The 46,413-nt window shown below is 67.5% G+C and carries 31 protein-coding genes and 1 pseudogene; 14 read left to right on the top strand and 18 right to left on the bottom strand.

The window, feature by feature from the left end; all coding sequences use genetic code 11:
• Nucleotides 1-120: pseudogene (locus TSO5_RS33535) on the top strand (electron transfer flavoprotein subunit alpha/FixB family protein); the annotation flags it as partial.
• A 74-nt stretch (nucleotides 121-194) separates the two neighbouring features.
• On the opposite strand, the gene pcaF reads toward TSO5_RS33535, so the two are convergent.
• Both pcaF and gcvA read right to left on the bottom strand, forming a co-directional pair.
• Nucleotides 195-1,400: a 3-oxoadipyl-CoA thiolase gene (gene pcaF / locus TSO5_RS28845; protein ID WP_109154832.1), complete on the bottom strand. Its 1,206-nt coding sequence runs from the start codon at nucleotides 1,398-1,400 to the stop codon at nucleotides 195-197.
• Between the two features lie 190 nt (nucleotides 1,401-1,590).
• Nucleotides 1,591-2,478 (bottom strand): transcriptional regulator GcvA, encoded by an 888-nt coding sequence (gcvA, locus tag TSO5_RS28840; RefSeq protein WP_158282504.1) that lies wholly within the window; start codon nucleotides 2,476-2,478, stop codon nucleotides 1,591-1,593.
• Between the two features lie 111 nt (nucleotides 2,479-2,589).
• Here gcvA and TSO5_RS28835 point away from each other — a divergent pair, with 111 nt between their 5' ends.
• The 7 genes from TSO5_RS28835 (at nucleotide 2,590) to TSO5_RS28805 (ending at nucleotide 12,057) form a co-directional block, all read left to right on the top strand.
• A complete protein-coding gene (locus TSO5_RS28835) occupies nucleotides 2,590-3,753 on the top strand; it encodes an acyl-CoA dehydrogenase family protein (protein WP_109154830.1) in 1,164 nt (387 codons plus the stop codon).
• A complete protein-coding gene (locus TSO5_RS28830; RefSeq protein ID WP_109154829.1) occupies nucleotides 3,750-5,924 on the top strand; it encodes an acetate--CoA ligase family protein in 2,175 nt (724 codons plus the stop codon). The genes TSO5_RS28835 and TSO5_RS28830 overlap by 4 nt, the downstream gene beginning before the upstream one ends.
• Nucleotides 5,924-6,304, top strand: a complete 381-nt coding sequence (locus TSO5_RS28825) for a hypothetical protein (RefSeq protein WP_109154828.1) — start codon at nucleotides 5,924-5,926, stop codon at nucleotides 6,302-6,304. The genes TSO5_RS28830 and TSO5_RS28825 overlap by 1 nt, the downstream gene beginning before the upstream one ends.
• Nucleotides 6,304-7,152, top strand: a complete 849-nt coding sequence (locus tag TSO5_RS28820; protein WP_109154827.1) for an alpha/beta hydrolase — start codon at nucleotides 6,304-6,306, stop codon at nucleotides 7,150-7,152. The genes TSO5_RS28825 and TSO5_RS28820 overlap by 1 nt, the downstream gene beginning before the upstream one ends.
• 105 nt (nucleotides 7,153-7,257) lie before the next feature.
• Nucleotides 7,258-8,499 carry an ABC transporter substrate-binding protein gene (locus TSO5_RS28815; RefSeq protein ID WP_109154826.1) on the top strand — a complete coding sequence of 414 codons (1,242 nt, stop codon included), beginning with the start codon at nucleotides 7,258-7,260 and terminating at the stop codon, nucleotides 8,497-8,499.
• The gene (locus TSO5_RS28810; RefSeq protein ID WP_109154825.1) at nucleotides 8,496-10,580 is read left to right on the top strand and encodes a 3-hydroxyacyl-CoA dehydrogenase NAD-binding domain-containing protein; all 2,085 of its coding nucleotides are present in this window, start codon (nucleotides 8,496-8,498) and stop codon (nucleotides 10,578-10,580) included. The genes TSO5_RS28815 and TSO5_RS28810 overlap by 4 nt, the downstream gene beginning before the upstream one ends.
• 28 nt (nucleotides 10,581-10,608) lie before the next feature.
• Entirely contained in the window at nucleotides 10,609-12,057 is a 1,449-nt protein-coding gene (locus tag TSO5_RS28805; RefSeq protein WP_109154824.1) for an NAD-dependent succinate-semialdehyde dehydrogenase, read from the top strand.
• Nucleotides 12,058-12,078: 21 nt separating this feature from the next.
• Here the strand turns inward: TSO5_RS28805 and argE are convergent, their stop codons facing one another.
• The 9 genes from argE to TSO5_RS28760 all read right to left on the bottom strand — a co-directional run bounded on the left by argE (nucleotide 12,079) and on the right by TSO5_RS28760 (nucleotide 23,457).
• The gene (gene argE / locus TSO5_RS28800) at nucleotides 12,079-13,242 is read right to left on the bottom strand and encodes an acetylornithine deacetylase (RefSeq protein ID WP_109154823.1); all 1,164 of its coding nucleotides are present in this window, start codon (nucleotides 13,240-13,242) and stop codon (nucleotides 12,079-12,081) included.
• A 31-nt stretch (nucleotides 13,243-13,273) separates the two neighbouring features.
• Entirely contained in the window at nucleotides 13,274-14,671 is a 1,398-nt protein-coding gene (locus TSO5_RS28795; protein WP_109154822.1) for a formimidoylglutamate deiminase, read from the bottom strand.
• Between the two features lie 22 nt (nucleotides 14,672-14,693).
• Nucleotides 14,694-15,653, bottom strand: a complete 960-nt coding sequence (locus tag TSO5_RS28790) for an agmatinase (RefSeq protein WP_109154821.1) — start codon at nucleotides 15,651-15,653, stop codon at nucleotides 14,694-14,696.
• Nucleotides 15,654-15,706: 53 nt separating this feature from the next.
• Entirely contained in the window at nucleotides 15,707-16,126 is a 420-nt protein-coding gene (locus TSO5_RS28785; RefSeq protein ID WP_109154820.1) for a RidA family protein, read from the bottom strand.
• Between the two features lie 106 nt (nucleotides 16,127-16,232).
• Nucleotides 16,233-18,368, bottom strand: coding sequence for an ABC transporter ATP-binding protein (locus TSO5_RS28780; protein WP_109154819.1), 2,136 nt, complete (start codon nucleotides 18,366-18,368; stop codon nucleotides 16,233-16,235).
• Between the two features lies 1 nt (nucleotide 18,369).
• On the bottom strand, nucleotides 18,370-19,230 hold the full coding sequence (locus tag TSO5_RS28775; RefSeq protein ID WP_109154818.1) for an ABC transporter permease: 861 nt from the start codon (nucleotides 19,228-19,230) through the stop codon (nucleotides 18,370-18,372).
• Between the two features lies 1 nt (nucleotide 19,231).
• Nucleotides 19,232-20,188 (bottom strand): ABC transporter permease, encoded by a 957-nt coding sequence (locus tag TSO5_RS28770; RefSeq protein ID WP_109154817.1) that lies wholly within the window; start codon nucleotides 20,186-20,188, stop codon nucleotides 19,232-19,234.
• Nucleotides 20,189-20,254: 66 nt separating this feature from the next.
• On the bottom strand, nucleotides 20,255-21,757 hold the full coding sequence (locus tag TSO5_RS28765) for an ABC transporter substrate-binding protein (RefSeq protein ID WP_247871010.1): 1,503 nt from the start codon (nucleotides 21,755-21,757) through the stop codon (nucleotides 20,255-20,257).
• Nucleotides 21,758-22,047: 290 nt separating this feature from the next.
• The gene (locus TSO5_RS28760; RefSeq protein WP_109154816.1) at nucleotides 22,048-23,457 is read right to left on the bottom strand and encodes an MmgE/PrpD family protein; all 1,410 of its coding nucleotides are present in this window, start codon (nucleotides 23,455-23,457) and stop codon (nucleotides 22,048-22,050) included.
• 174 nt (nucleotides 23,458-23,631) lie between these two features.
• On the opposite strand from TSO5_RS28760, the gene TSO5_RS28755 reads away from it, so the two are divergent.
• Entirely contained in the window at nucleotides 23,632-24,588 is a 957-nt protein-coding gene (locus TSO5_RS28755) for a LysR family transcriptional regulator (RefSeq protein ID WP_244560961.1), read from the top strand.
• A 43-nt stretch (nucleotides 24,589-24,631) separates the two neighbouring features.
• On the opposite strand, the gene TSO5_RS28750 is transcribed toward TSO5_RS28755, so the two are convergent.
• The 6 genes from TSO5_RS28750 to TSO5_RS28725 form a co-directional block, all read right to left on the bottom strand.
• Nucleotides 24,632-25,432: an enoyl-CoA hydratase/isomerase family protein gene (locus TSO5_RS28750; RefSeq protein ID WP_109154814.1), complete on the bottom strand. Its 801-nt coding sequence runs from the start codon at nucleotides 25,430-25,432 to the stop codon at nucleotides 24,632-24,634.
• The gene (locus TSO5_RS28745) at nucleotides 25,429-26,646 is read right to left on the bottom strand and encodes a CaiB/BaiF CoA-transferase family protein (protein ID WP_109154813.1); all 1,218 of its coding nucleotides are present in this window, start codon (nucleotides 26,644-26,646) and stop codon (nucleotides 25,429-25,431) included. The genes TSO5_RS28750 and TSO5_RS28745 overlap by 4 nt, the downstream gene beginning before the upstream one ends.
• Before the next feature lie 29 nt (nucleotides 26,647-26,675).
• Nucleotides 26,676-27,956 (bottom strand): TRAP transporter large permease, encoded by a 1,281-nt coding sequence (locus TSO5_RS28740; protein WP_199231050.1) that lies wholly within the window; start codon nucleotides 27,954-27,956, stop codon nucleotides 26,676-26,678.
• Entirely contained in the window at nucleotides 27,953-28,558 is a 606-nt protein-coding gene (locus TSO5_RS28735; protein ID WP_109154812.1) for a TRAP transporter small permease, read from the bottom strand. The genes TSO5_RS28740 and TSO5_RS28735 overlap by 4 nt, the downstream gene beginning before the upstream one ends.
• A 90-nt stretch (nucleotides 28,559-28,648) precedes the next feature.
• On the bottom strand, nucleotides 28,649-29,635 hold the full coding sequence (locus TSO5_RS28730) for a TRAP transporter substrate-binding protein (RefSeq protein ID WP_109154811.1): 987 nt from the start codon (nucleotides 29,633-29,635) through the stop codon (nucleotides 28,649-28,651).
• A gap of 39 nt (nucleotides 29,636-29,674) precedes the next feature.
• Nucleotides 29,675-30,880 (bottom strand): aminotransferase class V-fold PLP-dependent enzyme, encoded by a 1,206-nt coding sequence (locus tag TSO5_RS28725; RefSeq protein WP_109154810.1) that lies wholly within the window; start codon nucleotides 30,878-30,880, stop codon nucleotides 29,675-29,677.
• Nucleotides 30,881-31,328: 448 nt separating this feature from the next.
• Here TSO5_RS28725 and TSO5_RS28720 point away from each other — a divergent pair, with 448 nt between their 5' ends.
• From TSO5_RS28720 to TSO5_RS28710, 3 genes are read left to right on the top strand one after another with little or no spacing between them, the layout of a single operon-like run.
• Nucleotides 31,329-34,283 carry an FAD-binding and (Fe-S)-binding domain-containing protein gene (locus TSO5_RS28720; protein ID WP_109154809.1) on the top strand — a complete coding sequence of 985 codons (2,955 nt, stop codon included), beginning with the start codon at nucleotides 31,329-31,331 and terminating at the stop codon, nucleotides 34,281-34,283.
• The gene (locus TSO5_RS28715; protein ID WP_109154808.1) at nucleotides 34,280-34,972 is read left to right on the top strand and encodes a GntR family transcriptional regulator; all 693 of its coding nucleotides are present in this window, start codon (nucleotides 34,280-34,282) and stop codon (nucleotides 34,970-34,972) included. Before TSO5_RS28720 ends, TSO5_RS28715 begins: the two co-directional genes overlap by 4 nt.
• A gap of 51 nt (nucleotides 34,973-35,023) precedes the next feature.
• Entirely contained in the window at nucleotides 35,024-35,377 is a 354-nt protein-coding gene (locus tag TSO5_RS28710; protein WP_282183542.1) for a LysR substrate-binding domain-containing protein, read from the top strand.
• Here the strand turns inward: TSO5_RS28710 and TSO5_RS28705 are convergent.
• Nucleotides 35,331-37,121, bottom strand: a complete 1,791-nt coding sequence (locus TSO5_RS28705; protein WP_158282503.1) for a glycosyltransferase family 9 protein — start codon at nucleotides 37,119-37,121, stop codon at nucleotides 35,331-35,333. The two genes, TSO5_RS28710 and TSO5_RS28705, sit on opposite strands and share 47 nt — an antisense overlap.
• A 321-nt stretch (nucleotides 37,122-37,442) precedes the next feature.
• Here TSO5_RS28705 and TSO5_RS28700 point away from each other — a divergent pair, with 321 nt between their 5' ends.
• On the top strand, nucleotides 37,443-38,510 hold the full coding sequence (locus TSO5_RS28700) for a TIGR03032 family protein (RefSeq protein ID WP_199231049.1): 1,068 nt from the start codon (nucleotides 37,443-37,445) through the stop codon (nucleotides 38,508-38,510).
• A 68-nt stretch (nucleotides 38,511-38,578) separates the two neighbouring features.
• The coding region (locus TSO5_RS28695; RefSeq protein WP_109154805.1) for a calcium-binding protein at nucleotides 38,579-46,413 on the top strand (7,835 nt) is incomplete at its 3' end.

The raw sequence follows: 46,413 nt of genomic DNA, 5'->3' as shown, positions 1-46,413 counted from the left end.
GACAGCAAGGTGATCGTCGCCATCAACAAGGACGAGGAGGCGCCGATCTTCCAGGTCGCCGACTACGGCCTTGTCGCCGACCTGTTCAAGGCCGTGCCGGAGTTGCAGCAGGCGCTGTGATCGGGCGTCAATCGCTCACAGGAAAAGGGCGCCTCCCGACGGAGGCGCCCTTTGTTCTGAAGAAACAATCCCTGCTACACCCGTTCAAGCAGCAGTGCGATGCCCTGACCGACACCAATGCACATGGTGCACAGGGCGTATCGGCCACCGCGCAGCTCCAGTTCGATCAACGCGGTGGTGGCCAGCCGCGCACCGGACATCCCCAGCGGATGGCCGAGCGCGATGGCGCCGCCATTGGGATTGACCCGCGGATCGTCATCCGCCAGTCCAAGTTCCCGAAGGCAGGCAAGGCCCTGTGCGGCGAACGCTTCGTTCAACTCGACCACGTCGATGCGGTCGAGCGGCACACCGGTGCGGTCGAGCAGGAGCCGCACCGCCGGGACCGGTCCGATGCCCATCACGCGCGGCTCGACGCCGGTCACCGCAGCGCCGACGATTCGGGCACGCGGCGTGAGGCCATAACGCTTGGCTGCCGTCTCTCCGGCGACGATCAGCGCCGCCGCGCCGTCGTTGATGCCGGACGCATTGCCGGCAGTCACGGTGCCGCCGGGACGCACCACCGGCTTCAGCGCCGCAAGCTGGTCAAGCGTGGTGTCCGGCCGCGGATGCTCGTCGGCCATCACCTCGGTGATCGCCCCCTTGCGACCGGCGACCGGCACGGCGACGATTTCCCGTGTGAGGCGTCCGCTGCGCTGAGCGGCGGCGGCTCGCTGCTGCGAGCGCAGGGCGAAAGCATCCTGATCGTCGCGGGCGATGCCATACCGTTCGGCCACCGTCTCGGCGGTTTCCGGCATGGTGTCAACGCCGTGCGATGCCTTCAGACGCGGGTTGACGAAGCGCCAGCCCATCGTGGTGTCTTCCAGCCGCATCGCACGGGAGAAGGCGCCGTCGGCCTTGCCCATGACGAAGGGGGCGCGCGACATGCTCTCCACGCCGCCGGCCAGGAGCAGGGATTGTTCACCCGCGCGCACGCCGCGCGCCGCGAGCGCGATGGCGTCGAGCCCAGATCCGCAAAGGCGGTTCACCGTGGTGCCGGGAACCGTTTCGGGCAGGCCGGCCAGCAGGACCGCCATGCGTGCGATGTTGCGGTTGTCCTCCCCCGACTGGTTGGCGCAGCCCAGGATCACGTCGTCGATCGCCGACGGGTCCAGGGACGGGTTGCGGTCGAGCAATGCCCGCAAGGGTATGGCGGCGAGATCATCGGCGCGCACCGGCGCCAGCGCGCCGGCATAACGCCCGATCGGCGTGCGCACGGCGTCGCACAGAAATGCTTCAGTCATGGGCTGGATCTTCCGGTGCCCGCAACCTTCGGGGGTGGGGCGGGCGCGTTGTTGAGCGGGGAGACGGCGGCGGCTTGCGCCAGCGGTAACGCGGCTGGCCGCCGCCTCAACTATCGGAAGCCGGGATGGGCCAGGCAACTGACATAAACTTGGCGGTGCATAACCTGCGGTAATGGTACACCGCCAGGCCTCAGCCAATCGCCACCTGCTCCAGAAGCCAGTTGCGCACTTTTGCGATGCGGGCGCGGTCCTGGTGGTTGGGCGGCACCACGAAATAATAGCCGAGATCGCGGCGCAAGGGCCGGTCGATCGGACAGACCAGACTGCCACTGCGCAGTTCCGTCTCCAGCATGGCGGGCTGGCCCATGGCGATGCCAAGACCGTCCAGGGCGGCCTGATAGGTCAGGAGCGAACTCGGGAACATCAGCGGTTCCTTGGTCTCCACCATCGTCACGCCGGCCGCCTCCAGCCAGTCGGGCCAGTCCCGTCGCCGATAATGGGAATGCAGCAACGGGTAGCGCAGCAGATCGGCCGGAGTCTTCACCGGCGGACCGTCGGCCAGCAGGGTTGGACTGCACACCGGTAGGATCTCGTCGGCGAAAAGGAAAACCGACTCCATGCCCTGCCAATCGCCGGTGCCCAACTGGATCGCCGCATCGACATTGTCGCGGGCGAAATCGACGGGCGTCACCGCGGTTCGGGTGCGCAGCCGCAGATCGGGATGGTTGGTTTGCAAGTGCGGCAGGCGACGCATCAGCCATTTCGCCATGAAGGTCGCATAGACCTGCAGTTTCAAAGGCGCGGCGGCGCGGGCCGACACCAGTTCGTCGGTAGCCTCGGCGATGCAGCGGAAGGCCGGGGCGATCTGTGCGGCGTATCGCTTGCCCTCGGCGGTCAAGGTCAGGCCGCGGGCCTCGCGGTGGAACAGCCGCACCCCCAGGTAATCCTCCAGCAGGGCGACCTGCCGGCTGACCGCCGGCTGGGTGACGCTCAACTCCTCCGCCGCCTTGGTGAAGCTGCCGTGCCGTGCCGCGCATTCGAAGACATGGAGCGGGTTGAGCGGGGGGATCGGGCGCACCGTCTCGGCTCCATTACAAAAGGTTATATATGCCCAACAACTAGGAATTTGCCGCTTGTTCGTCAATGCGATTGATTGTCTGCAACGCAAATCGATAGCCCCGTCGGAGCCATGGACTTTCAACTCAACCAGGAACAGCGCGCCTTCGCCGACTCCGTGCGCCGCTTTGCCCGCGCCGAGCTGGCTGCCGACGCGCTGAAGCGCGCCCACTCCCCGGCCTTTCCCTGGGACGTGGCCGCGAAACTGTCGGAGATGGGGCTGCTGGGCATCACCATCCGCGAGGAGGACGGCGGAATCGGCGGCACGCTGATGGACGCGGTGATCGCCATCCAGGAACTGGCGCTGGTCTGCCCCAAGAGCGCCGACGTCGTCCAGGCGGGCAATTTCGGGCCGATCCGCACTTTTGCCGAATATGCCAGCCCCGAGCAGAAGGAGCGCTGGCTGGGCGACCTGCTCGGCGGACGCAAGCTGCTGGCGCTGGGCATGAGCGAACCGGACGCCGGATCGGCCGTCACCGACCTGAAGACCAGCGCCCGCGAGGATGGCGACCATTATGTCATCAACGGGTCGAAGGTCTTCTCCACCCACAGCCCGGAAGCGACGCTGTTCCTGATCTATGTCCGTTTTGGCCCCGGGGTCGGCGGCATCGGTTCGGTGCTGATCGAACGCGGCACCCCGGGCTTCACCGTCGGTCAGCCCTCCGCCTTCATGAGCGGCGAGGAATGGTGTCAGCTCTATTTCGAGGACTGCCGGATTCCCAAGGCCAACGTCCTGTTGGGGCCGGGCGGCTTTAAGAAGCAGATCGCCGGCTTCAACGTGGAGCGCATCGGCAACGCCTCGCGGGCGCTGGCGCTGGGCCGCCATGCCTTCAACCTCGCCAAGGACCATGCGGAGACGCGGACCCAGTTCGGCCGCCCGCTGTGCGAATTTCAGGGCCTGCAGTGGAAATTCGCCGACATGGCGCTGAAGCTGGAAGGCGCGCAGCTGCTGCTCTACCGCGCCGCCACCAATGCGGACAACGGCCTGCCGTCGGCCTATGAAACCTCCATCGCCAAGCTGGCCTGCAACCTCGCCGGCTTCGAGGTCGCCAATGAAGCCCTGCAGATCATGGGCGGCACCGGGTACAGCCAGGAGGCGCTGGTCGAATATTGCGTGAAGCGGACGCGCGGCTGGATGATCGCCGGCGGTTCCATCGAGATCCTGAAGAACCGCATCGCCGAAGAGCTGTTCGAGCGTCGCTTCGATCAGCGCCCACCGCGGGAGAGCCGGTCGTGAGCGGCACCGCCCTTAAGGGCTGCAGCGGCTCAGCTCTTGCCGAGGCCTTGCTGCGGCCACGCTCCGTGGCTCTGGTCGGGGTGTCGGACGACATCGCGAAGACCGCCGCCCGTCCGCTGCGTTTCCTGCGCCGTGCCGGTTATGGCGGCGAGGTCTACAGCGTCAATCCAACCCGCGCCACCGTGCAGGGCGAGCCGGCCTTCGCCTCGCTGTCGGCCCTGCCGCAACGGCCGGACCATGCCTTCATCCTGACCGGCACCGACGCGGCAATCGCCGCGCTGGAGGACTGCGGGCGTCTGGGCATCCCGGTCGCGACCATCCTGGCCGGCGGCTTTTCCGAGGCGGGCGACACCGGCATCGAACGCGAACGGCGGCTGGCCGAGATCGGGCGGTCCTACGGCGTGCGTGTGCTTGGCCCGTCCAGCATCGGCGTGGTCAATCTGCATGAGCGGCTGGTGCTGACCGCCAACGCCGCCTTCGCCGAACCAGACCTGCCGGAAGGCGGGGTGTTCGTCGCCTCCCACAGCGGAAGCCTGATCGGTGCCATGCTGTCGCGCGGCAAGGCGCGCGGCGTCGGCTTCGCCGGGCTGGTGTCGGTCGGCGGCGAGGTGGATTTGTCGGTCGGTGAAATCTGCGAAGCGACGCTCGACGATCCGAAGATCGGCGGCTATCTGCTGTTCCTGGAATCGATGCGCAACGCCGACGCACTGCGCCGCTTCGCGCTGGCGGCGGCGGAGCGCGGCAAGCCGGTGGCGGCCTACAAGCTCGGCCGCTCGGCGGAGGCGGCGGAACTGGCGGTCTCCCACACCGGCGCCCTGGCCGGAGAGGACGACGTCGCCGACACCTTCCTGCTCGATTGCGGGATCGCCCGGGTGGAATCCTTCGACGGACTGCTGGAGATCATGCCGCTGCTCAACCGGATGCCGGCGAAGCCCGTGCGGCAACCCGCCGTCGGCGTCGTCACCACCACCGGTGGCGGCGCGGCCATGGCCATCGACCAGCTTGCCATCCGCGGCGTGCGGGTCGCCGCCCCCAGCCCGGACACCGTGCGTCGTCTCGCCGAGGTGGGGATCACGGCTGGAGAGGGGCGTTTGGTCGATCTGACGCTGGCCGGCACCCGCTACGACGTGATGAAAGCCGCGCTGGGGGTGATGCAGACGGCACCGGAATTCGATCTGGTGCTGGCGACCGTCGGCTCCTCCGCCAGATTCCAGCCCGATCTGGCGGTGGCGCCGGTGATCGACAGCGCGCGGGAGCATGAAAAGCCCTTGGCCGCCTTCATCGTGCCGGAAGCGCCGGAAGCACTGTTGCGTCTGAATGCCGCCGGGATCCCCTGCTTCCGCGCGCCGGAATCCGCCGCCGACGTGATCGCCGCCGCATTCAACCGCCGGGTTCCCCGCCCCGAATTGGCGACCCCGCCGCTGCCGGTTCCACCGGATGCCGGATCGGGTGCCGGACGGACCATCGACGAGGCCGAGGCCTACCGTCTGTTCGCCCGCGTCGGCATTCCCCATGCGCCGATCGCGGTGCTGACGGTCGGCGAGCCGGTGCCGGAGCTTCCCTTCGCCTATCCGGTGGTCGCCAAGGTCCTGCACCCGGACATCGCCCACAAGACCGACGTCGGCGGCGTGGCGCTGAACATCGCCGATGCCGATGCGCTGTCCGCCGCCATGGCCGCGATCCGTGACCGGGTCGAAGCCGCACGGCCGGGCGTCAGCGTGCGGGAAATCCTGGTCCAGCCGATGACCCGCGGTGTGGGTGAGGTTCTGGTCGGTCTGCGCCGCGATCCCCAGGTCGGGCCGGTGGTGATGCTGGCCGCCGGCGGCGTGCTGACCGAGATCTACCGCGACCGCGCCCTGCGGCTGGCGCCGGTGGACCGGGCCACCGCGCTGGAGATGATCGGCGAGGTGAAGGCGCTCCAGGCCCTGGCCGGCTATCGCGGCCGGCCGGCCGGCGATCTCGGCGCCGTCGCCGATGCGCTGGTCGCGGTCTCCCGCCTTGCTCTGCTGGACGACGTGACCGTGTTGGAGGCGGAGATCAATCCGCTGATGGTGATGGCCGACGGACAGGGGGCGGTGGCGGTCGATGCGCTGGTCCGGCTGCCAACGGCGGATGCGGACAGTCAAGCCCAAGAAGACGACACTGAAAACCGTTCCGGGAGGAACCGATAATGCCCAGGCCGGATGTGCTATCACTGCCGGAGCTTGTGAACGCCAATGAACGGCTCGTCCATCGCGGCCGTTTCCTGACCGCGGTGATGCGGCTGGACATCGGCGCCGACGCCTATCTGATCTCCATCGACCGCGGGCGGATCGCTGAGGTTCGCAAGGGGCCGTTCGTCATGCCGTCCTGGACCTTCGGCCTGTCCTGCCGGGCCGATGCGCTGGAGCGCTTCTGGCAGCCGCTGCCGCCGCCGGGCTTCCACGACCTGTTCGCCCTGCTGCGGCGGGGAGATCTGACGCTGTCCGGCAACCTGCAGCCCTTCATGGCCAACCTCCTCTACATCAAGGACGTGATGGCCAGCCTGCGCAGCCCGAAGGAAACCGCCTGATGCGTGCGACGATCGAATCCATCACCGGACGTTACATGCGGCTGGACTACAAGGGCCGCGATCATCGAATCTATTTCGAGGAGGCGGGACAGGGCATCCCGCTGGTCTGCCTGCACACCGCCGGGTCGGACGGACGCCAGTTCCGCGGGATCCTGAACGACCCGCGCATCACCCGCGACTTCCGCGTCATCGCCTTCGATCTGCCCTGGCACGGCAAATCCTCGCCGCCCGCCGGGTGGCAGGAGGGCGACTACCAGCTGACCAGCGCCGACTACACCGACATCATCCTGACGGTCTGCCGGGCGCTGGAACTGGACCGGCCGGTGGCGATGGGCTGCTCCATCGGCGGGCGCATCGCGCTGCATTTGGCGATGGAGCATGCCGAGGAGTTCCGCGCCATCATCGGGCTGCAATCCTCGGCCCACGTCCATCCCTATTACGACACGACCTGGCTGCATCATCCGGACGTGAACGGCGGGGAGGTCTGCGCCGCCATCGCCGCCGGGCTGGTCGGGCCGAATGCGCCGGACGCCCACCGCTGGGAAACGGTCTGGCACTACATGCAGGGCGGCCCGGGCATCTTCAAGGGCGACCTCTATTTCTACAAGGTGGACGGCGACATCCGCCATCGGCTGAGCGAGATCGACACCAGCCGCTGTCCGCTCTATCTGCTGACCGGCGAATACGACTATTCCTGCTCTCCGGCCGACACGCTGGAGACCGCCGCCTGCATTCCCGGTGCCACCGTATCGATCATGCCGGGGCTGGGTCATTTCCCGATGAGCGAGGATCCGGACGGCTTCATCGCCCACTTGCTGCCGGTTCTGAGCGAGATCGCTCACCGCTGAGTGCCGTTCCGGCGGCAAGCGTTCCGGCCACCATCGCTTCGACAATAACCACCCGCCGCCCCCAATAAGGGCGGCGGCCATCAATACCCCGGGGAGGGACCATTCATGCGTGCCATCACTGTTCGAGTGCCCGGTCTGCGGGCGCTGACCGCCACGGCTGTCGTTGCGCTGACCATCGGTCTGGCCGGCGGTGCGGCCGCCGAGATTTCAGGCAAGACGGTGAAGATCGGCGTGCTGACCGACATGTCCGGTCCCTATTCCGACAATGTCGGCGCCGGAGCCGTGCTGGCCGCCCAGATGGCGGCGGAGGATTTCGGCGGCAAGGTCAATGGTGCCGCGATCGAGATCGTCTCGGCCGACCATCAGAACAAGGCGGACGTTGGATCCGGCATCGCGCGACGCTGGTATGACGTCGAAGGCGTCGATGCGATCACTGAAGTGGTGTCGTCCGCCGTGGCGCTCTCCGTCCAGGGCATTTCGCGTGACAAGAACCGCATGTTCCTGGCGACCGGCCCCGGTACGCCGGAGTTGACCGGCAAGGCCTGTTCGCCCGTCGGCGTGCATTGGGCCTACGACAACTATGCCTTGCCGACCGTCGCCACCACCGCCCTGGTCAAGCGTGGCTTGAAGGACTGGTATTTCCTGACCGCCGACTACAGTTTCGGCCACGCGCTGGAAGGCGAGGCGACCCGTGTGGTCAAGGCCAACGGCGGCACTGTCGTCGGGGCGGTACGGGCACCGCTCAACACTGCGGACTTCTCCTCCTATCTGCTGCAGGCGCAGGCGTCATCGGCCACCGTGGTCGGGCTGGCGAATGCAGGAGCCGACATGATCAACGCGGTCAAGCAGGCGAACGAGTTCGGCATCACCGCCAGCGGCAAGACGATGGCGGCACTGCTGGTCAACCTGCCCGACATCCATGCCCTGGGGCTGGAGAGCGCGCAGGGCCTGACCTTCGCCGAAAGCTTCTATTGGGACATGAATGATGAGACGCGGGCCTGGAGCAAGCGCTTCATGGACCGCTTCAACGGCCGGGCGCCCGGCGGCCTGCAGGCGGCGGTGTATGGCGCCGTCACCCATTATCTGAAGGCGATCCAGGCGATCGACAGCGATGACGCCACCAAGGTGGCCGAACAGATGCGCAAGATGCCGATCAACGACTTCTACACCAAGAACGGCTCCATCCGCCCCGACGGCCGGGTGATCCGCGACATGTATCTGATGCAGGTGAAGAAGCCGTCGGAATCGAAAGGCCCGTGGGATTATTACAAGGTCTTGGAGACGGTGCCCGGCGACAAGGCCTTCCGCCCGATGGATCAGGGCGGCTGCCCGCTGGTGGCAAAGTGAGCGGCACGCCGCCAGCACAGTCCGGCGGAACGGTTCGGCTGGAGCGGGACGGCGGGGTCGCTGTGATCGTCATCGACAACCCGCCGGTCAATGCCGGCTCCACTGCCGTGCGCCGCGGGTTGCTGGATGCCATCGCGACGGTCGCGGCGGACCCCGGTGTTGAAGCGGCGGTTCTGATCGGCGCCGGCAAGACTTTCATCGCCGGGTCCGATCTGCGCGAGTTCGGCCAACCCCTGGAGGAGCCGCAGCTTCCGGCCGTCATCGCTGCCATCGAGGCTTGCGCGAAACCGGTGGTCGCCGCCCTGCACGGTGCGGCGCTGGGCGGTGGGTTCGAGTTGGCGCTGGGCTGCGACGCTCGCGTCGCTGCGCCCGGCACTCGGGTCGGCCTGCCGGAAGTGACGCTGGGCATGCTTCCCGGTGCCGGCGGCACCCAGCGCCTGCCGCGTCTGGTCGGCATCTCCACCGCCATCGGTCTGATCTGCGAAGGCCGGCGCGTGGCCGCCGCTGACGCGCTGGCGCTCGGGCTGGTCGACGCGCTGACAGAAGGCGAGGGGGCGGAGGCGCTACGCACTGCTGCCATCGCGCATGCGCGGAAGCTGGTGGGCGGCAAATGCCGGGTGGCCGATCGCCTTGTCTCGGCCGAGCCGGCCGAACGCATCGAGGCGGCCGCCAGCGTCGCCCTGCGCGCAGGCAGGAACCGCCCGCCGGTGGTGGAGGCGATCCGAGCCGTCCGTGCCGCGGCCGAGCGTCCGCTGGACGAGGCGCTGGCGGAGGAGCGTGCGGTTTTCCAACGGCTGCGCCTGGAGACGGAAGCCTTCGCCCGTCGCCATCTGTTCTTCGCCGAACGGGACGCGGTCCGCCTTGCGGAACTGGAGGGCGTGGCGCCGCGGCGGCTGGAACGGATCGGCGTGGTCGGCGCCGGCACCATGGGGACCGGCATCGTCATCGCTGCGCTGGACGCCGGCCTGCCGGTGACGCTGCTGGAACGCGACGCGCAAGCGCTGGACGCCGGATCGGCCCGGCTGCGCGACCACTACGCTCGCCGGGTGGATGGCGGGAAGATGAGCGCCGGGGAGGCCGGGAAGCGGCTCGCGGCACTCGATCCTACCACCGACATGGTGGGCCTCGGCACTGCCGATCTGGTGATTGAAGCCGTGTTCGAGGATCTGGAGGTCAAGCAGGACCTGTTCCGCCGGCTGGACTCCGTGGTGGCGCCGGGCGTCGTGATGGCGTCGAACACCTCCTACCTGGACCTCGACGCCATCGCGGCGGCGACCAGCCGGCCGCGGGATGTGGTCGGGCTGCATTTCTTCAGCCCAGCCAACGTCATGCGCCTGCTGGAGGTGGTCCGCGGGGCGAAGACCTCGCCCGACGTTCTGGCGACCGCCCTTGCGCTGGCGAAGCGGCTGGGCAAGCTGCCAGTGGTCGCAGGCAACGCCTTCGGCTTCATCGGCAACCGGATCTATGCCGCCTACCGTCGCCAATGCGAATTCCTGATCGAAGAAGGCGCCCTGCCCGCGGGGGTCGATGCAGCCCTGGAACGCTTCGGCTTCGCCATGGGGCCGTTCGCGGTGGCCGATCTGTCGGGGTTGGACATCGCCTGGCGGATGCGCCGGCAACAGTCGGCGACGCGGGACCCGGCAGCCCGCTATGTCGAGATTCCGGATCGGCTGTGCGAGTCCGGACGGCTCGGCCGCAAGACCGGCGCCGGCTATTACCGCTATCCACCCGGTGCCAAGCGTGGCGAACCGGATCCGGTGGTGACCGGGCTGATCGAAGCGGCGTCGAGCGCCAAGGGCATCCTCCGTCGCGCCATCCCGGACGAGGAGATCGTCGGCCGGGTGCTGCTGACCATGGTCAACGAGGCTGCCTGTCTGCTGTCCGAAGGCGTGGCCGCCCGCGCGTCGGACATCGATCTCGTGCTGGTCAACGGCTACGGCTTCCCAGCCTGGGAGGGCGGGCCGCTGTTCTGGGCCACCCGCCAGGATCAGTCGTGGCTCAGGGCCGAGCTGGCGCGGTTGGCAGACCTCAGCGGGCCGGGTTTCCGGCGTTGCGATCCGGGCGTGATTACCGCCGTCTGAGTCCATCTAACTTGGCTGAATAGAGGCGATGATGACGAACACCACCTATCCTGACCTTCGCCTGTGGATCGGTGGGCGCTGGATCGGGGCCGGGCATCGGTCCTGCGAACCGGTGATCAACCCGGCGACCGGTGCGACGCTTGGGCTGTTGCCCAGCGCTGGCGCCGACAATGTGGATGCGGCCGTCGCCGCTGCGGCCGACGGCTTCCGGGTCTGGCGGCGGACCAGTGCCGTCGAGCGTTCGGCGCTGCTGCGCCGCACGGCCGATCTGATCCGGGCGGATGCGGGTGGACTCGCTGCGCTGATCGCGCTGGAACTGGGCAAGCCGATCCTCGAGGCCGGGCGCGAGGTCGAGACGGCGGCCGGTATGTTCGACTGGGCGGCCGAGGAATGCCGCCGGTCCTATGGCCGCATCATCCCGCCCCGCACGCCGGGCCACCGGCTGATGGCGCTGCGCGAGCCTGTGGGGCCGGTGGCGGCCTTCAGCGGCTGGAACGCCCCGGCGATCACCCCGGCGCGCAAGATCGCCGGCGCGCTGGGGGCGGGCTGCTCCATTGTCATCAAGCCGTCGGAAGGAACGCCGGCGGCCGCCCTGTTCATCGCCCGCGCGCTGGCCGAGGCCGGTTTGCCGGACGGGGTCGCCAACATGCTGTTCGGTAACCCCGGCGCAGTCGCCGAGCGGCTGTTGGAAGCCGAGGCGATCCGTATGGTGTCCTTCACCGGTTCGATCCCCGTCGGCAAGCATCTGGCAGCCCTGGCGACGCGGACCATGAAGCGCGGCGTGTTCGAACTGGGCGGCCACGCCCCGGTGCTGGTTTTTCCCGACGTGGATGTCGAGGCGGTGGCCCGCAGCGCCGCCGCCGCCAAGTTCCGGAGTTCCGGGCAGATCTGCACGTCGCCGACCCGCTTCTATGTGCATGAAGCCATCCATGACCGCTTCGCCGCCGCTTTCGCCGAGGCCGCCTCTGCGATCCGCGTAGGCGATCCTTTCGATCCCGCAACGCAGATGGGGCCGGTGCAGAATGCCCGCCGGCTGGCGGCGATCGAGGCGCTGGTGGAGGATGCCCGGCGCAACGGCGCGACGGTGGCGGCCGGCGGTGCCCGCATCGACGGTCCCGGCTTCTTCTATCAGCCGACGGTGCTGACCGGTGTCACCGCCGCCTGCCGGGCCGCCGGCGAAGAGCCGTTCGGGCCGCTGGCGCTGATTGCCTCCTTCCGCGATGCGGACGAGGCGGTGGCGCTGGCGAACCGTCTGTCGCTCGGGCTGGCCTCCTACGTCTTCACCCGCGATCTGGCGCTCGCCGACCGGCTGGTGGCAGAGATCGAATGCGGCAATGTCGTGGTGAATCATTGGGTGGTCTCTCACCCGGAAACTCCCTTCGGCGGTATCAAGGACAGCGGCATCGGACTGGAGGGCGGCACCGAAGGCTTCCAGGCCTTCGAACAGGTGAAGTTCGTCAGCCAGGCGCCCCATTGATCGGGACGCTGCGGAGCGCCGTCACGCCATCTGGGCGAGCAGAGCGTCCAGCATCCGGTCGCAGGCGGCCAACTGGTCCTCGGCGATGAACTCGTCGGGCTTGTGGGCTTCGCCGATGCTGCCGGGGCCGCACACCACGGTGGGCATCGACAGACGTTGCTGGAACAGCCCGCCTTCCGTGCCGAAGGAGATCTTGCCGGTGCTGTTGCCGCCGGTCAGCGATTTGACGAAGGCGACAACCTCGGCGGTGCCGTCGGTGTCGAGCGCCGGATAGCTGGACAGCTCGGCGATGGTCAGACCGGCGGTCGGGAAATCGGGCCGCAGGCGCCGGACAATGGCGTCGGCCTCCGCCCGAATGCCGTCCAGCAGCGGTTCCACCGGATCCTGCGGCAGATGGCGGATTTCGAAGTCGAGACGGCAGTGGTTCGGCACGATGTTCAGTGCCTCACCCCCCTGGATCACGCCAGCGTGAATCGTTGTCCAGGGCACGTCGTAAGCGCCGTCGTGGGCGCCTTCGTCACTCAGTCGTTTCTGAATGCGACGAAGCCCGCTCAACAGGTCGCTCGCCAAATGGATCGCGTTCAATCCCTGCGGCGCTAGGCTCGAATGGCATTCGACGCCGTGGCATTCGGCACGCAGAGCGGTCTTGCCCTTATGGGCGGTAACCACCTGCATGCTGGTCGGCTCGCCGACGATGCAGAAGCGCGGGCGGACGGGCAGGGCGGCCATCATCTCGATGAGCCGCCGGACGCCGAGACAGCCGACCTCCTCGTCATAGGACAGCGCCAGATGCAGCGGCTGGGACAGGGGCCGTCCGGTGGCATGCTGACCGGCGGCGCGGTCGAACAGGGCGAGGGCCGCGGCGATGAAGCCCTTCATGTCGGCGGTGCCCCGGCCGAACAGCTTGCCGTCCCGGCGGGTCAGCCGGAAGGGGTCGCTGGTCCAGGCCTGCCCTTCGACCGGCACCACGTCGCTGTGTCCGGACAGCAGGACGCCGGGACGGTCCGCCGGCCCCAGCGTCGCGAACAGGTTGGCCTTGCGTCCATCCTCGCTCGGCACCAGCCATGTCGCGGCACCGGCGGCCTCCAGCCTCTCCTGCACCCAGCGGATCAGGTCGAGGTTGCTGTCGCGGCTGACGGTGTTGAAGGCCACCAGCCGGTCGAGGATGTCGATGGTCGCCGTCATCTGGATCGTCCCTGTTCGTTCGGAATATCAATCAGGCCGCGTGCAGCCGGTCGACGGCGCGGCGCCAGCCGTTGCGGATCGCGTCGGCATCGACATGCCGGCCGTCGCGCACCACCAGCCGCCCGCCCGCCACCACGTCGTGCACGGGATTGCGGGCGCCGGCGAAGACATAGGTGTCGAGGAGTGTGTTGTCGCTGCGGCCGTAGAGCCGCGGATCGTCCGGGTCCAGTACGACCAGATCGCCGCGCTGTCCGGCCTTGAGCCCGCCCGCCGGTTCCGGCAGGCCCAGCGCCTGCGCCCCTCCGGCGACCGCCGTCCGGTAGAGCGCCGCCCCGGTCGATGTGCCCGGATGCGGTGCCAGCAGGTTGCGTCGTCGCGCGGCGAGGCGCTGTCCGAATTCCAGCAGGCGCAGCTCCTCCGCCACATCGATGACGATCTGGCTGTCGGATCCGATGCCGAAGCGCCCGCCCTGCGCCAGGAACTCGCGCGCCGGGAACAGCCCGTCGCCCAAATCGGCCTCCGTCGTCGGACAGAGCCCCACGACGGCGCCTGAGGCGGCGATTCCCGCCACCTCCGCCGGTGTGACGTGGGTGGCGTGGACGAGGCACCAGGACGGCCCCGGCCAACCACGGTCGAGCAGCCAGTCCACCGGCCGCCGCCCGGACCAGGCGAGGCTGGCGTCGACCTCCGCTGTCTGCTCGGCGACATGGATGTGGATCGGGGCCGTGGGGTCGAGCGCCGACAGTCCGTCCAGCACCGCCTCGGCAGCCTCCGGCGATACGGCGCGCAGGGAATGCAGAGCCAGACCGATGCGATGGTCGCCGGGTGCCGCGCGGCAGGCGGCGGCGATGTTCAGCAGCCGGTCGGGGATGTTGAGGAAACGCCGCTGCCCTTCACCGGCCGGCTGTCCGCCGAAACCGCCCTGAGCGTAGAGCACCGGCAGATGGGTCAGCCCGATGCCGGTGGTGTCCGCCGCAGCCAGGATGCGCATCGACATCTCGGCCGGATCGGCATAGGGCCGGCCGTCGGGGGCGTGGTGGAGGTAATGGAATTCCGCCACCGAGGTATAGCCCCGCTCCAGCATCTCGGCATAGGCCATCGCCGCCACCGCCTGGAGGCCGTCGGGATCGATGCGGCGGACGAAGCCGTACATCACCTCCCGCCATGTCCAGAAGCTGTCCTCCGCCGGTCCGGCCTGCTCGGTCAGGCCAGCCATCGCCCGTTGGAAGGCATGGCTGTGCAGGTTGGGCATGCCGGGGATGACCGGCCCGGCGGCCCGCTCCACCCCAGCAGGCGGCTTGTCCAACCCTGTTTCGATGGCAGCGATCAGCCCCTGCGCGTCGAAGCGCAGCAGCACCCCCGACGCCCAGCCGCAGGCCAGCAGCGCCCGGTCGCAGAAAAGCCGGTCGAGCCGGCGTGCGGCGGTCATCGCTCCATGCTCCCCGTCCCCATCACTTGGCGTCGAAGTAACCGGCCTGGATGGTCTTGCCGATCAGGTTGCAGATGATGCGGCCGGCGGTGATGGCGGTGATGCCGTTGAGATCCTTCTTCGGTGTGATCTCCACGATGTCCATGCCGACGACGCGGCCCTTGGCCACCAGCCCGTGGATCAGGGTGCGGATCTGCGGATAGGTGACGCCGCCCGGTGCCGGACCGTTGACTGCCGGCATGATGGTCGGATCCATGCCGTCGGCGTCGATGGTCAGGTAATAGCGGCCGCCGTCGGGAATGCGGTCGAGCACCGCCTTCATGCCGATGTCCTGCAACTCGACGTCGGGGACCAGCACCGCGCCGTAGGACAGCGCCGCTTCGACCTCTTCTGGCCGGGCGCTGCCGGCGGAGCGCAGGCCGATCTGGAAGATCTGGCCGATATGATCCATTTCGGCGGCGCGGCGGATCGGGCTGGAATAGCCGTTGCGGGCGCCGTTCACATCGTCGCGCCAGTCCAGATGGGCGTCGATGTGGACCAGGGTGATCGGCCCCTGGTCGTCATAGGCGCGCAGCACCGGGATCGGGATGCCGTGGTCGCCGCCGATGACGATGGGCAGCATGCCCTTGGCCAGCATCCGGCGCACCACCGCCTCGGCATTCTGGTAATGCAGGTCGAGATTGCGGGGATCGGCCTTCACGTCGCCGCAATCCACCACCTTGATGTCCTTGCCGCCCAGCAGCGGACCGCCGATGTCGAAGTCCCAGCGCTCCAGCTTGCGCAGCGCCCGCTCGGTGTAGCGGCGCACCCAGGTCGGGGCGTTGGTCTGGTCGTTGGTCACCTCGTCGATCGAATAGGGATCGCCGTAGGGGATGCCGAGAATACCGATATGGCCGTCGAGCTGGTCGATGTCGGTGCATATCGGGAAGTCGAGGAAGCTCTGCAGTTCGCGGCGCGGCGGGTTGGTCAGGCTGGTGCTCATGGCGGCGGTTCTTCTTGTCGGTTGGCGGGACAGCTGGTGGATGAGCCGGCGCGTCAGGCGTCGGGGATCACCGCGATCGCATCGACTTCCACCACCCATTCCGGGCGGGCGAGCGCGCTGATCACGAGACCGGTCGACACCGGATAGACGCCCTTCAGCCACTTGCCGATGGTGCGGTAGACCGGCTCGCGGTAGCGCGGATCGGTGATGTAGACGGTGATCTTGCAGATGTGCTCCAGCTGCGAGCCCGCCTCTTCCAGCAGCATCTTGATGTTGGCCATCGCCTGTTCGGTCTGGCCGGCGGCATCGCCGACGGCGACGCTTTCGCTGGTGTCGAGGTTCTGGCCGATCTGGCCGCGGACGAAGACCATGGTGCCGCGCGCGACGACGGTCTGGCACAGGTCGTTGTCGATCGACTGCTCCGGATAGGTCTTCTTCGTGTTGAACTGGCGGATGCGGGTGTGGACGGTCATGGCGGAGGCCCTGGCTTGGTTGGGAATGGGATCGAAAGGCAAGGGGCTGGCATGCGGCGCCCCCGTTCGGGAGCGCTGGTGGATAAGGCGTTCGGAAAGGAACCGGTCAGCGGGGCGCGGTGTCTCCGTCCGCAAGTTCCGGGAAGACCGCCGCGCGTTCGGCGAGCGTTGCCAGCGGGATGTGGCAGGCGATGCGGTGGCCGTCGGCCGTCTGGTGGACCGGCGGGGCCTGCTCGTCGCAGACCGCCCCCAGCTTGCGCGGACAGCGGGCGGCGAAGGCGCAGCCCTGCCCGCCGGGGGCGGCGGTGGCGTCCTCCAGCAGGATGCGCGGCGCCTCCACCCCGTCCTCCGCCAGCCGCGGCACGGCAGACAGCAGCGCCTCGGTGTAGGGGTGGTAGGGTGGGCGGAGCACGCGGCCGATCGGGCCCTCCTCGCAGATGGTGCCGCCATAGACGACCAGCACGCGGTCGGCGATGTGCGACACCACGGCGATGTCGTGGGTGATGAAGAGATAGGACAGCCCCATCTCGTCGCGCAGCTCGGCCAGCAGGTTCAGGATGTTGGCCTGCACCGAGACGTCGAGCGCCGACACCGCCTCGTCGCAGACGACGAAGTCGGGATCGGTGGCCAGCGCGCGGGCGATGTTGACGCGCTGGCGCTCGCCGCCGCTCAGTTCGTGCGGATAACGGTCGGCATAAGCGGCGGGCAGCCCGACGCGGGTCAGCAGGCCGGCGATTGTCTTGCGCCGTTCCTCCGCGTCCGCCCGGCCGGCCAGCACCAGCGGCCGGTCCATCGCCGCCCCCACGGTCTTGCGCGGGTTCAGCGAGGCGGCGGAATTCTGGAAGACCAGTTGGGCCCGCCGGCGCAGATTCTGGTCGCCCTGCTTCACCTGCCGGGTCAGGTCGGCCCCATCGAACAGCACGGTGCCGGCGCTGGGTTCGGTCAGCGCCAGCAGGGCGCGGCCGATGGTGCTCTTGCCGCTGCCGCTTTCGCCGACGACGCCCACCACCTCGCCGCGGCCGATGGTGAAGGAGACATCCTCCACCGCCACGGTGCCGGCCCGGCGCAGCCAGGGCAGGAAGGAGCGGCTGGCGCCGTAGACCTTGCGCAGATGATCGACCTCCACCAGTGGGGCGGAACGCTGCGCCGGTGCTGGCGGGGCGGACGCGCGGGCCGCAGCATCCTCGTCCGGCCAGGGCGTGCCGGCCAGGGCATCGGCCTTCCAGCAGCGCACGCCGTCGCCGGAGTTATCCGTCAGCATCGCCTGCGGCTGGGTGCGGCAGGTCTCCTCGGCGAAGGGACAGCGCGGGGCGAAGACGCAGGCTGCGGGCGGCCCGGAAAGCTTGGCGACGGTGCCGGGGATCGAGGGCAGGCGGTGGCGCCGTCCGGCGGTGATGCGCGGCAGGGCGGCGACCAGACCCTTGGCATAGGGATGGGCCGGGCGGGACAGCACGCGGCCGGTCGCCCCCGTCTCCACCACCAGCCCGCCATAGAGGACGGTGACGGTTTGGCAGATGCGGTTGACGATGCCGAGATTGTGGGAGACGAACAGCGCGCTGAGTTGGTGGCTGTCGCACAGCTTGGCCAGCAGATCGATGATGCGGGCCTCCACCGTCACATCCAGCGCCGTGGTCGGCTCGTCGAGGATCAGCAGCTTCGGCTCGCAACCCAGCGCCGTGGCGATCAGCGCCCGTTGCTGCATACCGCCCGACAGCTCGTGCGGATAGGCGGCGGCGACCCGGCGGGGATCGCGGATGCCGACCTCGGCCAGCAGGTCCTGCACCCGCACCGCCGCCTGCCGCGAAGAGAAGCCCTTGTGCTGGATCAGCGGTTCGGCGATCTGGCGGCCGACGGACAGCGCCGGGTTCAGCGAGGTGAAGGGATCCTGGAAGACGGCGGCGATCTTGTCCCCGCGCAACGCCCGGCGTTCCGGTGCGGACAAGCGGCGCAGATCGGTGCCGTCGAACAGGATCTCGCCGGAGTCCACCCGGCCGCCCCCGCCCAGCAGGTCGAGGATCGCCATGGCGATGGTGCTCTTGCCCGATCCGGACTCGCCGACCAGACCCATCACCTCGCCGGGACGGATGGCGAAGCTGACGTCGCTGGCGGCGCGCAGCGTGCCGCGGGCGTTGCCGTAGCTGATGGTCAGGCCGCGGACGTCCAGCAGGGGCGTCGGCTCGGGAGCGATCGCCCGGACGACCGACGGCGGGACCGCCGGGCGGGCTTGCGGAGCGGTCATCATCTCAGTGCGCTCCCGTGTTGCGCGGGTCGAGCAGGGCACGCAGCCCGTCGCCCAGCAGGTTGATGCCGATCACCGCGGTGGCCAGTGCGAAGCCGGGGCACAGCGCGATCCAGGGCGCCTGTTCCACGAAGGGGCGGGCCTCGCTGATCATTAGGCCCCAGTCGGAGGAGGGCGGCTGCGCCCCCATGCCGATGAAGCTGAGCGAGGCGCCGAGCAGGATGGCGAAGACCACGCGCAGGCTGGCCTCCACCGCCAGTGGCGGCCAGATGTTCGGCAGGATTTCATGGAACAGGATGTAGGCGGCGCTCTCCCCGCGCAGGCGGGCGGCGGTAATGAACTCCTCCTGCATCAGCTCCAGCGTGATGGCGCGGGTCAGGCGAACCACCTGCGGCACATAGACGATGCCGATGGCGACGATGGCCTTCCATTGCGCCGGCTGGGTGACGGCCAGCACCAGGATGCCCAGCAGGATCGGCGGGAAGGACATCAGCACGTCCATGGCCCGCATGATCGCCTCGCCGATGCGCCCGCCCTTGTAGCCGGCGATCAGCCCGAGCGGGATGCCGGCCAGCAGGCTCAGCGCCGTGGCGGCGACACCCATCACCAGCGAGCTGCCGGTGCCGACCAGGGTGCGGCTGAACACGTCGCGGCCGAACTCATCGGTGCCGAACCAGAACTCCGGGCCGGGTGGCTGCAGCCGGCTCATGATGTTCATTTCGTCATAGGGGTAGGGGGCGAGCCAGGAGCCGGCGACGGCGGCCACCACCAGCGGGGCAAGCAGAAGAATGCCGAGGATGAGCGAGACGGGCAGGTCAGGCAGTCGGCGGCGCGTGGCCAGGCGGACGGGGGACGCGTCGGTCATGTCAGGCGGCCTTCATGCCGTGGCGGATCTTCGGGTTCACATAGGCGTAGAGCAGGTCGGCGGTCAGGTTGGCGAGGCAGTAGGCGGCGGAGACCACCAGGATTGTCGCCTGGATCAGCGGCAGGTCGTGGCGCTGGATGGCGAACAGCAAAAGCCGGCCCATCCCCGGATAGGAGAAGATCGTCTCGATCACCACCACGCCGCCCAGGATCAGGCCGAAGTCGATGGCGAGCACGGTGATGGTCGGCAGCAGCGCGTTCTTCAGCGCATGGCGCAGGATCACCACCGATTCCGGCATGCCCTTCGCGCGGGCGAACTTCACGTAGTTGGTCTGCAGCACGTCGATCATGCTGGACCGTGTCAGCCGGGCAATGCGGGCCAGCAGCATCAGCACCAGCGTGACGACCGGCAGCACCAGATGCGAGGCCCAGGGCAGGAACCCGTCGGAGATCGGGGCATAGCCGCCGGTCGGCAGCAGCTTCATGTAGCTGCCGAAGATCAGCACCAGCACGATGGCCCAGAAGAAGTCGGGGACCGCGATGCCGAGATAGGAGATGCCGGAAACCAGCTGGTCGGTCAGCTTGCCGCGCTGCACCGCCGCCAGGACGCCGAGCCCGATGCCGACCACCGCCACCACCGCCAGCGCCACGACGGCCAGCACCAGCGAGCGGGCCAGCGCCTCCATCAGGATGGGAGCGATCGGCTGTTCCAGCACCAGCGAGCGACCGAGGTCGCCGCGCAGGATGCCGGCCGCCCATTGCCCATACTGGACGATCAGCGGTTGGTCCAGCCCAAGCTTGACCGCGATGGCGTCCACCACCTCCTTCGAGGCGAACTGGCCGGCGATCATCGAGGCGACATCGCCGGGCATCGCCTGCGTCACCAGGAAGATCAGGACCGACATCACGGCCAGGACCAGCGCCAGATAGACGAGACGGGTCAATGTGTAGGCAAGCATGGCAGCATCCCCGGAAGGAGGAAGGGGGAACCGGCCGCCATGGACGCGGCCGGTTCCCGATCGGCCTCAGTCGACCGACACGTCGCGCAGGTCGAGGAACATCATCGGGTGCGAATGGAAGCCGTGCACCTTGGTGCTGAGGCCGTTGATGTGGTTGATGACGTAGGGGATCACGCCCGGCGAATCCTCCACCGCCAGCGCCTGGACCTGCTGGTAGAGCGACTTGGCCTCGTCCTCGCTCTTGGCTTGGCGGGCGTTGTCGAGCAGCGTGTCCATCTTGGGGTTGGAGTAGTTCCACAGCGCGGTGTTCCACGACCCGCGGGAGTGGTACCAGGGATAGACGGAGGTATCGATGGTCGGACGGCTGAAAAAGCCGTCGATGTAGAAGCCGGCCTTACCCTCAATATCCTTCAGGAAGACGTCGAAAGGCACGCGTTGGACATTGACGGTGATGCCCGCCGGTTTCAGCAATTCACGCACGGCAAGGCCGAGACGTTCGCGGGTGGCGCGGCCGGCCGGCGTGTGCAGCGTGACCTCGAACCCATTGGGATAGCCCGCCTCGGCCAGCAGCTTCTTCGCCCCCGCCGGGTCGCCCTTGGCGATCTTCAGATCCTTGTTGTAGTAGGGGTGGCTTGGCGGGATCGGCGAATGGGTCGGCGTGCCGTGCCCGAACAGGGCGATCTGGGTGATCGCCTGCTTGTCGAGTGCCATCGCCACCGCCTTGCGCACGCGCGGATCGTCGAATGGCTTCACCTTGTTGTTCATGATGACGCCGTCCCAGGTCGAGGTCGGGACGGAATCGATCTTCAGCTTCGGGTCGGCCTTGATCTTGTCGATGGCCTCCAGTGGCAGGTTCCACACCATGTCGAGCTCGCCGGTGGTCAGCGCCGCCACCTGGGCCGCCGATTCCGGCAGGATGCGCACCACCACCTCGTCCAGCTTCGGCAGGCCCGGCTCGAAATAGTTGGGGTTGCGCTTCAGGACGATGCGGTCGCCGGGGGCGAAGGAGACGAACTCGAACGGACCGGTGCCGACCGGCTTGGAGGCCAGTGTGTCGACGGCGTCGCGCGGCACGATGCGCGCCTGCCGCTCGCCGAACAGCTCGGCGAAGCCGGCATAGGGGCTCTTCAACTGGAACTGGACGGTCAAGGGGTCCAGCGCCTTTATCGACTCAACGATCTCGAAATTGACGCGGGCGGTGGAGCCGGTCGCCTTGTCCTGGATGCGGGCGATGGTGGCGACGACGTCCTCTGCCTCCAGCTCCCGGCCGTTGTGGAACTTCACGCCTTTGCGCAGGTGGAAGGTCCAGGTCTTCAGGTCGTCGCTGTGCTCCCAGCGTTCGGCCAGATCGGGCTTCACCGTCATGTCGTGACCGATGACGGTCAGGCCGTTGAAGATCAGATAGGCGGCGACATACTCCTGACCGCCCTTCATTTTGGCGGGATCCAGCGTGTTCAGGTTCGAATCCACGGAGACCTTGAGCGTACCCGCGGCCTGGACCGACATCGCCGTCCCGGACAGGAGGATGGCCGAGAGCACGGCCCGCGCCACCATACGTCGCATCATCATGAAAGCCCCTCTGTTTACCGGTCCTTTCGGCGGACCTTGGTTTCTGCTTGATCAAAACGGTCTCACAACGCCGCAGCCGGAGGAAAGGGGGGCGGGAGGGCGATAAACCGGGCGACAATCGGGCTAAAACTTAGGCAATCGACCATATCGCATAGATATTGTGCAGTGCACTCTCGACGAAGCCGCTGGTTTTCCTGAGTTTTCCGCGAATGGTTCGATGAGCCCGCTTGTTGAAAAAGCGGGCTGTCGCTGATCGAGCGGCAGCCCACCATGATCGATTTTCATCGACATCATGAACGGCCGGCATGGTGGGTGAAGTCGAACAGGCGGGACAGGTCGGACTCCGCCTCAAGGTGGCGCAATTTCCGGTGGAAGCGTTCCGCTTCGTCCAGCCCGACCGCGCGGGCGGCGCAGGTTCGGAATTTGGCGGCATGCTCCGCCGCCGACAGTGGGCGGGCCACCGTGCCGCGTGCCGAGGCGCAGAAGCGGACGAAGAGCTCACCCTTCATTGTCTCGATACTCACCTCGGCGCCCTCCGGTGCGGTGCGGGCGCGGTCGGGATCGGCGTTCCACCCGGGATCGACTGTCATCGAGACACAGGCCATGGCTTGGCGCAGCACCGGATCGGCCAGTGCCGCGTCATCCAGATGCTCCAGCGCCAGCGTTCCGTGCAGCATTGCACAGGCCACCGCGAAAGGCAGGCTGAAGCGGGCTTCCCCCGCTGTCACCGGGCGGTGATAGGTCAGGTTGGCGGCCACCACCGGCGGAACCCGGCAGTCGATTGCCCGGATGTCACGGGGCCTGAGTTCCCCTTCCGCCATCACGTCGCGCACCGCGTCGATGGCGGCATGGGCGGACAGGCAAACCGGATAGAGCTTGGTGTCGATGCCGGGGTCCAGCAGGCGCCAGCGCCGGCCAAGCGCGTCCAAAGCCGTCGGATCGAAGCGGTCCGCCGCGATCAGCCGGGCGAAACCGCGCGGATCCTCCACCACCCCATGGGGCACGGTCAGCCCCCGCGCGGCCAACCGGGCGGCCCGCACTCCGTTCGCCGCGGCCTGCGCGGCAAGCAGCGGCTTGGCACCTGTGCCGAAGCAGGCGCGCAAACCCCCGGTCCCGCACAGCGCAAAGCTGATGGCGTCTGCCGCAGTCCGTCCATCCAGCCCGAGAGCCTTCGCGCTGGCGGCGGCAGCACCGACGGTGCCGAACAGCGCGGTGGTCCACCAGCCGTCGTGATAAACCCCGTTGCCGACCGCCTCCGCCAACGCATATTGCGCCTCCGCACCGGCCACGACGGCGGTGAGCAGATCGCCCCCCGTACCGCCGGCCGCCTCGACCATCGCCAGCGCCGTCGGCACCAGGACGGCGGAGCCGTGGACGAAGCCGGCATAACTGTTGTCGTCGAAATCCAGTGCATGGGCGGCTGCGACATTGGCGAAGGCGGCACCCTCCGCGCATAGGCGGCCACCGGTCAGCAGCCGCGATGGTCCCGCGGCATAGCTTTCGCGCGCTTCGTCCGCCGCCAGTCGGGTGGCCGTCTCCCTGGTCCCGGCGAGCGCCACCCCCAGCGTGTCGACGATGCAATCCAGCGCGACGGCAGCGGTCGGTTCCGGTACATCGCTTCGTTGCAACCCCGCCACCCAATCGCCGATCCGCCGGGCGGCGGCGGTGGGGGAAGGGAGATCGTCAGGGGGCAGCGTCATGGCAGGGTCTCCGGCGGAACGTGCAGGCAGGTCCCCCAGGCTGCCGCGAAAATCACAATTACCGTCAGCCGGAGAAATTTATTTCATGGTCGGCATGAGCGGGATTCATGAGAGCATCGGGCATAAGATAGTATGCAATGTGCAGCCGCCACCAAACCTGAAGATGGGAGCCCCATGCATCATCGCGACTTCGATCTGGGATCCCTGGAAGTGTTCGTCGCCGTTGCCGAGTTGGGAAGCATGACCCGCGCCGCCGGGCGGCTGGGGCTGACACAATCGGCCGTGTCGCATGTCGTGCGCCAGCTGGAAACCGCCTTCGCCACCCAACTGCTCGACCGCAGCATCAGGCCCATGGCGCTGACCGCCGCCGGGCAGCGGCTTTGGCATTGGAGCAACCGCATCCTGACCGATGCGCGGCAATTGCCGGCGGCCATCGGTGGAACGGACGCGCCCTTCATGCCGGAACTGCGCATCGGCTGCATCGACACGCTGGCGGCACCGTTCATTCCCCGGCTGCTTCAGCGGCTGCGCGACAATGTGCCGTCCTTCAGCATCGCGTCTGGTTTGTGCGGGCAACTGCGCGAACAGTTCCTCGCCCGTCGGCTGGACGTGCTGTTCACCAACGACAGCTTCGACGACATGGATCAGGTGGACAGCCTGTGCCTGCTCACCGAACCCTTCGTCCTGCTGCTGCCGCGCAGCTGCCCCGAGGTCGTTGATGAAGCCGCTCTCCGAGCATTGTCCCGGACTCTGCCGCTGATCCGCAGCACGACGGACAGCGCGCTCGGCCGGTTGGTGGATCAGCATCTGCGGCGCTTGGGCATGGAGGTGCCGCGCAGCTTCGCCTTCGACGCGACCGACACCGTGATGGCGATGGTGGCGGAAGAGATGGGATGGAGCCTGCTCCCGCCAACCGCATTGGTGAAAAGCCGTCAGCACCTGAACCATATGCGCGTGCTGCCGTTGCCGACTTCCGGGTTCCGCCGCTCGATCCATGTGGTGACCCGGAAGGGGGAGCTGGGCTCGCTGCCCGCCAACATCCATAAGGCGGGATGCGCGGTCATCAAGCAGGGGTATTTCACCGACGTCTTCGCGATCTCGCCCTGGCTCAAGCCGATGATCCGACGCTGAGTGAACCGCACCGGCCCCCCGAGGCCCTGCTTCGGGAACGGGTCTATTCGCCCTGCCAGCGGGGTGGGCGCTTGTTCAGGAAGGCGTCCATTCCTTCACGAAAATCCGCGCTCGTGTAGCACATCACGATCAGATCCTCTCCGGTTCCGGGATCGCCGCCCTGCCGGAGCCGGCGCAACGCCTCCTTGGTCGCCCGCAGGGTCAGGGGCGCGTGGGACGCCACCATCCGGGCGAGCGTTTCGGCGCGATCCGCCAGCGCCGCCGCGTCGGCGACGACTTCCGACAGCAGGCCGATGGCCTTCGCCTCGTCGGCCTCGATCAAGCGGGCGGTAAAGATCATCTCCGTGACGCGGGCGGGACCGATCAGCGCCGACAGCCGGGCGTAATTGCCCATCGACAGGCAGTTGCCCAGGGTGCGCGCGATGGGGAAGCCGAATTTCGCGCTGGCGGCGCCGATCCGCAGGTCGCAGGCGGCGGCGATGCCGGCCCCGCCGCCGGTGCAGGCTCCGGCGACCGCGGCGATGGTCGGCACCCGGCAGCGCTCCAGGGCTCCCAGCACGCGGTCGATCCGCGCTTCGTAGGCCAGGGCGTCCTCTGCCGTCGTGAAGCTCCGGAACTGCGCGATGTCGGTGCCGGCGGCGAAGGCCTTGTCACCGGCGCCGGTCAGCAGCATCGCGCGGATGTCCGGCGTGTCGTCGACCTCGGCGCAGACCGACGCCAGCCGGTCGTACATGGCAAAGGTCAGGGCGTTGCGCGCATGGGGCCGGTTGAAGGTGACGCGGGCGATGCCGTCGCGCACCTCGTAGAGCAGTTCGTCGGTCATCGTTTCATCGCTTCCGGTCATGCCACCACCCGCGCCCGCTCCATCGCCTCAATGGCGTCCTGGTCGTAACCGAGTTCGGCCAGCACCGCCCGGCTGTGCTCGCCGAACGCCGGAGCCGGGCCGCGCACGCCGCCGGGGGTGCGGGAGAACTTGATCGGCAGGCCGAGCGTCTTCACCGGCCCGGCCCGGCTGTGCTCGACCTCCACCACCATGTCGCGGGCCAGGGTGTGCGGGTGTTCGTGCATGTCGGCGATGCTCAGCACCGGACCGGCCGGGACGCCGGCCGCCTCCAGGACCGTAAGCCACTCGGCGGTGGTGCGCCGCCGCAGGATGGCGGACAGCAGCTCATCCAGCTCCGCCAGATGGCGCATGCGGCCGGGGTTGTCGGCGAAGCGCGGATCGTCCTGCAGGGAACGCGCGTCCAGCGCCTCGGTCAGGCGCAGCCAGTTGGTCTGGTTGGCGGCGCCGACGTTGATCCAGCCGTCGGCGGTGGGGAAGGCCTGGTAGGGGCCGTTCAACGGGTGGGCCGAGCCCATCGGACCCGGGCTTATCCCGGTGGCGAAGCGGATCGCCGACTGCCAGTAGGTGTGGATGATCCCCGCCTCGAACAGCGAGGTGTCGACCCGCTGGCCCTCGCCGGTGCGCTGGCGTTCGACCAGCGCCGCCATGACGCCCATGGCACCCAGCAGCCCGGCGGTGATGTCGGTCACCGGGGCGCCGACCTTCACCGGCGGCCGGCCGGGGCCTTCGCCGGTGATGCTCATCAGGCCGCTCATGCCCTGGGCGATCAGGTCGAAGCCGCCGCGGTCGGCCAGCGGTCCGCTGCGTCCGAAGCCGGAGATCTCGCAGAAGACGATGCCGGGGTTGATGGCGCGCATCGCCTCGTAGCCGAAGCCCAGCTTCTCCATGGTGCCGCGGCGGTAGTTCTCGATCACCACGTCGGCGCCGGCGATGAGGCGGCGCAGCACCTGCTTGCCGTCGTCGGTCTTCAGGTCCAGCGCGATGCCGCGCTTGTTGCGGTTCATCGCCATGTAGGCGGCGGATTCGTCGTTGATGGTCGGCGGCACCATGCGGCGGCTGTCGTCGCCGCCGGGGATCTTCTCCACCTTCACCACGTCGGCGCCCATGTCGGCCAGCATCAGGCCGCAGACCGGGCCGGCCATGATGTGGGCCAGTTCCACCACCTTGATGCCGGCGAGCGGTCCGCCCGTGCGCCGTTGTTCCGTATCGGCCATCGCTTACGGGTCCTCAGCGTTTGAGTGTTTCAGTAGAACAGGTCGACCAGCCCCAGCGAGAGGGCGGGCACATAGGTGCAGATCGCCAGCACCAGCAGCAGCACGCCGATGAAGGGCAGGTTGACCTTGGTGGTTTCCCAGATGTCGGTGCGGGCGATGGAGCAGGCGGCGATCAGCACGCTGGCCACCGGCGGGGTCTGCTGCCCGATGGCGAGGTTCAGCGTCACCACCAGCCCGAAATGCACCGGGTCGATGCCGACCGCGTGGATCAGCGGCATGACGATCGGCACCACCAGGATGATCGCCGCCGCCGAATGCAGGAACATGCCCAGGATCAGGAAGGCGACGTTCAGCAGGGCCAGCACGGCGTATTTGTTGGTGGTGATCTCGCTGATGCTGCGGGCCAGCGCCTGGGGCAGCTGCGCCTCGGTCAGGAAGGTGCCGATCAGCGCCGACGCCGCGACCAGCAGCATCACAACCGCAGTCTGCACGCCGCCGTCCAGGCAGGCCTTGCGCAGCTCGCGCAGGTCGAGTTCGCGGTAGATGACGATGCTGATGAACAGCGCCGCCGCCACCGCCAGACCGGCGCCCTCCGTCGCGGTGACGAAGCCGCCGAAGATGCCGCCCAGGATGATGACCGGCAGCAGGAAGGCCCAGGCGGCCTCCCGCGCGGTTTCGCGCAGGCGGGAGATGCGGAATTGCTCCTCCACCGGGAAATCGTAGCGCACCGCCTGGATGTAGGCGGCGACCGCCAGCCCGATCGCGCCGAGCACGCCGGGGATGATGCCGGCGACGAACATCTTGACCACCGACGTCTCGGCCATCACCGCGTAGAGGATCATCGGGATCGACGGCGGGATGATGATGGCGAGGCTCGACGCCGACGAGCAGATCGCGGCCGAGAACTCCCTGGAATAGCCGCGCGTCTTCATCGCCGGGATCAGGATGGTGCCGAGCGCCGCCACTCCGGCCACCGCCGAACCGGAGATCTCGGCGAAGAACATCGACGAGCCGATGACCACCATCGCAAGCCCGCCACGGACGAAGCCGAACAGGGCGGAGGCGAAGGCGACCAGCCGGCGCGAGATGCTCGACGCGTTCATGATGGCGCCGGCCAGGATGAACAGCGGGATCGCCAGCAGCGGGAAGTTGGTGGCGCCGTCGAACATCACCAGCGCCGCGTTGACCAGATTGTCCGACCCCTGGATCGCCACGATGGCGGCCATGGCGACGAGGCCGAGCGCGATGGCGACCGGCACGTTGAGCAGGACCAGGGCGAACAGCCCGCTGAGCATGAAGCCGATGGTCATGGGCGCGGTCCTTCCGGATAGGCGGTGGCGCGGGCGATAGGGGTGGTGGCACTGGTGGCGGCTCGCGGCGGCTCGGGTCGGGCCAGATCGGCACCCAGTGCGTCTTCCAGCTCATGGTCGACGAAGCCATGGCCGCGGGCGTCGGCCAGCACCCTGGGCAGGCGCAGCGCTTCCGCGATCATGAACAGCACGGCGCCCACCGGAATGACCGACTGGGTCAGTTGCAGCGGCACCGACGGCAGGCTGACCAACGTGTCGCCTTCCAGCACCATCAGCACCTCCCAGCCGGTCCAGGCGAGGATGCCGAAGAACAGGAAGACGCTGGCCTCGGCGAACAGCGTCGCCAGCAGGCGGAAGGACGGCGGCATTGCGTTGACCAGCCCGGGGAAGCCGATGTGCGCGCCCTTCAGCGCGGCCAGCGCCGAGCCGTAATAGGTCAGCCAAGCCAGCCCGATCGACGCCACTTCGTCGTACCAGGTCAACGAGCTTCCGAAATAGCGGCAGACGAAGCCGGCGATGATGAGCAGGGTCAGAGCGGAGACGAGCAGGATGACGATGGTTTCGAGCACCCACTCGAAGCCGGTGCGCAGACGGTCGAGCATCACGACGGTTTCCCTCCGAAGGGAGTGGCTGAGACTGGGACGCGGGCTTGGGAGGCGGTCGCCGATGACCGCCCCCGCGGCGTGCCGGCCCTAGGACTTGCTGGCCAGCGCCTGCGCCTTCTTGATCAGCTCGCCACCCTGCGGAACTTCATCCTCGAAGCTCTTGTAGATGCCGGCGCTGGCCTTGATGAAGGCGGCCTTGTCCACCTGATTGACCTCCATCCCGGCCTCCTTCAGCTTCTTCAGCAGGTCCTCGTCCATTTCGGCGGCGATCTTGTAGACGGTCGGCTGGACTTCCTGCGCGGCTTCGGTCAGCGCCTTCTGGATTTCGGGCGAGAATTTCTTCCAGCTGCGGCCGGCGGTCAGATAGGCCGGGGTGTAGACGTGGTCGCTCATCGACAGGTACTTCTGCACCTCGTAGAAGCGGGCCGGGTAGATCTGGGCCAGCGGGTTTTCCTGGCCATCCATCACCCCGGTCTGGAGCGCCACGAAGATCTCGGAAAAGGCGAGCGGGCTGGGGTCGGCGCCATAGGCCTTGAACATCTTGACCCGCCACACCCCCTGGGGCACGCGCAGCTTGATGCCCTGGAGATCCTCCGGTTTGGTGATCGGGCGTTTGCTGTTGGTGATCTGGCGGAAGCCGTTCTCCCAGACGCCGAGGATGTGGTAGCCGTCCTTTTCCGCCGCCGGCACCAGGATCGGCGTCACGATCTCGTCGCGGATGCGGACCATATGGTCGCGGTCCTTGACCAGATAGGGCAGTTCGAACAGGCCGAAGACCGGTACCTCCGACGACATGACGGTGGAAGGCAGGGACAGGTCGATGGTGCCGAGCTTCAGCTTCTTCAGCATCTCCGAATCGCCGCCGAGCTGGCTGGAGCCGAAGACCACCACCTTGGCCTTGCCGCCCAGCTTTTCGTTGGCGATGCGGGCGAATTCCTGGCTGGAGCGGTCGAACAGCGACCCCGGCTCCCCGACATGGCCAAGCTTGATCTCGGTCTGCGCCTGCACCGCGCCCGCCATCAGCGAACCGGCGAACAGGACCGACGCGACCAGCGCCTTGGTGGTGTAGCTCATGACTGTCCCTCCCTTTTTGTTTGGTGTCTCGTTGCGGCGTCAGGCGACGGTGGCGGCCGTCCTTTCCGCCTGCGCGGCGGCTCCACCCTGCAGGGCATCCATCGCCGCGCGGGCGCCGCCCTTGCGGTGGGGGATGCCGGCCAGTTCCAACCCCATCTCCACCCCGCTCAACGTGCCGGCCAGCGTCAGGTCGTTGAAGTCGCCGAGGTGGCCGATGCGGAACACCCGGCCGGCCAGCTTGCCGAGCCCGGCGCCCAGCGACATGTCGAAGCGGTCGAGGATGATGCGGCGCAGCCGGTCGGCGTCATGGCCGTCCGGCAGCAGCACCGCTGTCAGCGAGCTGGAATATTCGGCCGGGTTGAGCGCCAGAACTTCCAGCCCCCAGCCGGTCACGGCGCGGCGCGTCGCCTCGGCGTGGCGGTCGTGGCGGGCGAAGACGGCGTCCAGCCCTTCCTCGTGCAGCATGTCGATGGCCTCGACCAAGCCGTAGAGCAGGTTGGTCGCCGGCGTGTAGGGGAAGAAACCGGCCCGGTTCGGACCGGCCATGTCGGCCCAATCCCAGTAGGACCGCGGCATCCGGTTGCTGCGGCTGGCCGCCATCGCCTTTTCGGAAATGGCGTTGAAGCTCAGTCCCGGCGGCAGCATCAGGCCCTTCTGCGAGCCGCTGACCGTCACGTCGACGCCCCATTCGTCGTGGCGGTAGTCGATGGAGCCCAGCGACGAGATGGTGTCGACCAGCAGCAGCGCCGGGTGGCCGGCAGCGTCGATGGCGTTGCGGATCAGCGGAATGCGGCTGGCGACGCCGGTCGAGGTCTCGTTGTGGACCGCCATCACCGCCTTGATGGCGTGGCCGGGGTCTTCGGCCAGCCGGGCTTCCACCGCGGCCGGGTCGACGCCGTGGCGCCAGTCGCCCGGTACGAAATCGCAGTGGATGCCGAAGCGCTCGGCGAGATTGCGCCACAGCGTGGCGAAGTGGCCGGTCTCGAACATCAGCACCCGGTCGCCAGGCGACAGCGTGTTGACGATCGCCGCTTCCCACGCCCCGGTGCCCGACGCCGGGTAGATCACCACCGGCTGCTCGGTCTTGAAGATCGTCTTGATTCCGTCCAGCGCTTCACGGCCGAGGGCGGCGAAATCCGGGCCGCGATGGTCGATGGTCGGCCGGTCCATCGCCCGCAGGATGCGGTCGGGCACGTTGGTCGGACCCGGGATTTGCAGGAAATGGCGTCCGCTGCGATGGGCCATGAAGGCTCCTCCTCCCTTGTATCGATGATGCCGTGGTGTCGGTGTTGCCCCGGTGTCGGTGACTAGGGGGCAGTATCGGTGCGCCCGGTCGGTGCGCGGGATCCGGGCGCAGAACGGTGACGGCATGCGCTGACTATTGGTTCGTCCACCAAACAAATTTTGCATTCAAATGGCCGGCTCTGCAAACGGTCATTTGCGGCCATGACCTACCCATTTCCGAAAGGGTGCATCGGCAATAGCGCCTATGATGTCACTGGGGCTCGACAGAAATCCTGCGTTCCCATAAGGATTTTGTTCGTCTGGCGAACGATTGAAGTTCACGCTCCTATCCATCGGCCAGCAGGGACGATTCACCGCAAAGTGAATTTTGAATGCAAAATTGACGGTCTGCCGGTGCGATCCAGCCGTGCCATCCGCCGCCGCCATCCGTTTCAGGGGAGCCCACGCCATGCCGCTCGACGACCGCAACGTCCCGCCGCGCCGCGGCTCCCGCATCGGTGACAGCGCCCTGGCCGCCCGCCTGCGCGGCGCCGTGAAGGGGGAGGTGCTGTTCGACCGTTTCACGCGCGGGCGCTACAGCACCGACGCCTCGATCTACCAGATGGAACCGGTCGGCGTCGTCGTCCCGCGCGATGCGGAGGATGTGGCGGCGGCGGTCGCCGTCGCGGTGGAGGAAGGGGTGCCGATCCTGCCGCGCGGCGGCGGCACCTCGCAATGCGGGCAGACGGTGAACGAGGCGCTGGTCCTCGACTGCTCCAGGCACCTGAACCGCATCCTCGACGTGGATGCCGGGGCGCGGACCGCGACGGTGCAGCCGGGCATCGTGCTGGACCATCTGAACAAGGCACTGAAACCGCTGGGGCTGTGGTTCCCGGTCGACGTCTCGACCGCGGCGCAGGCGACCATCGGCGGCATGACCGGCAACAACAGCTGCGGCACCCGGTCGCTGCGCTACGGCAATATGGTGCACAATGTCCGCGCCATCGACGCCGTGCTGGCCGACGGCACCCCGGTGCGCTTCGACGGATCCGCCCCGTCGACCGAGCGTCATCGGCGGCTCGAAGCCGCGCTGAAGGTTCTGCACGCCCGCGAGGCCGACGAGATCGCCGTCCGCATTCCCGCCGTCCGCCGCAAGGTCGGCGGCTACAACATCGAACGGCTAGGCGGCGACCACCCCAACCTTGCCAAGCTGCTGGTCGGGTCGGAAGGGACGCTGGCCTTCTTCCAGCGCATCGAGCTGGCGCTGGCGCCGCTGCCCCGGCACAAAGTGCTGGGGGTCTGCCACTTTCCGACCTTCCGCAAGGCGATGGAATCGGCGCAGGCCATCGTCGCGCTGAAGCCGGCGGCGGTGGAACTGGTCGACCGCAACATGATCGCGCTCGGCCGCGACATCCCGCTGTTCCGCGCCACCATGGACCGCTTCATCGTCGGCGAGCCGGACGCCCTGCTGCTGGTGGAGTTCGCCGGCGAGGATCGTGACGAGGAAATCGCCAACCTTCGCCGGCTGGGCGAGCTGATGGGCGATCTCGGCCTGCCCGGTGCGGTGGTGGAGGCGGTCGACCCGGCCTTCCAGGCGGCGATCTGGGAGGTGCGCAAGGCCGGGCTGAACATCATGATGTCGATGCGGACGGAGGGAAAGCCGGTCTCCTTCATCGAGGATTGCGCCGTCCCGCTGGAGCATCTGGCCGACTATACCGAGCGGCTGACCGAGGTCTTCCACCGTCACGGCACCACCGGCACCTGGTACGCCCACGCCTCCGAAGGCTGCCTGCACGTCCGTCCGGTCCTGAACCTCAAGCAGGAGCTGGAGGTACGGAAGATGCGCGCCATCGCCGAGGAGGCCTTCGTGCTGGTGCGCGAATACAAGGGGTCCCATTCGGGAGAGCATGGCGACGGGCTGGTCCGCTCCGAATTCCACGAGCCGATGTACGGCCGCCGCATCGTCGATGCCTTCCGCGAGGTCAAGACGCTGTTCGATCCGGCCGGCCTGTTCAACCCCGGCAAGATCGTCGATCCGCCGCGCATGGATGACCGCCGCCTGTTCCGTTACAAGCCCGGCTATGGCGCCCTGCCCATCGACACCGCGCTGGATTGGTCGGAGTGGAACGGTTTCCTCGGCGCGGTGGAGATGTGCAACAACAACGGCACCTGCCGGAAGTCCGACCCCGGCGTGATGTGCCCGTCCTACCGGGCGACCCGTGACGAGCAGCATGTCACCCGCGGCCGGGCCAACACGCTGAGGCTGGCGCTGACCGGGCAGCTCGGCCCCGAGGGGCTGGCCGCCGACGGGGTGATGGAGGCGCTGGACCTCTGCGTCGGCTGCAAGGGCTGCAAGCGAGAGTGCCCGACCGGCGTCGACATGGCGAAGATGAAGATCGAGGTGCTGGCCCAGCGCCTCAGGCACGGTGCCCGCCTGTCGCTGCGCGACCGGCTGGTCGCGTGGCTGCCGCGCTACGCCCCGGCGCTGTCGGCCGCCGCCCCCCTGCTGAACCTGCACGGCCGGATCCCCGGCCTGCCGGCGCTGACGGAGCGCCTGCTCGGGCTCAGCCGTCACCGGTCGCTGCCGCGCTGGCATGCGAGGCCGTTCCGCCATCCCGACGCCCCGAAACCCGGCGCGGCCGGCGAAGTGGTTCTGTTCGCCGATACCTTCAATCGCTGGTTCGAGTCCGACAACGCCCGCGCGGCCGTCCGCGTGCTGGAGGCGGCGGGGTACACGGTCCACGCCGCGGTGCCGGCCGACGGTGGCCGGCCGCTGTGCTGCGGCCGGACCTTCCTGGCCGCCGGTCTGGTCGAGCAGGCGCGGGCGGAGCAATGGCGCGTGGTCGAGGCGCTGATGCCCTATGCCGAACGCGGGGTGCCGATCGTCGGGCTGGAACCGTCCTGCCTGCTGACCCTGCGCGACGAGATGACGGCGGTGCTGCCCGGACCGGAAGGTGCCCGCATCGCCGCCCACGCGTTGCTGTTCGAGGAGTTCCTCGACCGCGAGCACGCCGCCGGCCGGCTGACCCTGCCGCTGAAGCCGCTGGCGGCCCGCAAGGCGCTGGTGCACGGCCATTGCCACCAGAAGGCCATGGGCGCGCTGCCGCCCGTGGAAAGAGTTCTGAAGCTGATCCCGGACCTTGCGGTTTCGGTGCTACAATCCACCTGTTGCGGAATGGCCGGGGCCTTCGGCTATCAGGCGGAACATCACGAGGTGTCGATGAGGATGGGAGAACTCGACCTGCTGCCGGCGGTGCGCGCCGCCGATGCGGACACCATCCTGGTGGCCGACGGGACGAGTTGCCGCCACCAGATCCAGGACGGCGCCGGCCGGCGGGCGGTGCATGTCGTCCTGGTCTTGGACCAGGCGTTGGAACAGGCGCCGGCGGACCGGACTGCCGCGGTGGGGGGAAGACCGGAATGACTCTGATCGACCGCAGCAGCCTCCACGCCGAGGTCGTCGCCCGGCTGCGCACCGCCATCGTCGACGGCGAGCTGTCGCCCGGCTCGCGCATCAACGAGCGCGAGCTGTGCGAGCGCTTCGGCGTGTCGCGCACCCCGCTGCGCGAGGCGTTGAAGGTGATGGCCAGCGAGGGGCTGGTGCTGCTGCTGCCCAACCGCGGCGCCCGTGTCGCCACCCTGACGCGGGCGGACATCGAGGACACCTTCACGGTGATGGCCTGCCTGGAAGCGCTGTCGGGCGAACTGGCCTGCGCCCACATCACCGAGGAACAGATCGCCGAGCTGCGCGCGCTGCATTACGAGATGCTGGCCCACCATGCCCGCCGCGACCTGCAGGCCTATTACCGGCTGAACGAGCGCATCCACCATATGATCCTGACGGCGTCGAACAACCCGGTGCTGATCGCCACCCACGCCAGCCTGGCGCTGCGCATCCGCCGCGCCCGCTACGTCGCCGATATGCCGCGCGACTGGTGGGACCAAGCGGTGCGCGAGCATGAACAGATCCTGGACGCCCTGGTCCGGCGGGATGGCCCAGCCATTGCGGTTCTGCTGCGGCAGCATCTGGAGCGCAAGATCGACATCATGGCCGATTCGACCGGGATGGCGTCGTCGGGTGCCGACGCCGCGAAAACCTCGTCGGCCGCCTGAGCAGCCGATAGTCGGAAGCGGGACGGTGGTCTCGGCAGAGATGGAACAGACATGCCGTCCTCCTCACCGCGGAAGGCGCTGGAGGCGAACTCATTCTCCACGCTCGTCCAGATGGTCAGGGCGGGTATGGGCGTGACATTGATACCGGAAATGGCTGTGGCGGTGGAGACCGGTTCAGGCACGGTATCCGTCGTCCGTTTCAAGGATCCCCAACCCTCCCGGACCATCGGCATGGTCTGGCGCAAGACAAGTCCATTGGCCGGCAATCCGAGCTTTGATCCCTACCCCGACAAAGCTGCACTCCCGATCGACGGATGGATATGGCTAAGGGAGGGGCACCATCAGCTCATCCGGTTCATCACTGCACCGCCCAACGCTCCAGGGCGGCGCGGACGCGAAGGATGACGGGGGTCCAGTCACCCGGCCGATCCTGGCGGAACAAGCGCATGGTCGGATACCACGGACTGTCCGACCGGTCGCGCAGCCAGCGCCAGCAGGAATCGTAGCGCGACAGCATCCAGACCGGGCGGCCCACCGCCCCGGCCAGATGGCACACCGAAGTGTCGACGCTGATGACCAGATCGAGTTCCGCGACAAGCGCGGCGGTGTCGGCGAAATCGCCAACCCCATCCATCCAGTCAACAAGGTCGAGATCGGGCGGCGGAGCTTCGGTCGCCGACGGGCCTTTTTGCAGGCTGTAGAATCGCACGCCCGGAACGCCGGCCAGCGGGGCCAACGCGGCAAGCGGCAGGCTTCGCCGCCGGTCGACCATATGGGCCAGGAACTGGTCGTTGTGCGCGGAACCGGCCCAGACCAGTCCGACCTTCAAGCGGCGCTCACCGTCGAGCTTCCGTTTCCAGGTGGCGCGATCCTGCTCGGATGCGCGCAGATAGGGGACGGCTGCCGGGATGGTTGCCAGAGTGGTGTCGAACGCCAATGGCAGGCTGAGCAGCGGAATGCAGGCATCGCATTTCGGTGGCGGTTCCGTGGGCGCCCGGACCGAGGCGATGCCGGGGAGCCCCGACAGCAGCCGGACCAGCGACGGTTGGACCATCAGATGGACTTGGGCACCGAGTGCGGCCAGCATCGGGGCATAGCGGACGAAATGCAGCGTATCCCCTTGCCCCTGTTCGGCCACCAGAAGGAATGAGCGTCCCGCCGGGTCGCCGCCTTGCCAGCGTGGGGCATAGGCCGGATAGGCAACACGGTCCATCCGCCAGCGGGATTCATAGAGACGCCAGCCATTGGCGAAGTCGCCATCTGCCAGCAGCACCATGGACAGGTTGAAGCGTGCAACGTCGCTTTCGGGATGGAGCACAATGGCGCGCTCGTTGCCGCGGCGTGCCCGCTCCGCCTGTCCGTGGCCATGTTCTGCCAGGGACAGGTTGATGAGGGCTGCCGGGGAAGCCGGTTGCAGGACCAGAGACCGGCGGGCCAGCGACACCGCCGCAGCGAAGTCGCCGTGCAAGGTTGCCAGCAGGCTGTCGCCGGCCTCGGCATACCCCTCCAGCGGAGCCAAGCGGCGCAACCGGTCATGCATCGCCTTGGCCGCGTCGAGCCTTCCCTGCCTGATCAGGAGTCCGGCATGGTTCATATAGCCGGCTGGTCGGTCGGGCGACAGCGCAACCGCGCGCCGCGCGCAGGCGAGCGGCAGCGCCGGCTCTGCCGTGTCACCGAGCCCGCCGGCTAGCGCGAGCCACGCCGGCGGGCTGTCCGGCGCCAGCCGCACCACCCGATGCAGGATGATCGGCAGGCGCTCCATCGCCCGCTGTTCCAGCAGGATCGAACCGGCGACCGACCAGCCTTCGGCAAAGCCTGGGTCGAGAGCCAACGCCCGCATCGACGCCCGCGCCGCCGCCTTGAAGCGCCGGGTCTTGTGCAGCAGCGAAGCCAGTCCGGCCCAGGCCCTCGGGTAGGTCGGACGCAGCCGCAAGGCGTGGTGGTAAGCCCGCGCCGCACCGGCTGCCAAGCCCAGGGCACGCCGCGCTTCGCCGAGATTGTGCCAGATGCTTGCCCGATGCGGTGCCAGTATGGCCGCCATGGTGAAACAGGAAACGGCGAGCGTTTCCTGCCCGTCGGCCAGGGCGGCGGCACCTTTGTGGGTGAGTACGACGGCTTGGTCGGTGAAACCGGCGGTTGGGGCGGGCATGAAAGTGTGTCCTGAGGAAGGCGGCGGACCAGTGCAGAGCTGCTGTAGAGAGAACTTGTGCGTGGGGGCGGTATTTGCTCGATTCGGCCGAGCGAATTCCGTGTTCCGCCCTGACATTCATCATCTTAAGTCGATCGCTCGTGGATATTCCTCCAAGTTTTCTCCATCTTTGGCTGTGAAGAAAACGATTTTTTGAGAAAATTATCTACTATCTTAATAATTTAATTTTGTTTTGCAGTGCATGCTAGCGATTCTTCCGGGGTGATCCGCGAAAAGATTGGGGAGAACGGTCGGATGGCAGCCGAAGAACGATCCCATCCCATGCTGGCCCATCCCATGCTGGCCCATCCCATGCTGCAGGGCACGCCGAACCTGCCGGACTGGCTGGAGACGGTCGGCTGCGCGATCGCATTTTCGACCTACGAGACGCACAGGCTGTTCTTCCTTGGGCTGGGAGAGGATGGGCGTCTGAAGGCCCATGAGCGGATGGTGCAGCGTTGCCAGGGCCTGTGTGTCGACGGGGCAGCGCTGTGGGTCGCCGGACAGTCCCACCTCTGGCGCTTCGCCGACACGTTGCAACCGTCCGGCCGTACGCCGTCGGGTGCGGACCGTCTTTACGTGCCGCGATTGGGCTACATGACCGGTGACGTCGATATCCATGACATCGCGGTCGGGCACGACGGTGTCCCGATCTTCGTCAACACACGCTTCAGCTGTCTTGCAGTTCCCGACGCCGACCGGGGATTCCGTCCGGTCTGGAAGCCCGCCTTCATTTCCGCCCTGCGCAACGAGGACCGTTGCCATCTGAACGGGATGGCTCTCGGCGAAGACGGCTGGCCGCTGTTCGCGACGGCGTTGGGCCGCTGCGATGTCATCGAGGGCTGGCGCGAGCGCCGGACCGACGGCGGCGTGCTGATCGATGTTCCGTCGGGCGAGGTTGCCTGCGCTGGGTTGTCGATGCCGCATTCCCCCCGCTGGCACCGTGGCCGGCTGTGGCTGCTCAACTCCGGCACCGGCGAGCTTGGAACGGTGGACGGAAGCGGCCGCTTCGAGCCGGTCTGCTTCTGCCCCGGCTTCGCGCGCGGATTGGCCTTCCTTGGGAAATGGGCGGTTGTCGGGCTGTCCCGTCCACGCGGCGATCACGGAACGCTGAGCGCGTTGCCGCTTGAGGCGGCGCTGAACCGGGCCGGGATTTCTGCTCAATGCGGCTTGGCCGTGGTGGACACCGACAGCGGAACCGTTGCGCACATGCTGTGGCTCCATCACACCGTAAACGAGTTGTACGACGTCGCCATCCTTCCCGGCGTGCGCCGCGCGGAGGCGGTGGGGCTGCTCGACGCGCGGGCGCTGGCCGAAGCGGTGACCACTCCAACAGACATTCCGAATTGACCGGACGCCTCACGGCGGCCGGTGAAGGAACGTGGTGTCGACATTTGTATCCGAGGGGCTGAAAGATCGTGGCTACTCCAACCTTTACTCTGGTCGGCACCAATTCTTTCGGCCTCAGCGGTGTTGGGAATTATGGCGCCCCTACATTCGCGGATCTCGACGGTGACGGCGATCTGGATCTTCTGGTCGGCAACAAGCTTGGCGAGACGGTGTATTTCGCCAATGTCGGGACGACGCTGGCGCCGACCTTTTCCCTGCAGGGCACCAATCTGCTCGGGATTTCCAGCTACAATACCTATGCGGCCCCAAGACTCGTCGATATCGATGGAGACGGTGACCTCGATCTTTTCATCGGTAGCAAGGACGGCGGCACGCGGTTATTTCGCAACACTGGAACGTCGGCCTCTCCATCCTTCTCTCTGGAGGGGACCAACCTCTTCGGCATCATCTCCGACAGCTACATGGTTCCGAGCTTCGCCGACCTGGATGGCGACGGCGACGCCGACCTGCTGATCGGGACCGCTAGCGGTCTCACTTTCTACCGCAACAATGGAACCTCGTCGGCACCCACCTTCTCGCTGGAGGGAACGAACCTCTTCGGCATGACGGCGGGCATCCGCAACAACACGCCGATCCTCGTCGACCTCGATGGCGACGGCGATCTCGATCTGGTGAACAAGGATGTCGTTTCCATCAACATCGGGACGACATCGTCTCCCACCTTCTCGCTCGTCGGGACGGCCGTTTACGGCCTCGCCACCGGAGCCTATCCGACGCCGGCCATGGCCGACCTCGACGGCGACGGCGACATTGATGCGCTCTTTGGCGTCTCCAACGGATCCCTGTTGTATCTCCGGAACATCGCGCCGGTCGTCAGGACGTTGGCCGATACCGGCAACACGCTGACGCTGTCGCAGATCAACACGCTGACGGGCGGCGCCGGTACGGACGTCATCACGCTGGGTAACATCGGCGCGACCTTCGGCGTTACCGGCGTCGAAACGCTGACCGGTACCGGCGGCACCAATGTGATCACGCTGGGGGACGCCGGCACCACCATGATGGTGTCGTGGCTGAGAAGCCTGACCGGTGGGGTTGGAACCGACGTCATCACGCTGGGTTCGGCGGGCAACAGCACGACATTCACGCAGGTGGAAACCCTGATCGGTGGGGTTGGAACCGATGTCGTCACGCTGGGCACCACCGGCAACACCATGCTGGTGTCTGGACTGGAGAGCCTGCTGGGTAGCACTGGTATCGATGCCATAACCCTGGGCGATCTCGGCAACACGATAGCGTTCTACTCCACTGAAACCATCATCGGCGGTGCGGGAACGGATGTCGTCCTCCTCGGCACCAATGGCGTACGGTATGCAGTTTTCGACGTCGAAGTCGTCATCGCGGGCGGCGCGGGCGGCACGCAGTCCGTGGTTTTGGGGACGCAGGGTAACACCATGACGATGTCGCTGGTGCCGAGCATCATCGGCAATAGCGGCACCGACCTGATCACCCTGGGATCGGCCGGCGTCACCACGAAGGTGTCGGATCTGGAGACGCTGACCGGTGGCGTCGGCACCGACGCCGTGACCATCCTGACGGCCGGCACGACCATGCAGGTCTCCTGGCTGGAAACCCTGACGGGCGGCACCGGCACCGATGTCATCACCATCGGAACCGCCGGCAGCACCATGACGGTGAAGCTGCTGGAGACACTGGTCGGCGGTGCCGGCACCGACCTCGTGACCTTCGCCTCCGGTGGCAACACGACACTGGTTTCCGACATTGAGACGTTGACCGGCGGGATTAGCGTCGATGTCGTCGTTCTCGGGACCGGCGGCAACACGCTTCAGATCTCCCGCATTGAAACGGTGACGGGAGACAGCGGCACCGACGTCGTAACGGTGGGCGCCACCGGCGTATCGGTGAAGGTGCAAGGCATCGAGACCTTGATCGGCGGGGCCGGCACCGACGTCGTGACGTTCGGTACCGCCGGAAACACGGTGCTGCTTTCCGCCGTGGAAAGTGTCATCGGTGCCACCGGCACGGACGTCGTGACCTTCGGGTCGGCCGGCAGCACGGCATTGATCTCGGCGCTTGAAACACTGGTTGGTGGTGGGGGCGTCGATGTCGTCACAGTCAGCGCCAGTGGCATAACCCTTTTTCTTTCCCAGATCGAAACATTGAACGGTGGCTCGGGCCGCGATGCCATCTCGCTGGTGGATTCGGGCAACACCATCCAGTTGTGGAGAATCGAAACGCTGACCGGTGGGGCCGGCACCGATGTCGTGACGATCGGTTCCAACGGAAGCACTGTGTTGGTATCCGACATCGAAACCTTGGCGGGCAGCACCGGCACCGACCTCGTGGTGCTGAGCGCCGCCGGCAACACGATGCTGGTCTCGGCTGTCGAAACACTGACCGGCGGGACCGGCACCGACGTCGCGACGCTCGGCACTGCCGGAAACACCCTGCTGCTCTTTGCTTTCGAAACGCTGACCGGCGGGGCCGGCACTGATGTCGTGACGCTCGGTACCGGCGGCAACACGATGCTGGTCTCGGTTGTCGAGACCTTGACCGGCGGGACCGGCACCGATGTCGTGACGCTTGGCGTCAGTGGCAACACCCTGCTGACAACCGGCATCGAGACGCTTATCGGCGCCGCCGGCACGGATGTCATGACGCTCGGCACTGCCGGCAACACCCTGCTGGTCTCGGCTGTCGAAACGCTGATCGGTGGGGCCGGCAGCGATGTCATTACACTGGATACCGCCGGCAGCACGATGCTGGTGTCCGACATCGAAACGGTGACGGGAGACAACGGCACTGACGTCGTCACCCTGAGTACGGCTGGAGCGACCTTGACTGCACAAGGTCTTGAGACCTTGACCGGTGGGGCCGGGACCGATGTCATTACGCTGGGTGCTACCGGCAATAGCCTGATGGTCTCGGCTGTTGAAACGCTGACCGGTGGGAGCGGCACCGATGTCGTGATGCTTGGCACTGCCGGCAACACCCTGTTGGCGACCGGCATTGAGACGCTCGTCGGTGGCGTCGGCACCGACGTCGTGACACTGGACACCGCCGGCAATACTCTGTTGGCAACCGGCTTCGAGACGATTATCGGAGGCTCCGGCACCGATGTCGTCATGCTTGGCAGCAGCGGGGCGACCTTTCACGCCGTCAATATCGAAACCGTCATCGCGACCGGGCAGACTCTTCATCTGAGCGGACTGGAAACCCTGGTCAGCATTCTGAATGCCGACATTCTTGTCTTGGGCGATGTTGGCAACACCCTGTCGGTCTCCACCCAATACAGGACCATTCTCGGATCGTCGGGATCCGATGTGATCACGCTTGGAAGCGGCGGCAGGACGGTTTATGTCGAAGGTCTCGAAACGCTGACCGGGTCGGACGCCGGCGATGCGGTGATCGTCGGTACGACCGGCATCACGCTGCTGGCAACCCTGCTCGACACGATCACCGGCGGAGCCGGCACCGATGTCATCACCCTGGGCAGCGCCGGCGGTACCCTGCTCGTCGACCGGCTGGAGACGCTGAGCGGCGGAATCGGCATCGACGTCGTCATGCTGGAGACCGGCGGCACGACCCTGCTCGTCAATGCCATCGAGACATTGGCAGGGTCTGCGGGCACCGATGTCGTGACCTTCGGCTCGGCCGGCGGCACTCTGCTGGTCACCCTGCTGGAGACGATCACCGGTGGCACGGGTTCCGAGTTGATCTTCCTCGGCTCGGCCGGTTCGACCGTTTCGATCTCGGCTATCGACATCCTCACCGGCGGCATCGGCACCGATGTCGTCACCCTTGGCACGGCCGGTAACACCCTGCTGCTGCGCAGCATCGAGACGCTGGCAGGCAACAGCGGGACCGACATCGTCACGCTGGGCGATACCGGCAACACCACGCTGGTTTCTGCTCTTGAGACGATCATCGGCGGTGCGGCCGTCGACGCCATGTCGCTGGGCACGGCTGGCAGCACCCTGTTTGCAACCGCTCTCGAGACGCTGACCGGCGGAGCCGGCACCGACGTCGTGGTTCTCGGTTTGGCCGGCAACAGCCTGTTCATCGCCGACTTCGAAACGATCGCCGGCGGCGGCGGCACCGACGTCGTCACCTTGGGCACGGCCGGCAACACCCTACTGATCTCGATTGTGGAGACGATCACCGGCAGCGCGGGCACCGATGTCGTGACCCTCGGTTCGGCCGGCAGCACTCTGCTCGCCAACCTGCTGGAGACGATCACCGGCGGCACGGGTTCCGAGTTGATCTTCCTTGGCTCGGCCGGCGGCACGGTCCTGGTGTCCAATCTAGACCTGCTGATCGGCGGTGCCGGCACCGACATCGTCACGCTGGGTCCGGCCGGCAACACCCTGTTGACGCGGGGGCTGGAAAGCCTGATCGGCGGTTTGGGAACCGACGCCATCACCATCGGCGATACCGGCACCACCATGGGGGTTTCGGGCATCGAGACGCTGGCTGGCGGGGGAGGGACCGACACCATCACGCTGGGCACGGCAGGCAGCACGCTGCTGGTTCGGAGACTGGAAACCCTGACTGGCGGCATCGGCACCGATGTGGTCACCATCGGTTCGGCCGGCTCCACGCTGCTCGTTGACCTCATGGAGACGATCGCTGGCGGCACGGGCTCCGAGTTGCTCTTCCTCGGCTCGGCCGGTTCGACGGTCACGGTGTCGGGCATCGACACCCTGATCGGCGGGGCCGGGACCGATGTCGTCACCTTTGGGATCGCCGGCAACACCGTGCTGCTGCGCGGCATCGAGACGCTGATCGGCAACAGCGGCGTCGACCTTCTGACGCTGGGCGACACCGGCAATACGACGACGGTGTCGCTGTTCGAGACGATCTTCGGCGGGACCGGCGTCGATGCCGTTTTGCTCGGCACCAGCGGCAACACGCTGGCGGTGTCGCAGATCGAGACGCTGCTGGGCGGGTCCGGTCTGGACGTGGTGACGCTGGGGTCCGGCGGCAACACCTTGGCGACCGTTGCGGTGGAGACGCTGATCGGCGGCAGCGGGCTGGATGTGGTGACGCTGGGCACTGCCGGCACGACGGTGCGGATCACGGGCATCGAATCGATCACCGGCAACAGCGGGAGCGACGTCATCCAGCTGTCGGACGGTGGCGGCACCTTCGTGGCCACTCTGCTGGAGACGCTGATCGGCAGTTCCGGCAGCGACGTGGTGGTGATCGGCGAGCCGGGCGGCGGTTCGACCCTGTTGATCGCCGGGCTGGAGGTTCTGGTCGGCAACGCCGGCCCGGACCTCGTCACGCTCAGCGACGCCGGCAACACCACGCTGCTGCGCATGCTGGAGACACTGACCGGCGGGTCCGGACTGGACGCGATCACCATTGGCAATCGCGGCTCGACCATGGTGACCTCGAACCTGGAGACGCTGGTTGGCGGGACCGCGCTCGACATCATCACGCTGGGCACCGGCGGCAACACGCTGCTGGTGTCGCAGCTGGAAACGCTGATCGGCGGCAGCGGACTGGACATCGTGACGCTCGCCACCGCCCGGTTCGACACGGCGGCGGACATGAACCGGGTGTCGGGCTCCAGCGGCAACACACTGCTGGTTGCGGGCCTGGAAACGCTGATCGGGTCGAGCGCGACGGATGTGGTCTATCTCGGCTCAGCCGGCAACACGCTGCTGGTTTCGGGGCTGGAGATCCTCGTCGGCGGGGCGGGCAACGACGCGGTGACGCTGGGCGACGGCGGCAACACCGTGCTGCTGCGCGGCATCGAGACGCTGACCGGCAACAGCGGTGTCGACGTTCTGACGCTGGGCGACACCGGCAACACGGCGATGGTGTCGCTGTTCGAGACGATCATCGGCGGGACCGGCATCGACGCCGTCCTGCTCGGCACCAGCGGCAACACGCTGGCGGTGTCGCAGCTTGAGACGCTGCTGGGCGGGTCCGGTCTGGACGTGGTGGCGCTGGGGTCCGGCGGCAGCACCTTGGCGACGGTGGCGGTGGAAACGCTGATCGGCGGCAGCGGTCTGGACGTGGTGACGTTGGGCACCGCCGGCACGACGGTGCGGATCGCCGGTATCGAAACCATCATTGGTGCTGCGGCAACCGATGTCATCACCGTTGGGTCGGGCGGCATCACGGCACAGGTGAATGCCCTTGAAACCGTTGTCGGTGGCGAAGGCTTCGATCTGATCTTCCTGGGCAGCACCGGCAGCACGCTGCTGGCATCGGCCCTCGACATTTTGGTCGGCGGCAACGGTCGGGATGTCGTCACGCTGGGGTCGGACGGCAACACGCTGCTGCTGCGCGGCATCGAAACACTGACCGGCGGGGCGGGCAGCGATACCGTCACCATCGGCGACACCGGCACCACCATGCTGACGAGCGCGATAGAGACGCTGACCGGCGGGTCCGGGCTGGATGTCATCGCCTTGGGCTCGGGCGGTAACACGATGATGGTGTCACTGCTCGAAACCCTGACCGGCGGGGCGGGCAGCGACGTGATCGCGATCGGCACCCTGGGTGCAACGCTGGTTGCCAACGCGCTTGAAACCCTGCTGGGTGGCACGGCATCCGAACTCGTCTTCCTTGGTTCCGGCGGATCGACGATCGCGGTGTCGGGAATCGATACCCTGATCGGCGGTACCGGCACGGATGTCGTGACGCTGGGCTCGGCGGGCAACACGCTGCTGCTGCGCGGTATCGAAACACTGACCGGCAACAGCGGTGTCGACGTGCTGACGCTCGGCAATACGGGCAACACGGCGACGGCATCGCTGTTCGAGACGATCTTCGGCGGCCTGGGCACCGATCTCGTCGCCCTCGGTTCGGTCGGCAACACGCTGATGGTGTCGGGCATCGAAACCCTGGTCGGCGGCCTGGGCACCGATGTCGTCACCATCGGCACTGTCGGCGGCACGCTGCTGGCGCTCGGCATCGAGACGCTGATCGGCGGCACGGGGCTCGAGGTCATCGTCACCGGTTCGACCGGTGCGACCCTGACTGTCTCGGGTGCGGATTTCGTGGTCGGCAGCAGCGGCACCGATGTCCTGACCCTCGGGTCTGCCGGGAACACCACCACCATCCGCGGCATCGAGACGCTGGTCGGTGGCGAGGGCTCCGACCTTGCGATCCTGGGCGACACCGGCAACACGCTGACCCTGGGTGCGAACCTGGAAATCCTCGTCGGCGGTGCGGCGGTCGACGTGGTGACCATCGGCAGTTCGGGCACCACCCTGCTGACCCGTACGATCGAGACCCTGATCGGCACCGTCGGCACCGACGTCATCACGCTCGGCGACACGCCGAACACGATCACTGTGACCGGCATCGACACCCTGACCGGCGGTGCGAGCACCGACGTCGTCTTCACCGGTTCGGCCGGCGTGACGATGACAGCTTCGGGCGTCGAATTCCTGGTCGGCGGCACCGGTCTGGACGTCGTGACGCTGGGTGCGTCGGGGAACACCGCCACCATCCGCGGCATCGATACGCTGTCGGGCGGAACGGGCACCGACGTCGTGTTCCTGGGTGACACCGGCAACACGATGGCGCTCGGTACCGGTATCGAAATCCTCGTTGGCGGCGCTGCCACCGACGTGGCGACCATCGGCACCTCGGGCACGACCCTGCTGACCCGTGGCGTCGAAACCTTGATCGGCGGCGTCGGCACCGACGCCATCACCCTGGGTGACACGGCGAATACCATCACCGTGTCGGGCGTCGACACCCTGACCGGCGGTGCGAGCACCGACATCGTCTTCACCGGCGCGGCCGGCGTGACGATGATGGCCTCGGGCGTCGAGTATCTGGTCGGCGGCACCGGTTCGGACGTCGTGACGCTGGGTGCGTCGGGTAACACCGTCATCACCCGCGGCATCGACACCAT

The sequence above is a fragment of the Azospirillum sp. TSO5 genome, from assembly GCF_003116065.1.
Classification (GTDB): Bacteria; Pseudomonadota; Alphaproteobacteria; order Azospirillales; family Azospirillaceae; genus Azospirillum.
This window is presented reverse-complemented; position numbering and strand designations above follow the sequence as displayed.

What these genes read in the sequence shown, in the direction of transcription:
- TSO5_RS28720 (WP_109154809.1), top strand. Translation starts at nt 31,329, where the DNA reads ATGCCGCTCGACGACCGCAACGTCCCGCCGCGCCGCGGCTCCCGCATC.
- TSO5_RS28755 (WP_244560961.1), top strand. Translation starts at nt 23,632, where the DNA reads ATGCATCATCGCGACTTCGATCTGGGATCCCTGGAAGTGTTCGTCGCC.
- TSO5_RS28705 (WP_158282503.1), bottom strand. Translation starts at nt 37,121, where the DNA reads ATGCCCGCCCCAACCGCCGGTTTCACCGACCAAGCCGTCGTACTCACC.
- TSO5_RS28815 (WP_109154826.1), top strand. Translation starts at nt 7,258, where the DNA reads ATGCGTGCCATCACTGTTCGAGTGCCCGGTCTGCGGGCGCTGACCGCC.
- TSO5_RS28745 (WP_109154813.1), bottom strand. Translation starts at nt 26,646, where the DNA reads ATGGCCGATACGGAACAACGGCGCACGGGCGGACCGCTCGCCGGCATC.
- TSO5_RS28710 (WP_282183542.1), top strand. Translation starts at nt 35,024, where the DNA reads ATGCCGTCCTCCTCACCGCGGAAGGCGCTGGAGGCGAACTCATTCTCC.
- TSO5_RS28770 (WP_109154817.1), bottom strand. Translation starts at nt 20,188, where the DNA reads ATGCTTGCCTACACATTGACCCGTCTCGTCTATCTGGCGCTGGTCCTG.
- TSO5_RS28825 (WP_109154828.1), top strand. Translation starts at nt 5,924, where the DNA reads ATGCCCAGGCCGGATGTGCTATCACTGCCGGAGCTTGTGAACGCCAAT.
- TSO5_RS28715 (WP_109154808.1), top strand. Translation starts at nt 34,280, where the DNA reads ATGACTCTGATCGACCGCAGCAGCCTCCACGCCGAGGTCGTCGCCCGG.
- TSO5_RS28700 (WP_199231049.1), top strand. Translation starts at nt 37,443, where the DNA reads ATGCTGGCCCATCCCATGCTGGCCCATCCCATGCTGCAGGGCACGCCG.
- TSO5_RS28750 (WP_109154814.1), bottom strand. Translation starts at nt 25,432, where the DNA reads ATGACCGGAAGCGATGAAACGATGACCGACGAACTGCTCTACGAGGTG.
- TSO5_RS28780 (WP_109154819.1), bottom strand. Translation starts at nt 18,368, where the DNA reads ATGATGACCGCTCCGCAAGCCCGCCCGGCGGTCCCGCCGTCGGTCGTC.
- TSO5_RS28740 (WP_199231050.1), bottom strand. Translation starts at nt 27,956, where the DNA reads ATGACCATCGGCTTCATGCTCAGCGGGCTGTTCGCCCTGGTCCTGCTC.
- TSO5_RS28735 (WP_109154812.1), bottom strand. Translation starts at nt 28,558, where the DNA reads ATGCTCGACCGTCTGCGCACCGGCTTCGAGTGGGTGCTCGAAACCATC.
- TSO5_RS28775 (WP_109154818.1), bottom strand. Translation starts at nt 19,230, where the DNA reads ATGACCGACGCGTCCCCCGTCCGCCTGGCCACGCGCCGCCGACTGCCT.
- TSO5_RS28760 (WP_109154816.1), bottom strand. Translation starts at nt 23,457, where the DNA reads ATGACGCTGCCCCCTGACGATCTCCCTTCCCCCACCGCCGCCGCCCGG.
- TSO5_RS28795 (WP_109154822.1), bottom strand. Translation starts at nt 14,671, where the DNA reads ATGACCGCCGCACGCCGGCTCGACCGGCTTTTCTGCGACCGGGCGCTG.
- argE (WP_109154823.1), bottom strand. Translation starts at nt 13,242, where the DNA reads ATGACGGCGACCATCGACATCCTCGACCGGCTGGTGGCCTTCAACACC.
- TSO5_RS28820 (WP_109154827.1), top strand. Translation starts at nt 6,304, where the DNA reads ATGCGTGCGACGATCGAATCCATCACCGGACGTTACATGCGGCTGGAC.
- TSO5_RS28835 (WP_109154830.1), top strand. Translation starts at nt 2,590, where the DNA reads ATGGACTTTCAACTCAACCAGGAACAGCGCGCCTTCGCCGACTCCGTG.
- TSO5_RS28790 (WP_109154821.1), bottom strand. Translation starts at nt 15,653, where the DNA reads ATGAGCACCAGCCTGACCAACCCGCCGCGCCGCGAACTGCAGAGCTTC.
- TSO5_RS28785 (WP_109154820.1), bottom strand. Translation starts at nt 16,126, where the DNA reads ATGACCGTCCACACCCGCATCCGCCAGTTCAACACGAAGAAGACCTAT.
- TSO5_RS28730 (WP_109154811.1), bottom strand. Translation starts at nt 29,635, where the DNA reads ATGAGCTACACCACCAAGGCGCTGGTCGCGTCGGTCCTGTTCGCCGGT.
- TSO5_RS28805 (WP_109154824.1), top strand. Translation starts at nt 10,609, where the DNA reads ATGATGACGAACACCACCTATCCTGACCTTCGCCTGTGGATCGGTGGG.
- TSO5_RS28725 (WP_109154810.1), bottom strand. Translation starts at nt 30,880, where the DNA reads ATGGCCCATCGCAGCGGACGCCATTTCCTGCAAATCCCGGGTCCGACC.
- TSO5_RS28765 (WP_247871010.1), bottom strand. Translation starts at nt 21,757, where the DNA reads ATGATGATGCGACGTATGGTGGCGCGGGCCGTGCTCTCGGCCATCCTC.
- pcaF (WP_109154832.1), bottom strand. Translation starts at nt 1,400, where the DNA reads ATGACTGAAGCATTTCTGTGCGACGCCGTGCGCACGCCGATCGGGCGT.